We start from the raw sequence: 56,789 nt of genomic DNA on the forward strand, positions 1-56,789 counted from the left end.
TCCAGGCCACGAAGCCTTCCGGCGCCTTCTTGCGGACCACCTTGCGCCGCTTCTTCGGATCGTCACCGGCCTTCGAGAGCGCCTTCTCGTTCTCGATGACGTGCTCCGGCGCCTGCGCGACGACGAACCCGGCCGTGTCGAAGCCGGCCCGCCCCGCGCGGCCCGCGATCTGGTGGAACTCCCGTGCGCGCAGCGTCCGGACCCGGTTGCCGTCGTACTTCGTCAGCGCCGTGAACAGCACCGTACGGATCGGCACGTTGACGCCGACACCCAGCGTGTCCGTCCCGCAGATCACCTTCAGCAGGCCTGCCTGGGCGAGCTTCTCCACCAGGCGGCGGTACTTGGGCAGCATGCCCGCGTGGTGCACGCCGATGCCGTGCCGGACGTAACGGGAGAGGTTGCGGCCGAACTTGGTGGTGAAGCGGAAGTTGCCGATCAGGGCGGCGATCTGCTCCTTCTCCTCCTTGGAGCACATGTTGATGCTCATCAGGGCCTGCGCCCGCTCCACCGCCTGCGCCTGTGTGAAGTGCACGATGTAGACCGGCGCCTGCCGGCTGTCCAGGAGGTCGGTGAGGGTCTCCGTCAGCGGCGTGTAGCGGTACTCGTAGGACAGCGGCACCGGCCGGTTCGCCGAGCGGACCACCGCGGTCGGGCGGTTCGTGCGGCGGGCGAGGTCCTTCTCGAAGAAGGAGACGTCGCCCAGGGTCGCCGACATCAGCACGAACTGCGCCTGCGGCAGCTCCAGGATCGGGATCTGCCAGGCCCAGCCCCGGTCGCCCTCGGCGTAGAAGTGGAACTCGTCCATGACGACCTGGCCGACGTCCGCGTCCTTGCCGTCGCGCAGCGCGATCGACGCGAGGACCTCGGCGGTGCAGCAGATCACCGGGGCGTCGGAGTTGACGGACGCGTCGCCGGTGAGCATGCCGACGTTCTCCGTGCCGAAGATCTTGCACAGCTCGAAGAATTTCTCCGACACCAGCGCCTTGATGGGAGCCGTGTAGAAGGTGACCTCGTCGCGGGCGAGGGCCGCGAAGTGGGCGCCCGCCGCGATCATGCTCTTGCCGGACCCGGTCGGCGTCGACACGATCACGTTCGCCCCGGAGACCACCTCGATCAGCGCCTCCTCCTGGTGCGGATAGAGCGTGAGACCGCGCTCCTGCGCCCAGGACTCGAAAGCCTCGTACAGGGCGTCGGGATCGGCGGTCGGCGGCAACTGATCGATGAGGGTCACACACCCATCTTGCCTGCCGGGACCCCTTCGAGGGGAATCGGCTGCCGCCGCGAAGATCATGGCCGCTACGCTGTGTCGCCGACGGAGTGTCAGGGCACCCGGTCAACTGGACAGCGGCACAAGAGAAACGGGGCGGGCGAGCGCCATGATGGGACCAGCACACTCACTGTCGGGCGCCGCGGCCTGGCTCGGCGTCGGAGCCGCCGCAGCGGCGGCGGGGCAGCCGATGCCCTGGCCGGTTGTCCTGGCCGGCGCGCTGATCTGCGCGGGCGCGGCCCTCGCACCCGACCTCGACCACAAGGCCGCCACGATCTCGCGGGCCTTCGGTCCCGTCTCGCGGTGGCTGTGCGAGATCGTCGACAAGCTGTCGTACGCCGTCTACAAGTCGACCCGCAAACCGGGCGACCCGAGGCGCTCCGGCGGCCACCGGACGCTGACGCACACCTGGCTGTGGGCGGTGATGATCGGCGGCGGCACCTCGGCGCTGGCGATCATGGGGGGCCGCTGGGCGGTCCTCGCGATCCTCTTCGTGCACATGGTCCTGGCGATCGAGGGACTGCTGTGGCGGGCCGCCCGCGGCTCCAGCAGCGACATCCTGGTGTGGCTGTTGGCGGCGGCCAGCGCCTGGATCATCGCCGGGGTGCTGGACAAGCCCGGCAACGGCGCGGACTGGCTGTTCACCGACCCTGGCCAGGAGTACCTGTGGCTGGGCCTGCCGATCGTCCTGGGCGCCCTGGTGCACGACCTGGGGGACGCGCTGACCGTCTCCGGCTGCCCGGTCCTGTGGCCCATCCCGATCGGCCGCAAGCGCTGGTACCCCATCGGGCCGCCCAAGGCGATGCGGTTCCGGGCCGGGAGCTGGGTCGAGCTGAAGGTGCTCATGCCGGTGTTCATGCTGCTCGGCGGGGTCGGCGGGGCGGCGGCCCTCAACTTCATCTGACGGCCGGGTCAGCCCTCGCCCTCACCGGCGCCGTACTGCCGCTCGAAGCGGGCGACGCGGCCCTCCGTGTCGAGGGTGCGGGCCTTGCCGGTGTAGAAGGGGTGGCTCTGCGAGGAGATCTCGACGTCCACCACCGGGTACGTCTCGCCGTCGTCCCACTCGATGCTCTCCGCGCTCGTCGCGGTCGAGCGGGTGAGGAAGGCGTACCCGGCGGCGCGGTCGCGGAAGACGACCGGGTGGTAGTCGGGGTGCTGGTCCTGCGGCATGCGGGCTCCTTCTGGGGGATGGGGCACGGGGGCGTCGTCGAGGTGCCCTCACCCCGACAGGGCGTCCTCGTCGACGATGTGCATCGCCGCCTCCTCGGCGGAGGCCGCCGCGCCGTCGATGCCGACGTCGGTGGCGATCAGCGTGCTCTCCTCGTCCTCGTGGGCGCCCTCGTCGGGGGCGACGAGGCGGCCGGCGCGGGCGGCGCCGACCTCGTTGTCGAGGAGTTCGCCGTCGGTGCCGTCGCAGTCGCCGAGGCCGTCACCGTCGTACGCGGTCACGTCCGGGAGTTCCTCGGCGAGCCGCTGGTCGAGGGTCTCGCCGCGCCGGGCCTCGGCGGCCGTGACGCCGGTGTGCTCCACGGCCCACGGGCGCTCCGGCGGGGACCAGCCGCGGTCGAGGGGGTCGCCGACGCCGTCCTGGTCGAGGGTGTCCTCGGCGTCCAGCAGTCCCGCGTCGTCCTGCACCTCGGACCCGTCGGGCTGGTAGACGTCGTCGCCCCATCCGTCGCCGCTGGTCACGCACACCTCCAGAGGATGGGGACAAAGCCTCGTCCGCCGTCGCCCCGCGCGCACCGGGACACACCGCGCGCGGGTACTGCCCTCCAACGTTCCACCCGGCCCCGCGAGTGCGCAACGGCAACGGCGGTGACACGGCCCCACGGCGGCCCGTACAGGAGCCGGCCGGCCGGCGCCCCGGCACCGTCCCGCGCCGGAGGACGCGTCCGGGCCGCCCCCGCGACGCCCCCGTCGCGGAGGCCCGGCAGGACCCCGGCGGACCGTGGCGCGCCGCCCCCGGCGGCCCGGCGAGGACCGGCACCCGGAACCCGGCCGCCCGGCGTCACCCGTAGGCGCCCGGCCCCCGCCGCACCCGCATCCTCACCCGTGCCACGACCTCCACAGCGCCGCGTACGCCCCGTCCGCCGCGACCAGTTCCGCGTGGCTGCCCAGCTCGCTGATCCGGCCGTTCTCCACGACGGCGATGACGTCCGCGTCGTGCGCGGTGTGCAGCCGGTGGGCGATGGCGATCACCGTGCGGCCGTCGAGGACGCGGGCCAGGGAGCGTTCCAGGTGGCGGGCCGCGCGGGGGTCGAGGAGGGACGTCGCTTCGTCGAGGACGAGGGTGTGCGGATCGGCGAGGACCAGCCGGGCCAGCGCGATCTGCTGGGCCTGCGCGGGCGTGAGGGCGAGCCCGCCGGAACCGACCTCGGTGTCGAGCCCGCCGTCCAGCGCCCGCGCCCACACGGACGCGTCGACCGCGCCCAGCGCCGCCCACAGCTCGGCGTCCGCCGCGTCCGTCCGGGCGAGCAGGAGGTTGTCGCGCAGGGAGCCGACGAAGACGTGGTGCTCCTGGTTGACGAGGGCGACGTGCGAGCGGACCTGCTCGGCGGTCATCCGGGACAGCTCGGCGCCGCCGAGGGCGACCCGCCCGGTACGGGGCGCGTAGATCCCGGCGAGCAGCCGGCCCAGCGTCGACTTGCCCGCCCCCGACGGGCCGACCAGCGCGAGCCGGGTGCCCGGCGCCACCGACAGGGACACCTCGCGCAGGACGTCGACGCCCTCCCGGTACCCGAAGCGCACCGACTCGGCCGTCACCTCCCGCCCGTGCGGCGAGAGCCCCGTCTCCCCGGCGTCCGGCTCGATCTCCCGGACCCCGACCAGCCGGGCCAGCGACACCTGGGCGACCTGGAGTTCGTCGTACCAGCGCAGGATCAGGTTCACCGGATCGACCAGCATCTGCGCGAGCAGCGCCCCGGTGGTGAGCTGCCCGACGCCGATCCACCCGTTCAGGACGAACACACCGCCCAGCATCACCACGGACCCGAGGACCGTCAGGTGCACGGCGCTGATCATCGGGAACAGCACCGACCGCAGCCAGAGTGTGTACCGTTCCCAGCTCGTCCACTGCCTGATCCGCAGCTCGGACAGCGCGATCCGCCGCTCCCCGAGCCGGTGCGCCTCGACGGTCCGGCCCGCGTCGACGGTTTCGGCGAGCGCGGCGGCGACCGACGCGTACCCGGCGGCCTCCGAGCGGTATCCGGCGGGCGCCCGCTTGAAATACCAGCGCCAGCCGACGACCAGCAGCGGCACCGCGAGCAGGACGGACGCGGCGAGCGGCGGCGCCGTCACGACCAGCCCGGCGAGCAGCAGCGCCGACCACAGCACGCCGATGATCAGCTGCGGGACGGCCTCGCGCATGGCGTTGGCGAGCCGGTCGATGTCGGTGGTGATCCGCGACAGCAGGTCACCGGTCCCGGCCCGCTCCAGCACGCCCGGCGGCAGCCGCACCGACCGGACGAGGAAGTCCTCGCGCAGGTCGGCCAGCATCCGCTCGCCGAGCATCGCCCCGCGCAGCCGCATCTGGTGCACGAAGACGGCCTGCACGCCGAGCGCCAGCGCGAACAGCGTGACGGTCGGCCCGAGCCGAAGCTCCCGCTCCCCGGCCGACACCCGCTCGACGAGGTCGCCGAGCAGCCAGGGGCCCACCATCGAGGCGACGGTCGCGACGGTGTTCACGACGACGAGGACCAGGAAGGCCCGCCGGTGCCGGCGGACCAGCTCGCCGACGTAGGCGCGGACGGTGGCGGGCGCGCCGACGGGCAGCGTGCTCGCCGTCGTCGGGGCCGCCGGGTCGTACTGCGGTGGCTTCACGCCGATCATGCCGACTCCTCGATCTTCTCCGGCTCCGGTACGACGCTGTCGGCGTCCGGCGGGGCGGGGACCGCCGAACTGTCTTCCGACGGCTCCCGCGTCACCACCTCCCGGTACCGTCCTTCGTCCCGCAGCAACTCCCGGTGCGTCCCCACGGCGGCCACCTCGCCCCCGTCCAGCAGCACCACCCGGTCGGCCGTGTCGAGCAGCAGCGGCGACGACGTGAACACCACCGTCGTACGGCCCTTGCGCAGCCCCCGCAGGCCCTCCGAGATCCGTGCCTCGGTGTGGGAGTCGACGGCGGACGTCGGCTCGTCGAGGACCAGCACCTCCGGGTCGGTCACCAGGGACCGGGCGAGGGCGAGGCGCTGGCGCTGGCCGCCGGAGAGGGAGCGTCCGCGTTCGGTGACGTGGGCGTCCATGGGGTCGCCCGGTGAGCCCTGGGCGAGCGCGTCGAGGACGTCCTCGCAGCGCGCGGCGGCGAGCGCGCTGTCCGCCGTCACGGCTCCGGACGACGGCACGTCGAGCAGCTCGCGCAGCGAACCGGACAGCAGCACCGGGTCCTTGTCCTGCACGAGGACGGCGGTGCGCGCGACGCCCAGCGGCAGCCCGTCCAGCGCCACGCCACCCAGCAGCACCGACGGTCCCTCCTCGGCGGAGTGCCCGCCGAGCCGCTCCGCGAGCCGCCCGGCCGCGTCGGGATCGCCGCAGACCACGGCGGTGAGCATCCCGGAGGGCGCGAGCAGCCCGGAGCCGGGGTCGTACAGATCCCCGGAGGGGACGTCGCCAGCCAAAGCCTCAGAGGCCCCCGAGGCCCTCGAAGTCCCCGAGGTTCCCGAAGCCTCCGAAGCTTCGTCGGCGCCCCGCTCCAGCGACAGCACCCGGGCCGCCCGCTCAGCCGACGGCCGGGAGAAGGAGTAAGCCATGGCGATCTCTTCAAAATGCCGCAAAGGGTACGAAAGGACCGCCACGGAACTGTAGACGGTGACGAGTTCCCCCACCGACACCCTCCCCTCCTGCGCGAGACCCACCCCGTACCAGACGACCCCCACCAGCAGCAGCCCCGGCAACAACCCCTGGAGCGCGCTGATCAGCGCCCACATCCCGGCGCTGCGGACGGCGGCGTGCCGGACGTCCTGGGAGGCGGCGCGGTAGCGGTCGAGGAACAGCTCCTCGCCGCCGATCCCGCGCAGCACCCGCAGCCCCGCGACCGTGTCGGACGCCAGCTCGGTCGCCCGCCCCGCCTTCTCACGCTGGACGTCGGCCCGCCGGGTCGCCCGAGGCAGCAGCGGCAGCGCCGCGAGCGCCACCACGGGCACCCCGACGGCGACGACGGCCCCGAGCGCGGGCTGGTACACCAGCAGCCCGACACAGACGAGGACGACGGTGAGCGCGGCGGCGGTGAACCGCGAGACCGACTCCACGAACCACCCGACCTTCTCGACGTCACCGGTGGACACCGCGACCACTTCACCGGCCGCGACCCGCCGCGTGAGCGCCGAGCCCAGCAGGGACGCCTTACGGGCCAGGAGCTGCTGGACGCGGGCCGCGGCGGTGATCCAGTTGGTGACGGCCGCCCGGTGCAGGAACGTGTCCCCCAAGGTCGACGCGACACCGCACAGCAGCATCAGCGCGCCCGCCAGCGCGAGCCGCGAGCCCGACCGGTCGACGACGGCCTGGACGGCGTACCCGACGACGAACGGCTGCGCGGAGACGGCCGGGAAGTGCACCAGCCCCCACGCCAGGGACTGGAGCTGACCGCCCGCCTGGCTGCGGCCGAGCCACCACAGGAGGCGGGGCCCCGAGCGTGCGTCCGGCACACCCGGGTCGCGGTACGGAAGGTCTTGGATCTGCATGACGTCCCAGAAGCTCGTGTCAGAAGGAGGCGCAAACCGTGCCAGCCTCGCCGCGCGGGTCGGCGGAACTCAACCGGTTTTCCCCTGGGCCGCACGGATTGCGACTATGGAACGCATGCGAGGAACCGCGACACGAACCGCGGCGGCGGCCGGGATGCTGCTCGCCGCCCTGACCGGCTGCGCGAGCAGGCAGACGCACGACGGCGCGGACGCCGGGACGAAGCAGCCCGCCGCCACGAGAGCGCTCACCACCGTCCCGGACGTCGGCCCGAGCTTCCAGAAGCGCATCCCGGCCGCCTCCCGGCAGGTCGTCGTGGTCTACGGCGACGGCAGGAACTCTCCGGACGCGACGGTCGTTCTCTACACCAAGCGGGGCATCACGCAAGGCGTCAAGCAAGGCATCACGCAGGGCGGAACCTGGCAGAAGGAGAGCAGCTGGCCGGCCCACAACGCGCGCAAGGGCTGGACGACGGACCATCACGAGAACGACGGCCGCAGCCCCGTGGGGGTGTTCACCCTCACCGACGCGGGCGGCGCCCTGAAGAACCCCGGCTCGAAACTGCCGTACACCCGCTCCGCCGCCTTCGAGACGCCGAGCTGGTGGCTGAAGCCGTACCGGCACGACTTCGACTACGTCATCGCCATCGACTACAACCGCGTCAAGGGCACGTCCCCGAGCGACCCGACCCGCCCCGAGGGGGAGAAGAAGGGAGGCAGCATCTGGCTCCACATGGATCACGGCAGCGGTACCTCGGCCTGCGTGAGCCTGTCGAAGGCCGGCATGGAACACCTGCTGACGACGCTGGACCCGGCCGCGCACCCGGTCGTGGTGATGGGGGACCGGGCCGAACTGAAGGCTTGAACGGCACCGTTGCGGGACGGGGGAGACTCCCCTAGAACACCGGCCATGACCAGACGGCTCATCATGTCCATGCTAGCCACGGTCGCCGCGCTCGTGGCGGCGACCCTCCCGCCGACGGCGACCGCGCTCCCGGCCCGGGCCGCCGACGTCCCGGCCGAGTTCGGCTCCGACTGGCACGACCCGGTGACAGCGGCCCCGCCCGTCCCCAAGCCCTCCACCGAGTCCTGCGAAGTCACCGTCGCCGAGGCCCAGTTCAGCGACTTCACCCCCTACCGGGGCACCTACACCCCGCCCGCCGCCTGCGGCGACCGCTGGAGCAAGGTCGTCCTGCGCCTCGACGGCAAGGTCAAGGGCCGCCAGTACGACCGCCTCGGATACCTCCACATCGGCGGCGTGGAGATCTTCCGCACGTCCACCCCGCAGCCCTCGCCGGACGGCATCGCGTGGTCGGTCGAGAAGGACGTCACCCGCTACACCGACACCCTGCGGCGCGCGCAGGACGTGGAGATGCTGATCGGGAACGTCGTGGACGACATGTACACGGGCGTCCTGGACGTCAAGGTGACGCTGACGTTCTACAAGGCGCCCAGGACGGTCCCGCCCGCGCCGGCGTCGTACGCCACGACCCCTCAGGGCGGTGCCGTCCCCGACAAGGTCCTCACGCTCGCCCCCGACGGCACCCTCACCACTCCCCGCAACAGCGAACGCGTCCTCGCCGAGGTCTACGCGACCGGCTCCGGCGGGGGCTGCGAGGAGTACTGGTACCTCTCCGTCCCGGCACCGGCGCCCTATTCCTGCCAGACACCTGACGGCCCCTACCGGGAGGTGCAGATCAAGGTCGACGGCGAACTGGCCGGGATCGCCACGCCGTTCCCGACCGTGTGGACCGGCGGCTGGTCCAACCCCTTCCTCTGGTACGTCGTCCCCGGCCCCCGCGCCTTCGACATCAAGCCGATCGAATACGACCTGACCCCCTTCGCCGGCCTCCTCAACGACGGCCGCCCGCACCGCGTCGAGGTGTCCGTCGTCGGCGTCCCCGAGGGGCAGACGGGGTGGAGCGCGCCGGTCAACGTCCTGGTCTGGCAGGACGCGCGCAAGACGCGGGTCGGCGGAAAGCTCGTCACCCACAAGGAGGGCGCCGCGGCGAACTCCTCGACGTACACGCCCGGTACGGAGCACCGGGTCGACACGGAGGCGGGGCACGGCCTGACGGTCGCCGGGTACGTCGACACCTCGCACGGCCGGGTCACCACCACGGTCACCCGGACCCTGGCCCACACCTCCACGCACCGCTGGACCGACGGCGAGAACGTCGACGGCCTCGACGGGGTGTGGACGGACGACGAGACGGTCACCGTCGGCGCGTACACGACCCGCGCGCACCGGACGTACACGATGGACGGCACGACGACCATCGGCGCGGACGACCGGCTGCGGACCGTCATGGCACTCGGCGACCGGGCCGCCGTGAGCGACTCGCGCGGATACCGGTCGCGGCTCGACGACACGTACACGGGCGACGCGACGTACACGGTCGGGGTGCCGCGCGACCAGCGGCACGGCGTCGCCACGACGACCGAGCGCTACCGGCTGACGGGGTCGCGAGGCTGCCACGACCGTACGGTGACGGCGGTCCAGGGCGTACTGACCCGGGACAGTAGCGCCTGCTGAAACGTTCCGATGTGTGATGCATCACTCATGCCGTGATTTACACATCGGCAACACGGAGGTCTTCCCTCCGAGCGGCGGGCACTCCAAAGTGTTCGGCACGGAAGACACTTTCCGTATCGCAGAAGTCTCGTTCGGCTTCCGCGAGTTCGCCGTCCCCTCCCAGGAGTGCCCGTGCCGCAGTCCGTACCGTCCCTGCCGCGACGCGCCGCACGAACGCTGCGTACCTCGCTCTTCACCCAGGTCGCCCTCGCGCTCGTGCTCGGAATCGCCGTCGGCAAACTGTGGCCGGGCTTCGCCTCCGACCTCCAGCCGCTCGGTGACGGGTTCATCCGGCTGATCAAGACGATCATCTCGCCACTGGTGTTCTGCGTGGTCGTCGTCGGGATCGCCAAGGCGGGCGACCTCAAGGCGTTCGGCCGGATCGGGCTCAAGGCCCTGATCTGGTTCGAGGTCGCGAGCACGCTCGCGCTGGTCGTCGGGCTGCTCGCCGCGAACCTCGTCCAGCCGGGCTCGGGGATGAACGTCGACCCGGCCACGCTGAACACGGCTGCGGTCGACGCGAAGACGAACGGTGGCTCGCTGCCGTCGACGACGGAGTTCGTGCTGCACTCGCTGCCGACCTCGTTCGTAGGCGCGTTCGCCGAGAACTCCCTGCTCCAGGTGCTGATCCTGGCCTGTCTCGTCGGCGCCGCGCTGCTGCACCTCGGGCACACCAAGGTCCCGCAGGTGCTGCCCGCGATCGAGCAGGCCCAGGAGATCATCTTCGCGATCGTCGGCTTCGTCATGCGGCTCGCCCCGATCGCCGTGTTCGGCGCGATGGCCGTCCTCATCGGCAACTACGGCCTCGGCGTGATCGAGACGTACGGCAAGCTGATCGCCCTCTGCTACGCGGCTGCCGCCCTGTTCATCGCGCTGCTCGCGGTCGCCCTGAAGATGGTCACCGGGCTCAGCCTCTGGAAGTTCCTGCGCTACATCCGCGAGGAGATGCTGCTCGCGCTCGGCACCGCCTCCACCGAGTCGGTCATGCCGCGCGTCATGCAGAAGCTGCGCAAGGCGGGCGCCCGGGACGACGCGGTCGGCCTCGTCCTGCCCACCGGCTACTCCTTCAACCTCGACGGCGCTTCCCTCTACCTCTCGATCGGCACCCTCTTCATCGCACAGGCGGTCGGCGTCGACCTGAGCCTCAGCCAGCAGATCACCGTCGTCCTCGTCCTGATGCTGACCAGCAAGGGCATGGCCGGCATCCCCGGCTCCGCCTTCCTCGCCCTCTCCGCGACCGCGTCCTCCCTCGGCGCGATCCCGGCGGGCGCGGTCGCCCTGCTCCTCGGCGTCGACCGGATCATGGACTCGATGCGCGTCGTGACGAACCTCCTCGGCAACTGCGTCGCCGTGTTCGCGGTGTCGCGCTGGGAGGGGGCGCTGGACATCGAGCGCGCGAAGAAGGTGCTGAACCGGGAGATCGACGTGTCGGGCGACGACGAGGAAGAGGAGGCGCAGGCGGTCGTGCCCGCCCAGCTCACCAAGAAGGAGCCCGCGACCGAGGCGAGCTGACCCCGGATCTCCCACGGCGTACCAGGCCGCGGCCACCGACTCCGAACCCGGAGCCGGTGGCCGCGGCCTGTCGCGTACGGCCGTCAGCGGTGCACCGGCATGCCGCTCATCAGGGTCTCCAGCAGTTCGCCGAGCGCCTCCCGCTCGTCCTCCGAGAGGGGCGCGAGGATCTCCGAGGCGGCGGAGCGGCGGGCGCCGCGCAGCTCGCGCAGGGCGCCGAGGCCGTCGTCCGTCAGCTCGATACGGATCACCCGCCGGTTGGTCGGGTCGGGGACCCGGCGCACCTTGCCGTTCGCCTCCAGGCCGTCCACCAGCGTCGTCACCGCGCGCGGGACCACTTCGAGGCGCGCGGCGAGGTCGGCCATGCGCGGTGGGGAGGGGTACTGCGCGAGCGTGCGCAGCAGCCGGGACTGGGCGGGGGTGACGCCCAGGCCGCACTCCTCGATGTGCCGCTTCTGGATGCGGTGCACGCGGCGGGTGAACCGCAGCAACTGCTCGGCGAGCAGGCTGTCGGAATCTGGTGTGCCCATACGGGAACAATAACAGGATGCCATTCATTGTGAGTATAGGTAACAATGAGCGTGATCCTGAATCTCGTGCTTCCCGAAGGAGCCCATGCACCCCGACCGAGAGAAACCCGCCTGGAACCCGTCGGCCGACCCGGCGGGACCGCAGCCCCGCCAGGTCCGCCGCATCCTCAGGCTGTTCCGCCCCTACCGCGCCCGCCTCGCCGTCGTCGGCCTGCTGGTCGCCGCCTCCTCGCTGGTCGGCGTCGCCACGCCGTTCCTGCTGAAGGAGACGCTGGACGTCGCGATCCCCCAGGGGCGTACGGGCCTGCTGAGCCTGCTCGCCCTCGGCATGATCCTCAGCGCCGTCCTCTCCGGCGTCTTCGGCGTCCTCCAGACGCTGATCTCGACGACGGTCGGCCAGCGCGTCATGCACGACCTGCGCACCGCCGTCTACGGCCGCCTCCAGCGCATGTCCCTCGCGTTCTTCACGCGCACGCGCACCGGCGAGGTCCAGTCCCGCATCGCCAACGACATCGGCGGCATGCAGGCGACCGTCACCTCCACCGCGACCTCCCTCGTCTCCAACTTCACCAGCGTCGTCGCCACGATCGTCGCGATGCTCGCCCTCGACTGGCGGCTCACCGCCGTCTCGCTGCTGCTCCTGCCGGTCTTCGTCTGGATCAGCCGCCGGGTCGGCACCGAACGCAAGAGGATCACCACCGAGCGGCAGAAGCAGATGGCCGCCATGTCCGCGACGGTCACCGAGTCGCTGTCGGTCAGCGGCATCCTCCTGGGCCGCACGATGGGCCGCTCCGACTCCCTGACCAGGGCCTTCGCGGACGAGTCCGAGCGGCTCGTCGATCTGGAGGTCCGCTCCAGCATGGCCGGGCGCTGGCGGATGTCCGTCATCGGGATCGTCATGTCCGCGATGCCGGCGTTCATCTACTGGGCGGCGGGCGTCGCCCTCCAGCTCGGCGGGCCGGACGTCTCGCTGGGCACGATCGTCGCCTTCGTCTCCCTCCAGCAGGGACTCTTCCGCCCCGCCGTCAGCCTCCTGTCCACCGGCGTCCAGATCCAGACGTCCCTCGCGCTCTTCCAGCGCATCTTCGAGTACCTCGACCTGCCGATCGACATCACCGAACGCGAGCGTCCCGTCCATCTGGAGCGGGTGAAGGGGGAGGTGCGCTTCGAGGACGTGTCGTTCCGGTACGACGGTGAAGGGGGCGCGGGCGCGGGGCTTGAGGGCGCCGGGCTCGGGAAGGCCGGGCCCGGGAGCGCCGGCCGTGCCATCCTCGACGGCGTCGACATCACCGTCCCCGCAGGTCACAGCCTCGCGATCGTCGGCTCGACCGGTGCCGGCAAGTCCACGCTGGGCCATCTCGTGCCCCGGCTGTACGACGTGACGGGAGGCAGGGTCACCCTCGACGGGGTCGATGTCCGGGACCTCGACTTCGACACCCTCGCGCGGGCGGTCGGCGTCGTCTCCCAGGAGACGTACCTCTTCCACGCGACGGTCGCGGAGAACCTCCGCTTCGCGAAGCCGGACGCGAGCGACGAGGAGCTGTACGACGCGGCGCGCGCGGCGCAGATCCACGACCACATCGCGTCCCTGCCCGACGGGTACGACACGGTCGTCGGGGAGCGGGGCCACCGTTTCTCCGGCGGGGAGAAGCAGCGGCTCGCCATCGCGCGGACCATCCTGCGTGATCCGCCGGTGCTGATCCTCGACGAGGCGACCAGCGCGCTGGACACGCGGACCGAGTACGCCGTGCAGCGGGCGATCGACGCGCTGTCGAAGAACCGGACGACGGTGACGATCGCGCACCGGCTGTCGACGATCCGGGACGCCGATCAGATCGTCGTCCTGGAGGGTGGGCGGGTTGTGGAGCGGGGGACGCATGAGGAGTTGGTGGGGCGGGAGGGGAGGTATGCGGGGCTGGTGCGGAAGGACGAGCGGGTGACGGCTTCCTGAGGGTGCCGGTTCCTGGGAGCTGGTGCTTTCCGGAGGGGGTGCGTTCTGAGGGGGCGCGTCCTGAGGGGCACCGTTGCCCGGGGGTGCCGTTTCCTGGGTCGTGCGGCGTTTTGAGGGGTGATGATCCGACAAACCGACGATATGCCCGGTTTTTGACGGTGTGCGAGTTAACGTGCCCGCATGCAGATGAACACTCCGCCCCGGAGCGCGATCCGTCTGACGCGCCGTGGCCGCACCGTCCTCGTCGTCACCGGGGCCGTGGTGGCCGCTGCCGCCGTGGCGGTACCGCTGCTGGGGGTCGAACGGCCCGCCCCCGAGGCCGCGAAGCCGAAGGTGCTGACCATCCCCGAGGGCTGGCGCTCCGGCCAGGTCTACGAAGCGGTCGACAAGGCGCTCGCCCTCCCCGTCGGTACGACGCGGAAGAACCTGCCGAAGACCGGACTCGGACTCCCCACCGACGCCGAGGGCAACCCCGAGGGCTACCTCTTCCCCGCGACCTACCCCCTCACCGAGAAGACGACCCCCCAGTCGCTCCTCACGTACATGGTCGACACGGCGAACAAGAAGTTCAACGGCGCTCCCATGGCCGCCGGTGCCCAGCGCAACGCCATGAACGTCTACCAGGCCGTCACCATCGCCAGCATCATCCAGGCCGAGGCCGCCACCAAGGCCGACATGGGCAAGGTCGCCCGCGTCGTCTTCAACCGGCTGGAGCGGGGGATGCCCCTCCAGATGGACTCGACGATCAACTACGCCCTCAACCGCTCCACCCTGAACACCGCGGACGCCGACACGAAGATCGACAGCCCCTACAACTCCTACCAGCGCATGGGCCTCCCCCCGACCCCCATCGACAACCCCGGCGAGGAAGCGATGCGCGCCGCCATCACCCCCACCCCCGGCGACTGGCTCTACTTCGTCACCGTCAAACCCGGCGACACGCGCTTCACGGCGAACTTTGCGGAGCATCAGCGGAACGTGGCGGAGTTCAACAAACTCCAGGGGCAGAAGCCGAAGGCGAGCTGAGGGGGCGGGCACGGGTTCGAGGCGGCGGAGCGAGAACGGCCGGCGGTGGACGTCCTCGCGGGTGGCCGGGGGCCGGTGTGGCTGAGGGGGGACACCTTTCTTGAGGCGCCACGTCCGGGAGCGCATCCATTCCGGGGTGCCACTTCCCGAGGCGGGTCCGTTGAGACGGCAAGTGCTGGTGCGGGGCGGACGCTGAAACCTCCGCCCGCACCGGCGATGCTCGCGGGAGGCGGCGGTAGTTCTCCCGAAACGAGGAGGGCCGGAGGCGGTTGGCGGCAGCCACTTCCGGCCCGCCCTCCGGACTGCGTCCGGTTCCGCCGACGGCCCCCACCAGCAGCCTCCGTCCCGCCCTCTACGCCGCCGTCAACTCCCCCGACGTCGGCTCTCCCGAAGTCGACCCCAGTAGCCGCCGAATCTCCCGCACCGCCGCCCGGCCCGCTCGGTTCGCTCCGATCGTGCTGGCGGAAGGTCCGTAGCCGACCAGGTGGATGCGGGGGTCGGCTGTGGTGCGGGTGCCGGTGAGGCGGATGCCGCCGCCGGGTTCGCGCAGGTCGAGTGGGGTGAGGTGGGCGAGGGAGGGGCGGAAGCCGGTGGCCCAGAGGATGACGTCGGCCGGTTCCTCGTGGCCGTCGGGCCAGTGGACGCCGTCGGGGGTGATGCGGTCGAACATCGGGCGGCGGTTCAGTACCCCGTCGGACAGGCCCTCGCGGATCGCGTCGTTCAGGGGGAGGCCCGTCACCGAGACGACGCTGCGAGGCGGCAGACCCTGCCGTACCCGCTCCTCGACCAGCGCGACCGCCGCGCGCCCTTCCTCCTCGCCGAAGGGACCCTCGCGGTAGACCGGCGGACGACGGGTGACCCAGATGGTGGAGGCGGCGTACGGGGCGAGTTCGAGGAGGTGCTGCGTGCCGGAGGCGCCCCCGCCGACGACCACGACCCGCAGACCGGCGAAGGCTTCCGGCCCCGCATACTGGGCCGTGTGCAACTGGCGCCCCCGGAACGTCTCCTGCCCGGGATAGCGCGGCCAGAACGGCCGGTCCCAGGTGCCGGTCGCGTTGATCAGCGCCCGCGCGGACCAGTCCCCGTCCGACGTCTCGACCAGCAGCCGGCCCCCACCCCCCTCGCGCACCGCACGGACGTCCACCGGCCGCCGCACCCGCAGGTCGAAAGCCTCCTCGTAACGCGCGAAGTACGCACCGATCACCTCGGACGACGGCCGCGCCGGGTCCGCCCCCTCCAGCTCCATCCCCGGCAGCGCGTGCATCCCGTGCACCTTGCCGTACGTCAACGACGGCCACCGGAACTGCCAGGCACCCCCCGGCGCCGGCGCGTGGTCGAGGACCACGAAATCCCGCCCGGACCGGAACCCGGTCCGCCGCAGGTGATACGCGCTGGACAGCCCCGCCTGTCCGGCGCCCACGACGACCACCTCGACCTCACGAATGTCGTTCACATTTCTACCAACCACGCCGGAGGCGGCCCTCTTCCCACTCCGGCCCTCTTCCCACTCCGGACGCCCGGACCTGCCGCGTACGACGCCGGCCCGGCTCGCCGGCGTCGTACGTGTCGTGGCGGGGTCAGCGTGCCGGTGTCGTCGAGGCGGGGAGGTCGGCGTTGAAGCGGGTGTCCACGAAATCCGCGAAGTCGACCTTCGCAGGGATCAGCTTCAGGGCGGTGAACGTGTCGGCGATCTTCTGTTCGGACGCGATGAGCGGGCGGTCGACGGCGACGGCGATCCGCGTCGAATGCGTACGCCTCACCGAGGCGAGGGCGACGTCGTAGGGCAGGCCCGTGTCCTTCGCCCACACCGTCGCCCAGTCCGCCTGATGCGTGTACACCCAGTCCTGGGCGCGGCGCAGGCGCGCGAGGTAGTCCTCGATCGCGGCGGCCTTCTTCGTGTCCTTGAGGGCGGCCGGCGCGGCGACCTGGAAGCTGAGCCCGTTGACGACACCCTGCCCGGTGGTCAGGACACGCCCCTTCTTCGCTTCGAGGACCTGCGAGGTGTACGGGTCCCAGACGGCCCACGCGTCGACCTTCCCGGAGGTGAACGCGGCGAGCGCGTCGGCCGGTTGGAGGTACTTGACCTGGACGTCGGCCGGAGTGAGCCCGGCCGCTTCGAGGGAGGCGATCAGCTGGTAGTGCGCGGAGGAACCCTGCGCGACGGCGATCGACTTCCCTTTCAGGTCACGGGACTTGGTGAGTTTCGAGCCGTTAGGTACGAGGACGGCCTCGCCCTCCGACGAGCCGTGCCATGCCGCGACCACCGTGATCTTCGAGCCGGCGCCGGCCGCGAAGACGGGCGGGGTGTTGCCGACGGCGCCGATGTCGACGGCGCCCGCGTCGACGGCCTCCAGGAGGGGCGGGCCGGAGGTGAACGTGGACCACTTGATCTTGTAGTCGAGGTTCTTGAGTTCGCCCGCGGCACGTAGGACGGCTTCCGAACCGCCTTTCTGGTCACCGACATCGAGGGTGAGGGAGCCGGTGCCGTCGGTGGCGGTGGAGGCGGAGGAGGTGGCGCCGCAGGCGGTGAGGAGGAGGGTGAGGAGGAGGGCGGCGGGGAGGAGACGGGCGGGGCGCATGTGGGGGTTCCTGTCGGTGGGGGAGTGGGGAGTTGCCTGTAGTTGCTTGTATGGGGGGCAACTCCGTTGATGTGCGGGCGAGTTCAGGAAGCCGCGTCGACGCCGAGCCGGGCCAGCAGTCCCGCCCGCAGCTCCGCGAACCGGGGGTCGGCGAGGTCGCGGGGCCGGTCGAGGTCGACGTACTGCTCGTGGGCGATGGCGCCGTCGTCCATCACCAGGACCCGGTCCGCCAGGAGGACGGCCTCCTCGACGTCGTGCGTGACGAGCAGCACCGTGCAGCCGCGCCGCCGCCACAACTCGCCCACCAACCGCTGGGCCTTGATCCGGGTCAGCGCGTCGAGCGCCCCGAAGGGCTCGTCCAGCAGCAGGAGATCGGGCTCGCGGACCAACGCCCGTGCCAGCGAGGCGCGTTGGGCCTCACCACCGGAGAGCGTCTTCGGCCAGGCGTTCGCGTGACCGGCGAGGCCGACCTCCTCAAGTGCCTTGTCCGCCACCGTTCTTGACGGCTTGCCCGGCAGCCCGAGCAGTACGTTGCGCCACACCCTCTTCCACGGCATCAGCCGGGGCGCCTGGAACGCGACCGACTTACGGCGCGGCACCAGCACCGTCCCCTCGATCTCCCGGTCCAGCCCCGCGAGAATCCGCAGCAGCGTCGACTTCCCGCAGCCGCTGCGCCCGAGGAGCGCCACGAACTCGCCCGGCCTGATGTCGAGTCGGAGGTCGTCGATGACGGCACGCCCGTCGAAGGACCGCGTCAGCCCCTCGACCCGGACCGCCTGCCCGGTCACCGGCCGGTGAACGTCGGTCGCCATTGCAGCAGCACCCTCTCCAGAGAACGGACGACGAAGTCGGCGAACAGCCCGAGGAACGCGTACACGACCAGACAGACCACGATCACGTCCGTCCGCAGGAAGTCCCGCGCCTGCACCATCAGGAACCCGATACCCGAGTCCGCGTTGACCTGTTCGGCGAAGACCAGGGCCAGCCAGGCGATGCCGAGCGAGTACCGCAGCCCCGTCAGCGCCCCGGGGAGCGCCCCCGGCAGCACGACGTGCCGGACCAGACCCCACCGCGACAGCCCCAACGACTCACCGGCCTCGACGAGTTGGGAGTCGACGCCGCGGATGCCCGCGTACACGTTCAGGTAGAGCGGGAAGGTCACCCCGAGCGTGATGATCGCGACCTTCGGGGTCTCGCCGATGCCGAACCAGATGATGAACAGCGGGATCAGACCGACGAACGGGACCGTCCGCAGCATCTGCACCGGCGCGTCCACCAGATCCTCGCCGATCCTGAACAGGCCCGAGAACAGGGCGAGCCCGGTGCCGATGAGGGTGCCGAACAGCAGCCCCAGGGCGACGCGCCGCAGTGACGTCCCCATGGCGGAGGTGAGCGAACCGTCGGCGATCAGGTCACCGGCGACCTCCGCGATCCGGCCCGGGGAGGCGAGGGTGTCGGACGTCAACACGCCTGTCGTGCTGAGGAGTTGCCAGAGCGCCAGCAGGAGGAGGGGGCCGGTGGTGCGGCGCAGCCAGCGGGGGAGGCGGGGGCGGCGGGAGGTGTGGGGGCGGAGAGGGCGGATGGGCTGGAGGAGCTGAGGCCCGGAGCCATGGCTGTCCGGGATGCCGGACGCTGTGGCGTCGGGTGGGGGCGGGGCATGGCTGATGCTCATGGGGGCTCCATGGGGCGGTGGGGGGACACGCCTCGGCCGCGCCGGATCAGGCAGAACTCAGGGGTCTGCCCGTGCGGGGGCCTTGCGGGAAGCGGCCTGGCCGGAAGGGGCCTGGCGGAAAGGGGGCGTCAGCAGCCGTGGCGACACGCGGCGGAGGCCACCCGCAGGAGGTCGATGTGACCACGCGTGGTGAGCAGGGCTGAACGCGACATGCCGTCGAACGTAGTGAGGGGTGGGGTGGGTGGTCAACGGGTGTCTTGCGACGTGGACCACGGCCGCTCGCCGATCGGACGGCCGTACGGAGCCCCGCGGCCTCGGGTCCCCGGCGTCACACGGCCCGGACCGGAGACAATGCAGCCATGTCCGACGCCTTCACCACCCGTGTCCTGCACGTCACCTCCGGCTCGCGTGAGCGAGTCGTCGACCTCACCCGCGACTGCGAGTCCTTCCTCCGTGAGGCGGCGGCGGGCCGCGACGGCCTCCTCAACATCTTCGTCCCCCACGCCACCGCCGGCATCGCCGTCATCGAGACCGGCGCCGGCAGCGACGACGACCTCCTCGCCGCGCTCCACACCCTCCTCCCCGCCGACGACCGCTGGACCCACCGCCACGGCTCCCCCGGCCACGGCCGCGACCACGTCCTCCCCGCCCTCGTCCCACCCCACGCGACCCTCCCGGTCGTCAACGGGCTTCTGGAGCTGGGGACTTGGCAGTCGGTGTGTCTTGTCGACACCAACATCTCCAACGTCAACCGTCAGGTCCGGCTCAGCTTCCTGGGTTGAGCTTCCGGAGCAGTTCACCGCAACCTGCCCCGACCCCTTTGATGGCGCCAGGGCAAATGACTACCGGCGTCAAGATTCCCGACAGCGTCGCTCAGTTCTTCGCCAACCTCCCGGACGGCCGCCCGCGGCGCGCGGACCTTCGGGCCGGCCGTGCCTTTCTCAGGGGTGGCGTGGGCGGGGCAGCAGGGCGAACGCGGTCTCCGCTATCGAGGTCAGGCGGTCGGGGCTGTGGCCGTACGCGCCCACGACATCGCTTCCGCGGATGACGGTCAGCAGAAGGTACGCGAGGTCGTCGGGGCTCGCGTCGGGGTCGATGTCGCCGTTGCGCTGCGCCGCTCGCACGCAGTCGGCCACCGCCGTCCTGACCACGGAGAAGCAGTCGTCGGCCAGGCGTTTCACCTCGGGGTCGGAGGCGCCGATCTCCAGGGCCATCTTGGCGGCGAAGCAGGCTGCAGCGGCCCGGTCGGAGGCGGGGGGTACGTCGGCGGCGAGCGGCACCCCGTGGACGGCGCGGAGCAGGTACGCGTGCAGTCGTTCCAGAGCGCCCTCGTCCGGTCCGGCGAGCATCTTCGGCGGGCCCTGCCCCAGCCGGCCGAAGTAGCCGGTCATCGCCTGGAGCAGCACGCCGTGCTTGCCGTCGAACGCGCCGTAGAGGCTGCCGCGGCCCAGGCCGGTGGCGGCGCTGATGTCGTCGACGCTCGTGCCGTTGTAGCCCGAGGCGCGGAACTGCCGTTCGGCGGCATGGAGGACGTGGTCGCGGTCGAAGCTTCGTGGTCTCGCCATACACCGAAGGTACGGCCGACCCACTCTTCTTGACAACTCAGTACAGAACCGCCTAGGTTTCTGACAGTTCAGTACACAACAGTCCCGGGCTCATCGGACGGGATGTGTGCACGCCTGGCGCGATCGAGGGCGACCCATGCCTTTGAACTCCTCCGCGCCGCCCGGAGTTGCGACGCCTTCCAGGCCGGCAAGGCCGGTCTGATCCTCGCGATTCCGGCGACGGCGAGTTTCGTCGCCGGACTGGATCTGTACATCACGAACGTCCCAAGCGAAGCGGAGACGGACTCTCCACTCGGTGGACGGCCGCCGGCGTGACCGCTCGCCGGCACTGGCCCCGGCTTCAGGCAGCCGTACTTGCTACTTGGTCCGGACCTACCGGACCGCGACGCCGCGAAAGCGGCTTTGGAGGTTGAACTCATGACACAGGTGACTCAGCGACCGCCCTTCGGCGAGGACTCCCCGGCCAGGGTGTCCCAGGCGACCGACCGCGTCCGTCGCCGGACGGTTCAGGCAGGCGGACTGGCGGTTCCGGTCCTTGAGGCCGGCAGTGGGCCGCTCGTCGTGTGTCTCCACGGGTTTCCCGACCATGCCGCCAGCTGGGCAGGTACCCTCGACCGCCTTGCGCAGGAGGGGTACTGGGCGGTCGCGCCCGCACAGCGCGGATACTGGCCCGGCGGCGCGGCCCCCGATGGTTCCTACGACATCGCCTCGACCGGTCAGGACGTCCTGACCCTGATCGAGGCGCTCGGGCGCGAGCAGGCGGATCTCATCGGCCACGACTTTGGGGCCGCGGCGGCGTATGCGGCAACGAGCCTCGACGCGAGGCGTGTCCGCAAGCTTGTCACCATGGCGGGTCCCCCCGCCCGGCAACTGATGACCGCACTGGTCACCGACGGTGACCAGCAGCGACGCAGCTGGTACATGTTCTTCTTCCAGAACGCCATGGCCGAGGCGGCCGTCGAGCTCGACGACTTCGCCTTCATCGACCGGCTCTGGCGGGAATGGTCACCCGGCTACGAACTGCCGGACGCGGAGCGTGCCGCGCTCAAGGAAACCCTGGGTGCTCCAGGAGTCTTGACCGAGACCCTGGGCTACTACCGCCAGTTGTTCGCGCCCCCCGTGGACGAGGCGACCCGATCCCTGCAAGCCCGGGCCTTCGGCGCCATCACCGTCCCGTCGCTCTACCTCCACGGAGCCGACGACAACTGCCTGTCCGTGGAGTTGAGCGACGGCATGGACGACCTGTTCACGAACGACTTCGAACGCATCGTCATACCCGGCGCGGGGCACTTCCCGCACCTCGAACAGCCCAAGACGGTCGCCGACCACATCGTCGGCTTCCTGAACAGCTGACCCCCAGCGAACCACCCGGAACTTGAAGGGTTGACCGAACCATGACTGACAAGGAAACGCAGGAGGCCACGGCTGTGACGACTCCTGCGTACGCGAGCGACGCACCGGCCGAGGGGACCGTCGACGCGGTGGTGATCGGCGGGGGCGCCGCTGGGCTGAACGGGGCGCTGATGCTCGCCCGTTCCCGCCGCTCGGTCGTCGTGATCGACAGCGGCTCCCCGCGCAACGCGCCCGCCGAAGCCGTGCACGGCCTCCTCGCCCTGGACGGCACCCCGCCGTCCGAGATCCTCCGACGGGGCCGGGAGCAGGTGCGCCAGTACGGCGGACGCGTCGTCCACGGCAAGGTGACCTCGGCCGAGCCCGCCGCCCCGTCGGCGGACGGGGACCTGCGGTTCACCGTCACCCTGGCCGACGGCCACCACATCACCGCCCGCCGCGTCCTGGTGGCCACCGGCCTCACGGATGTGCTGCCGGAGGTACCCGGCCTCGCCGAGCACTGGGGACACAGTGTGCTGCACTGCCCGTACTGCCACGGCTGGGAGGTGCGCGACGAGCCCATCGGCATCCTCGCCACCGGCCCGGCCTCCATCGGCCACGCGTACCTGTTCCGCCAGCTGACCGATGACCTCACCTACTTCACCCACGGCACCGACCTGGACGAGGACAGCCGCGCCCGCTTCGCCGCCCGCGGCATCCGCGTCATCGACACCCCGGTCGCCGAGGTCGTCGACGACGAGGACGGCGCCCTCGCCGGGGTGCGCCTGGCCGACGGCCAGGTCGTGGCCCGCCGCGTCCTCGCGGTCGCCGCGCCGATGCGGGCCCGAACCCAGGGCCTGGAAGGTCTCGGCCTGCCGGTGCAGGACGGGCCGAAGGGCCGCAGCTTCGTCTCCGGCGCGGACGGCACCACCGAGGTGCCGGGCGTGTGGGTGGCCGGCAACGTCACCGATCTGGTCGCCCAGGTCGGGGCCTCCGCAGCGGCCGGCGCACTGGCCGGCGCCGACATCAACAGGATGCTCGCCATCGCGGACACCGACGCGGCCCTCCAGCAGATCGCCGAGGGAAGCCCGCAAGGGGCCACACGATGATCCGGAAGCCCTGAGATCTCAGCCCGTCACCCACTCGCCTCATGGGCCGACAAGCCCATCCTCCCCGTCCCCCTCAGGAGCTACTGATGCCTTTCCTTGCGAACACCCCCGTGGAGAAGATGCCCGGGCCTTACGCGCGGCGCTGGTGGGCGCTGCTCGTGCTGTGTCTGAGCCTGCTGATAACGGTGATGGCGAACACGTCGCTGATCGTCGCCGCCCCCGACATGACCACCGACCTGGGCCTGAGCAGCAGTGATCTGCAATGGGTCGTCGACAGCTACACCGTTCCGTACGCGGCGCTGATGCTGGTGCTGGGCGCGATCGGCGACAAGTACAGCCGGCGCGGCGCGCTGGTGCTGGGTCTGCTGATCTTCGCCGCCGGTTCGGTGATGGGGAGCATGGTCGACGAGACCTCGCTGGTCGTCGTGGCCCGCGCGATCATGGGCATCGGCGCCGCGGTCGTGATGCCGGCCACGCTGTCCCTGGTGGTCGCGACCTTCCCCCGCAGCGAGCGGGCCAAGGCCATCACCGCCTGGGCCGCGACCTCCGGGCTGGCGGTGGCCTTCGGCCCGCTGGTCTCCGGCTGGCTGCTGGAGGACCACGCCTGGGGCTCGACCTTCCTGATCAACGTGCCGTTCGCCGTCCTCGCCGTGTTCGGCGCGCTCGCCCTGGTACCGCCGTCCAAGGCGGAGGGCATGGGCCGGATCGACTACGTCGGTGGTCTGCTGTCGATCGTCACCGTCGGCTCCCTGATCTACGCCGCCATCGAGGGCCCGCACGCCGGCTGGGGCGCCGGCCCCGTCACCGGCGCCGTGGTCGCCGGCGTGGGTCTGGCCGCCTTCGTCGTCTGGGAGCTGCGGCACCCGCACCCGATGCTGGACGTCCGGAAGTTCGCGCTGCGGCCCTTCACCGGCTCGATGCTCGCGGTGATGTTCTTCTTCTTCGGTATGTTCGCCGTGATCTACTACGCGACGCAGTTCCTCCAGTTCGTCCTCGGCTACGGCGCCCTGGAAACGGGCGTACGGCTGCTGCCGCTGGGCGGCGCGGTGTTCCTCGGGTCCGCGCTGACCGGGATACTCGCCCCGAAGCTGGGGGTGAAGGTGATGGCCGTGACCGGCCTGGCCATCGGCACGGCGGGCATGTTCCTGCTCACCCAGATCGACAAGGGGTCGACGTACGGGGACTTCCTGGCGCCGCTGATGATGCTGGGCCTCGCGCTCGGACTGGCCATCTCCCCGGCGACCGACACGATCATGGGCTCCTTCCCCGAGTCCGAGCTGGGCGTCGGCGGTGGTGTCAACGACACCGCGCTGGAGCTGGGCGGGGCGCTGGGCATCGCGGTGCTCGGCTCGCTGCTGGGCACGGCCTACCGGGACGAGCTGACCGACCTGGTGGGCGACCGGCTCCCGGCGGAGGCGATGGAGACCGCCAAGGACTCGGTCGGCGCCGGCCTGGCCGTCGCGCAGCGCGTCGCGCAAGATCCCTCCGCCGGGCCCCAGCAGGCCCAGGCCGCCGTGGACGCCGTCCACCAGGCATTCGCCCACGGAGTCGCCCAGACCAGCCTCATCGGCGGGATCATCATGGCCGCCGGAACACTGATCGTCCTCGCGGTCCTGCCGGGCCGGCGCGGGTTCGCGAAGCAGAGCGGCGAGCCGGGGGCCGGGACGACGGCGGGCGAGGCGGCGACCGTTCGGGAGCACACCGGGTCCACCCGCTAGATTGCCGGGCACCGCCTCCGCCGGATCTCCCGCCGGACGCGTCGGGCAGGAGCCCGGCGGTGCGAGCGGGGCAGGACGCGGACATGGTCCACGGCCACGCAGATCCTCTGCCGGAACACCACACCGTCCACGGCCTCCGGGCCGCCCCGGGGCTCTCCTCAGGGGCGGCCCGGAGGCCAAGAGCCGTGAGGCGACAGCGGCGGTCACCACAGACGCCACCCCGCACTCCGGGCGCTCTAGGCGGAGGCGGCAGCCAAGAAGAACGGAATGGCGATGAGGAAGCGGTCCGCCTCGGCGCGTCGGTGCTGTTCGGCGAGCCACTCGTCGGCCTGGTCACGGCCGACGGCACCGCTCATGCAGGCCGACTCGACGAGCCTGGTGAGCAACGGCAGCATCGTGGGATCGGTGAACACGCTGGTGTGCACCTCGACGGTGACGTCGTCGAAGCCGCCGTCCAGGAGCAGGTTGCGGTACTGGCGGCCGGCGCGGGGCGTGCTCAGGAGGTCGGCGCGGGCGTGCACGATCGTGCGGGTCAGCTCCGCATCGTCGGAGTCGACCATGACGGCGTCCCAGTCCTGCCCGACCAGGACGATCCTGCCGCCCGGGCAGAGGACGCGCCGCGCTTCCGTCACCGCGCGCCACGGCTCCTGAAGTGCGTGGAAGACCTTGTCGGCACGGTAGCCGCGCACACTTCCGTCGGCGAACGGCAGATCCTCCGCCCCCGCCTCCCGGAACTCGGCCGCCGGCCACCGTTTCCGGGCCTCGGCCAGCATCCACGGATCAGGATCGACCCCCACCGCGTCGACGCCGCGCTCGGCCAGCTCGGCTACGGCCCGCCCGGCACCGCAGCCGATGTCCACGACGGACGAGCCCGGGACAAGGGACAGCAGTTCGTAGGAGCGCGCCCGCAGCAGGCCGGCGCTCGGAATCTGGTCCATCGCGTCGAGGAGGGCCAGCATGCCTGCGGTATGGCGGTGCATTTCGACCGTTTCCTGGTTCTTGGACATGGGCGCCACGCTAGGACTTGATGTCGACATGAAGTCAACCGGAGACACATGAAGTCGAGCGGAGACAACGCCGCGAACGCGATGGGCATCGGCGCGCTCGCTGCACGGTTCGGTCTCGCCCCGCACGTCCTGCGGCACTGGGAATCGATGGGCCTGCTGCACCCCGTACGGGACGCACGAGGACGCCGCCGCTACGACGCGGACGACCTCACCCGCGTGGCGACGATCCTCATAGGCAAGAAGGCCGGCCTGGGCCTGGACACCATCAGGAGCCTGTCCGCCACCGTCGAGCGCGCTGCCCGGCACAAGATCCTGCGCGCCCAGGCCGACGAGCTCCGATCGAGGATCGCCGCCGCCCGGATCTCATTGGAACTCATCGAGGGTGGCCTGAACTGCGAGTACGAGGACGTCACCCAGTGCCCGGACTACCGGCGGCTCATCGCCGAGCAGATCGGCTCCCGGGTGACGACGCGCGGGCGAGCATGAGGCGGAAAGCCGCCTGATCAAAGGACGACGCGAACCGTCAGGTCCGGCGATCCGACTCCAGATCCCGCCGAGCTGAAGTCGCCCTGTGTCATGGTTGAATTACCTTCCGTGACTTATGGGATCGCGGGCAAGACACCCACAGGCGGGGCGCGGGGAACGGATTCTCGGTGGGACGTGGACACGCCGCTGCTTCGGCGGGCGACGCGGGTGCGGCCTCGGGTTCGGTTGGTGTGTATGCCCTATACAGGGGTCGGTGCGTCGTTGTACGCCGCGTGGCCGGGGCTGTTGCCGGACGATGTGGAGCCGATCGCCGTTCAGCTCCCCGGCCGTGAGGACCGGCTCTTCGACCCCCACGTCACGGATGTCGACAGCGTCGCGCGGGCGCTCGCGGACGTTCTGCGTCCCCGCTTCTCGGTGCCGGTGGCCTTCTTCGGGCACTGCGCCGGGGCCCTGCTGGCCTTCGAGGTGGCCCGTGAACTGGAGGTCCGGTACGGCGTGCGGGCCGCACACCTGATCGTGTCCGCCGCCCCGGCGCCGGACTCGCCGGTACCGCCGCCGCCACTGCACACGCTGTCCGACGCGGAGTTCCGCGCGGTGGTGCGCGCCTCCGAGGGGGCGCCGCAGGAAGTGCTGGACAGCGACGCCTACATGGAGCTGCTGCTGCCGGGCATGCGCGCCGACTTCGCGATGTGGTCGCGATACCGCCACCGCCCCGGCGCCCCGCTGACCTGCCCGGTGACCGTCTTCGGCGGCGCGGACGACGACGAGGTCACTGCCCCGGCGCTGCGGGCCTGGCAGGCGCACACCACCGGGGCGTTCGCGGAACGCGTCTTCCCCGGTGGGCACTTCTTCCTCCGCACCGCGGCCGAGGAGGTCACGGGAGCGGTGGCCGAACTCCTCGCGGCCCCCTCGGTCCGGTAGATCCACCGGCGGCTCGCCTACCCGGCCCCCGGGGCGTCCTGGAGTTCGTCGATCAGCCGGGACAGCCGACCGGGTGTCGGGTGTCTCAGGAACGATCCCAGGGGCACCTCGACGCCGAAGACGTCCCGCACCCGGGAGACGAGCCGGACGACCAGCAGCGAGTGCCCGCCGGAGCGGTGGAAGTCGTCGTCCATCCGGACCCGGGCCGGATCAGCTCCGAGGATCTCGGCCCACAGCCGGACCAGTTCCCGTTCCTGAGGCCGGCCGGGGACCGGTCCGGTGAGGGCGGTCCGGCCGGTCTCGAACTCGGGAAGCCTGGACCGGTCGAGCTTTCCGGTCACGGTGGACGGCATGGCCGCGATGGCCATGTACGCGGACGGCACCATGTACTCCGGCAACCGTCCGGCCAGGAACTCGCGCAGTCCGCCCGCCGGTTCCCCGCCGTCCTCGGTGACGACGTAGGCGACCAGCCGTTGCTCGCGGTCGGCCAGCACGGCCGCCGAACGGACCGAGGGATGCTCGTGCAACGCGGCCTCCACCTCGCCCGGCTCGATGCGGAAACCTCGTACCTTGATGCGATCGTCCAGCCGGGACAGGTATTCGAGGACGCCGTCGGCACGCCAGCGCACCCGGTCGCCGGTCCGGTATGCGCGGCCACCCTCCCGTACCGGATCGGTGAGGAACGCGTCGGCCTCGCCGGCCGCGTGGCCCAGGTAGCCGAGCGCGACATGGTCGCCCGCGATCACCAACTCGCCGGGAACGCCCGGAGGAAGCAGGCCCAGGGCCGTATCCAGCACATAGGCCCGCGTGTTGGGCAGCGGGCGGCCGATGGGCGGGCGGCCGTCAGCGGCGCCGAGGGTGTGCACGGTGGAGATCACGGTGCCCTCGGTGGGGCCGTACGCGTTCTCCAGCACGAGGTGGGGCGGTCTGCGGCGCCGGGCCAGCGGTGCGGGGCACTCCTCGCCGCCGACGGTCAAGTGCCGCAGGCTCGGCACCTGTTCGGGGTCGAGGCCGGCCGCCACGGACGGCGGCAGCAGGACGTGTGTGGCGCCGCTGTCCCGCATGGCCGCCGCCAGCTCCGAGCCGACGAGCGTCGCGTCCTTCGGGGCCATGGCGAGACAGCCGCCCGCACCCAGCGCGAGGAACATCTCCCAGACCGACGCGTCGAAGCTCACCGGGGCGAACTGCATGACCACCGAGTCGCTGTCGACGGCGTAGTGCTCGCGCTGCCAGGCGATCAGGTTGGCCAGTCCGGTGTGGCCGACCAGCACACCCTTGGGGCGTCCGGTGGAGCCGGACGTGTAGATGACGTACGCCCCGTCGTTCTGCACCGGCACGACCTCGGCCGACAGCTCGGGCGACGGCTCGGACGGCGTGCCGGGGTCGTCCGTCAGGAGAATCCGTCCGGCCGAGAGCGCCTTGGCCTCTTCGGTGAACTCCGGGACGGTCAGCACGACTTCCGCCGCCGAGTCGGCCACCATGAAGTCGAGCCGGTCGGCCGGGTACCGGGGTTCCAGCGGCAGGTAGACGGCGCCCGCCCGCATCACCCCGAGTGCCGCGGCGACGAGGTGGGGGCTGCGGGAGATCAGGACACCCACGCGCTCGCCGGGCCGTACCCCCGTGCGCAGCAGCAGCCGGGCGATACGGTTCGCGGCCCGGTCCAGGTGCCGGTAGGTCCAGCTCTCCGTGGGCGTGCGGATCGCCGGGGCCTCGGGATGCGCGGCGACCACGGCGGACACCGCCTCGATCGCGGTGCGCGCCCGCCGCCGCCGGACCGGGCCGGTGCCCCAGGCCGCCAGGCGGGCGTGCTGGACATCGGTCAGCACGGGCAGGTCGCGCAACCGTCGCGTGCGGTCGCGCACGGTCGCCGACAGGACGCGCAGCACCGCGTCGGCCACCCACTGGACGGTGGCCGTGTCGAACAGGTCGGTGTTGAACGCGTACACGATGCGCAGGTCCGCCCCGACGCTCATCACTTCGGCGGCGAGGTCGAACCGGCTTCCCGGCTGCGGCAGTTCGAACGGCGTGACGGTGTGCCCCGCGCGCTCGACGCCCCGCTCCTCCCGCGCACCGCGCAGGAACATCGCGAGCAGCGGCCGGGACTCGTCGGCGGTCAGCATCGTGAAGGCGACCTGGAACAGGGGCGAGCGGCTCGGGTCGGCAGGCACCCGCAAGGTCCTGGTCAGTTCGGGGAACGAGTACTCGTGACGGGCGAGCCCCGAGCGGACCTGACGATGTGCGGTGGACACCAGATCGGCGAACGTCGTCCGCTCGTCCACGGTGGACCGCAGCAGGATCGGGTTGGAGAAGTATCCGACCGCCGTGTGCATACGGCGTCCGCGGCGGGTGGTCGCGGGACAGCCGATCAGAACGTCGTGTCGGCCGGTCCATCGGTGCAGTACCGACTGGAAGACGCCCAGCAGGTAGGCGAAGGGCGTGACGCCCGCCTCCCGGGCGGCACCACGCAGCAGTTCGGCCGACTCCGGGGGCACCGTGCTCCACAGGGTCTCGCCCCGGTGCGTCTGCATGGCCGGGCGAGGCCGGTCGGTGGGCAGTTCGAGGGCTGTCGGCGCACCGGCGCAGAAGTCCCGCCAGTGGGCGAGGTTCACCTCCGCGTCCGCCGAACCCGCGGCGGACACCGCCTGGCGCACCGCGTCGGTGGACCGGGTGTCCGGCTCGGGCTCGGGCAGTGCGGCACCGGCTGCCAACTGCTCGTAGTCGTCGAGCAGTTGCTCGGCCAGCACGCTCTGCGAGACGAGGTCCATGACGATATGGTGCCCGGCGATCAACAGCACCCCGCCGCCGTCGGTCCGGCCGAAGAAGACGACGCGGCACACCTCGCCGCGGTCCAGGCGGAACGGGCGTGTACCCGCGAGCCGTACGGCGTCCGTCAGTTCGTCGCCGGTCAGCCGTACGGCGTCGACGACTTCGAGCTCCAGCGTGTCCGGGGCGAGCGGGAAACGCCTGGCCCGGCCCTCGACCTCACCGAACCGCGAGCGCAGCGATTCGTGACGCACCGCGAGCCGTCGCACGGCGGCACGCAGCGCCGAACGGTCCACCCGGCCGTTCAGGGAGAGCGCGAACAGCTCGTTGTAGACGCTGCTGCCAGGGGTGAGCCGGTCGATGAACCACAGCGCCTCCTGACCGGAGTCGAGAGGCTCTCCGCAAGCGCTCATCGGCCTACCAGTACGTGGAGTTCCCCGGCGATCTCGGCGATCGTCACCGAGTCGAGCAGCACCTTCGCGGGAACCTCGACGCCGAAGGCGTCCGCGAAGTCGGCACTCACACACACCGCCTGGACCGAGTCGAAGCCGTAGCGCACCAGATCCACATCGGGATCGACGGACTCCGGCGCACGCTCCAGATAGTGGGCGACGCGTTCGATCAGCCACCTGCGCACATCGGCAGGCGACACCTCGGTGGACGGACTCTGCATCTTCATCTCCCCTGGCGGTAGTCGGCGGCGGTCCGCTCGCCGAGTTCTTCGTGGAGCGGCTGGAGCGCGTTGCCGACGAACAGCTCCCGCATGAGCGCCCGTTGGACCTTGCCGCTGGTCGTCGTACGCACCGCGCCGCGTCTGACCAGCACGACGTTGGCCGCCGGGACGCCGAACTCGCGCAGCAGGAGCCGTCGGATGCCGCCGGCGAGGGCACCGAGACGCTCCCCGTCCAGGTCCCGTCCGGCGACCTCCTGGACCACGACGATCTCCTCGCGGGGCACCGGTACCGCGAAGACGCTGCCGCGGCCCCGCGCGAACGCCTCGTCGGCGTCGCGGATCTCCCGCTCCAGGTCCTGCGGGTACAGGTTCCGGCCGTGCACCATCAGGACGTCCTTGATCCGTCCGGTGATGATCAACTCGCCGTCGCGCAGCACGCCGAGGTCCCCGGTGCGCAGGAACCCGCCCTCGCCGTCCGCCGTGACCCCGCCGAACGTACGCCGGGTGGCCTCGTCGTTCCGCCAGTACCCGCGCGCGATGCCGGGCCCGCGCAGCCAGACCTCGCCGACCCGGCCGTCGGGCAGCGCCCGCGCGCTCTCCCGGTCCACGATGCGGATGTCGAGATGCCCGGACGCCCCGCAGCTCACCAGCGCGGAGCCGGCGACGCCCTCGGCTGCGGGGGCCAGTTCGTGGCGGCTCATCCGCTCCGGGTCCGCGTCGACGACGACCGGGGCCGTGCCGTTCGGGGTCGCGGACACGAAGAGTGTGGCCTCGGCCAGTCCGTAGGCGGCGAACACGCGCTCCCGGCGGACTCCCGCCGCCCGGAAGCGGTCGACGAACCGGTCGAGCACGGAGGCGTCCACGGGCTCGGAACCGGTGCCGATGAACCGCCAGCGGCTCAGGTCCAGGTCCGCCGCCTGCTCGTCGGTGACCCGGCGCACGCACAGGTCGTAGGCGAAGTTCGGGGCCACGCTGTGCGCGACGTCGAACCGGTCGACGCACTTCAGCCAGCGATGCGGCCGTTTGATGAAGTCGGTCGGCGACATGACGACCGAGGCGCTGCCGATGTGGAGCGGGAGCAGCAGGCCCGCGATCAGCCCCATGTCGTGGAAGTTCGGGGTCCAGCAGCCGGTCCGGGTGTCCGGGCCGAGGCCCCAGTGGTCGCGCATCGCACGGAAGTTGTGGACGAGGTCGGTGTGCGTCACCATCACGCCGCGCGGCTCGCTCGTCGAGCCGGAGGTGTACTGGAGCAGGGCCAGCGTGTGCGCGTCGATGTCCGGCGGCGTCCACGCGCCCGGGTCGCCGAGCGGTTCGACGTCGGTGGCCACCACCACGACCCGGCCGAGGCCCCGGCCGTGCAGCATCGCCCCGATGTCCGGCGCGTCGGCCGCGGTGGTGAGCACCATCGCGACGTCGGCGTCCTTGATCACCGCGACGGTCCTGGCCAGGCTGTTCCGGTTGTTGCCCGGCGGCGGCGCCGGCACCGGAACCACCGCCGCGAACAGGCAGCCGATGTAGCCGATCAGGAACTCGGTCCCGGTCGGGAACAGCAGCAGCACCCGGCTTCCGGGCGCGCAGTCCTCGCGGAGCCGGACCGCCAGCGCGCGCGCCGAGGCGACCAGATCGCCGTACGTCAGGACCGTCGGTTCGCGGTCCCAGTTGGCGTCGTTCACCAAGAGCGTCGCAGGCCGCAGCGGATGCGACTCGGCTGTGTGCAACAGGCTGTCTACGAGGTCGGGCGATTGCCGCATGGGGCCTCACTGGGCTGCGAACGGGAAGGTTTCACGGTGGCCGAGCGGTGCAGAACGTAGCACCAAGCGCAAACCGTCCCAGAATCTCCCGTCGCCCATTTGGCGGGACATGGACGCCGACGATTTGCCCGGCCTTCCGGCCTGCCAGCAGAGTTGCGCTGCCGTCGATCCGGCCGGGTCCGCCGGCCCTCCGCGAGATACGGCCTCGGCCACACGTCCACGAAGGAGCGGGAGCTGTGCGGTATCGCCATGGTGCAGGCGCCGAATCGTCCACGTACCGGGGCAGGCCGTTCCGCGGCGGGCCCACCACCGGGGAACTCCCCTCCGCCCGGGCGGGTTTCGCCCGGTGAACGGACCGGAACTCGTGCGTGCCCTGACGGACCGCACCAACCGCGCCGAACCGTACGCACTGCTGCGGGCCATCCGCGAACACGGGCCGTTCCGGCTCGACCCGGACATCGTGGTCGTCGCCCGCCCCCGGGACTGCGCCAAGGTGCTGCGTGACCCCACGGTCAGCAGCGAACGCGACCGCAACGCCGCCGCCCGGGGACGTACCCGGCTGTTCGTGCACCTGGACCCGCCCGACCACACCCGGCTGCGCCGACTGGTGGTCGGTGCCTTCGCCCCGCACGTCGTCACGGCGTTGACCACCCGGGTCCGGGAGATCGTCGGCGGACTGCTGGACGCCGCCGCGCCGAAGGGCCGGTGCGAGATCGTCGCGGACTTCGCGTTCCCGCTGCCGGTCCGGGTGATCAGCGAACTGCTCGGTGTCCCCCACGAGGACCGCGCCCGGTTCCAGGACTGGTCGGCCGCGCTGGGACAGGCCGTGGAACCTCCCCTTCCCGGCCTGCACACCCCGGAACTGTCCGAGACCGTGGACCACGCCCGGGTGCGGCTCATCACCTACTTCCGCACGCTCATCGCGCGACGCCGCGACGAGCCGGCCGAGGATCTGCTGTCCCGCCTGATCCACGCACGCGACGGCGAGGGCTCCCTGTCCGAGAGCGAACTGCTGGCGACCTGCGTGCTGTTGCTCAACGCGGGACACGAGAACACGGTCAACCTGATCGGCAACGGAGTACTGGCCCTGCTCCGCCACCCCGAACAACTGGCGGCCCTGCGCCGGGACCCCACGCTCGCCGACGCGGCCGTGGAGGAGACCCTGCGCTACGACGCCCCTGTGCAGCTGACGACCAGGATCGCCCGCCGGCCGGGGCGGATCGGCGACACCGAGGTCCGCGAGGGCGACACCCTGGTCCTCCTGCTGGCCGCCGCCAACCGCGATCCCGCCCTGTGCCCCGAGCCCGACCGCTTCGACCTCACCCGTGGCGCCGCCCCGCATCTGTCCTTCGCCGCCGGCCCCCACTTCTGCCTCGGCGCTGCGCTGGCCAGACTCGAAGTCGCCATCGCCCTGGAGCAGTTCGCCGCACGAGTCGTCCGGCCGCGACTCGCGTCACCCACCCTGACGTACAAACCGAACCTGACCCTGCGGGGCCTCGAACGCCTTGAGATCACATACGAGTCGATCGGCGCCGGGCGGCCTGCTCCGGCGCAGTGACGTCTACTGGGGGATCTTCGGTTGGCGGGTGAGCGAGAGATCTCCCGTCTCGACTCGCCGCCCGAGCCCTGTCCTTGGCCCAGGCGCGGCGCCGGACGCGTTCGACCACGTCCTGGCGGACACCATCGGCGAGTGCGACAGGGCCGGCGACCGCGAACGCGACTGCTCACAGAGAGGTCACCCCGAGCAGGCAGCCAGTGAACCTCGACATGTGAGCCGGCCTGAGGTGCGGCCACGCCGCCCGCCTCCACCCCACGGCTGGGCCGTCCTCATAGGCATGGCTCCGATCAACGACGCCCACGCCGAGACCGGACATCTCGTGAACACGGCTCGCGTTCGGCGGGCCAGAGGCGGAGAAAGAGAGCCCGGTGTCTCCCTCCTGCGCATTGGCTTGGAAGCGTCGGAGGAGGGGGTGTTGGCGGTGCGTCACTAGGCGGTTTCGTTTGGATCATCGGGCGGACCAGAGGAAGATGCCTGCGATGTGTAGTCCGGCCAGGTAGATGGTGGCTGTCTTCTCGTAGCGGGTGGCGATGCCCCGCCACTGCTTGAGGCGGTTGATGCACCGCTCGACGGTGTTGCGCACTGATGCCGGCTCGACGGTGCTCAGCCCCGCCGTCGTGCAGAGGGTGTCGGTGTTGCGGACGAGCGCGCTGAGGGACTCGGTGAACCAGCTCAGGGCGGAGGCGAGAGAGGGGAGCGCGAACAGGTCGGCGGGGGAGTTCGGGGGCCGGTCGGCCAGGACGTCGAGCCGGTCGCCGAGGAAGTGCGCGACCTGGGGGCCGGCGGCCAGGGGGCCGAGGACGGGGTGGAGGTAGGAACGGCTCGCAGGAGTCGCGTACGGCGCGGTGGGGATGCCGCTGACCTGGTCGGCGGCGTCCTCCAGGAGACGGGACAGCGCGGTGGGCTCGGTCACAGGGCGGCTTTCCGGGGAGGAACGGCGGATGGGGGTGCGGTCGGGTGCTGCGGCGCGGTACCGGAGGCGTTGTTCATCGCGCGCAGGGCGTGCGGGGAGCGGGCGTGGGCGAGGTCGGCCGGGTCGGGGTACGGCTCGTCGACCGGGTTGTGGCGGCCGAGGCGCAGTTGGGTGTCGCGGTAGACGACGTAGCGCTGGCGGGGGCCTGCGGTGACGAGGAACACCTCGCGCGGATACGCGCTGCCGGGCGGGGCGTCGCGGAACTGCACGACCATCCGGTATGGCAGCTCCGGCCCCACGTACACCTTGTGGAACCCCTCCAGCGCGCCCTGGAGGCGTGTCGCTCCGAGATCGCCGTGGACGAGGGTCTGGAGCTGCAACAGCGCCAAGTCCCTCACAGGGTGGGGGAGTTCACGCAGATCGCGGAGGGCGTCCGGGGGCGCGGCGAACCCGTACTTCGTCCGGCTCACCGCGACCGCCTGAACCGTCCGACGGTTGTTGCCTGGTCGGCGGCCGGTGATGCGTCCGGACCGGACGAGTGCGGGGAGCGGGACGATGCCGCTCGTCGCGCCCGCCTCTGTGTGAAACGGGGCCCCGGGGGCTGCGGCATCCCCTTCTCCCGGCCGCTTTCGAGCCATTCCCGCGCCCCGGAGACCTTCGCGAACGCGCCCTCGGTGAGCGTGTACGTCCTGGCGTCGAAGTCCGGACGCTCCAGCAGAACCCGCACCGGCCCGGCAGCATCTCGGCTGCACCGTCCTCGACGATCACCTACGACTCGTCGGGATCGCTCCGCGAATGCCAGACCGCCATCGCGTAACCACCGTTGACCAGCCGCTCCTCCACCGTGCGCGTTGCCTCGTCGGCGGGCTGCAACACCCCGTCGGGAAGCCGGAGGATGGGCTTGCGCGGACAGCCCCGGGCGATGAGCCACACCTGCCCCAGCGAAGCCAGACTGTGCTGCTCGCTGGTCATGCGGAACAGACCCGCACGGCGGTCCCGCCCGATGACCAGCGACTTCAGCTCCGGCGCACCCGGAACACCCCACTGCACCGACGTGTCGTGAACCAGCGGAAAGGTGGTGGACCGGCCCGCGCCATGGTCTGCGTGATGCCCCGCGAGCACGTCCAGTTCAGGCTCCGGGGGAGCGAAGGCGGCGGATCGGCCGGAGACAGCCCCGCCACCATGAAATCGGGGGCACTCACGCGACCGCCTCCAGATCGGCGGGCGTCGACAGCAGACAGTGCGCCGGCCGGGCCGGACTGGTCGTGCACGCAGCGAACGGACCGTCGGCGGCACGCAGTTGAGCACCCGCGCGGTGAGCGCCTCCAGCTCGGCGGTGTAGGCGTCACCACCCAGCGCGAGGATGAAGCACGACCGTGGCTCATTGTCCTTCGGTGGAAGGGGAGTTGAGGCGTCGAAGGCGATTCGGTCGAGCAGGTTGCCCTGCTCGCGGGCCTCGGTCATCGTCCGGCACAGCGACGCGGCGAGGTCGTCCAGGTTGCCGTCGGGGAGTCGGACGACGAGGGATGAGGCATCCCGATGGCGGTCGGCTGACGGTCGGAGAACGGGCAGCTCGGCGGGTTCTCCCGGAAGGCCCGTGTGTCCGACCCCGCTCCAGGTCGTGGGGGCCGTCCGCGCCGTGCCATACCTAAGGCGAAGGTGTCGTCGGGGTCCAGCCAGGTGATCTTCTTGTTCTTGATCCGGTGACGGCTGGACGACGGCCAGGGCCCGCCCTCTCTCGCCGTTCCACGTCCCGTCGCCTCAGGCATGTTGGAGCCGGTTGAGCGGGAGGGTCGTTCACAGGCCGATGTCGCCCACGTCGTCGTGGAAGCCGAGGTCGTCCGGTGCCGGTCCGGTGTGGAAGTGGATGCCGAAATCGATGTCAGAATCCGCGAGGTTCTGGCGGGCGCTGGTGTCGTAGGCGGCCCGGACCGGGTCGGTCCGGGCCGTGTCGAAAGGGCCCTTCCAGAAGCCAGGGAGGCACTGGCAGGCCGAGGTCGCGGGCGGCTTCGCGGGCGAGACCGACGAGGTCGGGGCTGCGGGACGCGCACAGCGACACGGTTTCGAGGCCCCTTCGGCGTTGGTCCTCGGGCAGTTCCTTCAGGATGGCGCCCGTCAGGCCCTGGTCCTCGCGTTCGGCGGATTCGATCAGGTGGGCGGAGAGGGCGTGGGGACCGAAGCGGCCCCACTCGTCGTCGTGCGAGGGATAGAGGGCGCCCAGCAGGTGGTGCAGGACTCTGAGCTGTTCGGGGCTCGGCTGGTCGGGGTCCCAGTGGCGGTAGTGGGCGCGTCGGCCGGCCTTGACCGCGGCCACCGCCTCGGCCCGGTCGCGGGCCCCGCACAGGGCCTGGGTGAGCACGAGGGTCCGCAGCAGGCTCAGGGTCTCGGACCCGCCCGGCAGGGCGAGGGCCTCGGCGCCGCGCATCCAGTACCGCTCTTCTCTGGCGAGGACGACCTCGTACGGCGAGGCTGAGGATGCGTCACCCTCGAAGGCTCTGATCGCCGCCGCGCAGGCCGCGAGGTTGAGGGAGAAGGGGTCGGCGGGCGACTGGTCGGGCAGCACGGCGTGGATGCCGGGTTCGTGGATGTCGTAGAACGGGTGGTCGGCGTACAGCCGGCGGGCAAAGGCATGGGCGGTCTCGTGGAGCAAGCGGGCGTCGTCGGGGCCACCATCTGTTTCGAGCAGACGGATCTCGCTCGCGTTGTGAGGGAGTCCCCGCCTCGCACGCTGCTGGGGCAAGCCGCCCGGCAGGCGCGACAGCAGGAGCAGCCTCACCTTCGCGTGGCCGTTGCGTCCCGCCACCGTGCGCAGGATCAGGTCGAGCCAGGCCGGTCTCGTCTCGGCGTAGTCGATCACGAGCAGGAGGGGACGGAAGCTGCTGAGGAGCAGGTGCAGGTCCGGTTCGGGGGACGCGCCAGACGGTTCGGTGCGCAGGAATCCGGTGATCCAGGTGACGCCGAGGTGCTGGGCGAGTTCGACGGCGAGCCGAGTCTTCCCGACGCCCATCGGCCCCGTCAGGAACAGAACGTCGAACTTCTCGGGCGAGGTGATCCAGTTTCTCAGCTGCGTCAGTTCGACGCCTCGTCCGATGAAGGGGGCCGTGCGGACGCGCGGGTGCAGGAGGTAGGGGACGGACGGCCCGTCGTCGTACGGCGCTGTCCGGGCGGGCGGGCCCGGGTGGGGCGGGGCCTCCAGGAGGGGTTCCAGCTCGACGGATTCGAGCGGGGGCACCGCGCACGCCGGTCCGCACGGCGCCCTCAGGACGTGGTGCGGGTCGCGCCCGCCGGGCAGGGGGACGCAGCCGGTGCCGAACAGCGCTTCCCGGAAAGCGGCGTCGCGCAGGAGCCGGTGGACGGGGACCGCGTCGACCCGTGCCGCGTGGAAGCCGTCCGGGACGCTGCACACGACGGCGATGAGCAGCGGGCCGCTGAAGACGGCCGCCCCGGACATGCCGCTCCAGTCCCTGCGGTGTTCCAGGGAGGTCAGCTCGATCTGGTAGAGGCCGCTGCACTTCTTGGTCAGCGCGTCGACGGTGCCGGAGACGCCCATCGGGTCCCGTCCGTCCCTTCCCGCCTGCACGCGAGGGAAGCCGGCCGCGCCGCAGCCGACGCGGTACTGCGGAGGGGCGCCGGTGAGTTCTCCGTAGCGGACCGGCGTGACGGGCGGGCGGTCCAGGGCGGTGACGTACAGCAGCGCGGCATCCAGGCCGGCGTCGGACCAGATCACCTCGGACGGCTCCCAGTCGGCGTCCTCCCCCATGAAGCGGACCCGTGCCGAGACCGGCCGGTGCTCCGACTCGCCGCCCGTCAGGACGTGGCACGCGGTGAGCACCACGCCCGCGTCCACCTCGTACCCCGATCCGTAGGAACCGTTCTCCCCCAGCACCTCCACGACCGACCACACGTCGAAGGCCATGCCGCCTCGCCCTCAGCGCCCTTGGGGCCGACGTGGAGGGACATGCCCCACGTGATCGCCCACCGGCAGGGGATCGCCGTTCGCGTCCGTCACGCGGAACCGGACGGTGACGCGCTGCGCACGCGTTCCGGCCGACTCGCCCGACGCGTCGGCGGAGAGCACGTACGCCTTCACCCCGCCGCCGGCCTTCCGGCTGCGCCGCAGCTCGATCGACAGGTCCAGGACCACTTCGTCCGGGACGAACCTGACGTCGCTACCCGTGCCTTCGGTCTTCGCGGCGGTAAGTCCCGCACGCACCGCGGCGATCGCCTCCGACAGTTCCGTGCCGTCCGGTTCCATCCGCCCGCCCCCTGTCCTGGCGTCCATTGTGCGGAGATGCACCGATTCCACCAGAGGGCGTCCGGACCCGGCCCGCCTCTCAGGAGCACTCGGAGAGTCGAGCTGTCGAGGTGACAGGCATATGCCCACCCTGCCGACATCGTCGGCCACTGCGTCATCCCGCTTCCACGGACTCCGGACAAATCTTGAATCCCCCGCCCGGCTACTTTAAAGTGCAAGAACTTTACTTGCAGGGCATATACATGCATCGAGGTGAGGTGGCGCCTTGGGACGTCCCGAACGACCGGTGGACCCCGACGCCGGGCCCTTGCAGCACTTCGCGTACGAGCTGCGGTCGCTGCGCGGAAGCGGCGGATCGCCGTCGTACCGGACGATGTCCCAGCGCACGGGCCTCTCGGTCACCGCTCTGTCGAGGGCCGCGTCCGGCGAGCGGTTGGCGTCGGCCGCGGTGGTGCGGGCGTACGCGCAGGCGTGTGGAGCTGATCCCGACGAGTGGGAGCGCCGTCGGCAGGCCGTCGCCGAGGAGGTGGGGCCGCAGGGTGCGGAGGAGGGGAACTCGCCCTATCAGGGGCTGGCGAGGTTCGAACTGGGCGACCGGGACCTCTTCTTCGGCCGGGACCGGTTGGTCGAGGACGCGCTGAAGCTGGTGACGGCGCATCGGTTCACGGTGCTGCACGGCGCTTCGGGCAGCGGAAAGTCCTCACTCCTGCGGGCCGGACTGCTGCCCCGTCTCGACGCCCTGATCCGGGAGCGGGACTGCGGTACGGAATTCCGGCTGATCACCCCGGGGGCCCGGCCCGCCGCCACGCACGAGCGGCTGCTCGATCCACCGCCGGACGGGCCGAAACGGCTCGTGGTGGTGGACCAGTTCGAGGAGGTCTTCACGCTGTGCCAGGACGGGATCGACCGTCGGCGGTTCGTGGACCTGCTCCTGGCCGCCGGCGAACCGGCGAGTCGGCTGCGCGTGCTCATCGCGGTGGGCAGCGGCTTCCACGCGCGGTGTGCCCAGCACGACGGGCTGGCCGTCGCGCTGCGGCACAACGCCCTGGCCGTCCAGCCCATGACGCGGGCAGAACTTCAGGAGGCGGTGGTCAAGCCGGCCACGGTGGCGGGGCTGCGGGTGGAACGGGAACTCACCGCGCGGATCGTCGAGGAGGCCGCGGACCGGCCCGGCGCGCTGCCGATGCTGTCGCAGGCCCTGTGGGGAACCTGGCGAAGACGGAGCAGCGGCGTGCTCACCCTGGCCGCGTACGAGGCGGCGGGCGGCATCCACGGCGCGATCGCCGCCGCCGCCGAGGAGGTCTACGGCTGTCTCTCGTCCGCCCAGGCCGCCACCGCCCGGCGACTGTTGCTGGCACTCATCACCCCCGGCGAGGCCGGCGCCGTCACCCACCGCCCGGTCAGCCGCGCGGATCTGCGCGAATGGCCCGACCCCGAACTGCCCGTCGTCCTCGACCGGCTCGCCCGCGCCCGGCTCGTCATCCTGGACGAGGAGAACGTCGCACTCGCCCACGAGGCCCTGATCACACACTGGCCGAGGCTTGAGGCGTGGATCGAGGCGAACCGGGACCGGCTGCGCGAGCACCGGCGCCTCCGGGAGGCCGCACGGATCTGGCACGAGCGCGACCGCGACCCCGGCAACCTCTACCGGGGAACCCATCTCGCCGTCGCCGACCTGCTGTTCGGCCGGGACACCGACGACGACGACCTCACCGGGCGGGAGCGGGCCTTCCTCAGCGCATCCCGGGTCGCCGAACGCGTGGAGCGCTGGACAGCGGGGCGGATACGGCGGCGGATGCGGTCACTGGCCGTCGCGTTCACCGTCGTCGTGGTGGGCGCGCTCGTCGCCGGGCAGATCGCCTGGCAGCGCAGCGACGCGGCCGACCTGGAGCACATCCGCGCCGCGGCCCTGGAGGCCGCCGCCCTCGCCGCCCGGACGCAGCCGGACGATCCCCGTACCGCCGCACTGCTCAGCGTCACCGCCTGGCGGCTCGCACCCTCCCCGGTCAGCCGCGCGGCACTGCTCAGCGCGCTCACCGAGCCCGAGGAAGACATCCTGGCCGGGCCGGTGCCCGGAGACGACGGCCGCGCCTTCCTCGCCGACTCCGGCCGCACCCTGCTGGTGGCGGGAGCCGGCACCTGGTCCTCCTGGGACGTGGCAGCGCACCGCCGCACCGGATCGGGCCCGCTGCCGGACGGTCAGGTGGCCGAGGCCGACGCGGCGGGCCGAACACTGCTGCCGACCGGCGGCAGGAGCCTGTGGCACCTGGCCGCGGGCACCGGTCGTCCCGAGGCGGGTGGTCAGGTCCTCGGCTTCGGGGCCGACGGGCACAGCTACGTCGTACGAGATCCTGGACCGCCGCCCGAGGTAGGGCTGCGGGCGGTCGACGACGGCAGGACGTTGTTCGAGGCGCCGGGTGACGCGTATCCCGTCCCCTCGCCGGACGACAGGCTGGTGGCCGTATGCCGGCCGGATGAACCACTGGAGGTGTGGGACACCGCCCGCGACTCCGGACGGCCGGGCACCTGGGGGACCCTGCGCACAGTGGGCTGCTCGTCGGCGACCGTCGTCTTCGGCGCGGGCGGCGCACGGCTCGCCGTGGCCACGGACACCGGCGTTCGCGTCTGGGACACGGCCACCGGGCGACAACTCGCGGACCTCGCCGGGCCGGAAGCCCAACACCTCTCCTTCACGCCGGACGGCGCGTTCCTGGCGGCGTCCGGCCCCGACGGCGTGACGGTCTGGCGGATCGCGGCGCCACGGCTGCCGGTGCTGCGCCGACCGGTGCCGGGCAGTCCCGTCACCGCCCTCGCCTGGGACCCCGTCGACCGGACCCTGCGCTATCTGGCGGGCAGCGCCGTGCACTCCGTCGACCTCGACGCCGCCCTGGCCTCCCCGTGGCGCGACCGGCCCGTGGACGCCGAACTGCTCAGTCCGGACGGCCGGCTGCTCGCCGTCGCGGAGCGGACCTCGGCCGGCCACAGCCTCCGTCTCCAGACGACCCGTTCCGGCCGCCTCGTCGCCGAACTGCCCTTCCCCCGCCGGGCCACCGACCCCGCCGGGGCCTCCCGCCCGCTGCTGGCCTTCAGCCCGGACAGCCGCAGCATCGCCTACGGCACCGCCGTGGCGTCCGGGCCCCTGCCCACCGCCCGGTTCGCGGTACGGGACGTGTCGCAGACCGGTCGGAAGGGCACCTCGTTCGACGTGACGGGCCCTGCCGCGTCCACGGCCCGCGGAATCTTCCTCACCCCGCACGGCCGGAAGCTGCTGGTCGGCTGGAGCACGCCCGCGGGCCCGCTCCTCGGACAGACGTGGGACACCACGCACGGAATCCCGTCGGCGCGGGCGGACGATCTGGACGCCTTGGTCAAAAGGGCCATGGCTGAGGAGGCCATGGCCGCAGGCTTCGCCGGCCGGACCGCCGGACCGACCGCCCCGTTCACCGAGGGACGACAGACGTACGGCCTCGCGCTCAGCGCCGACGACAGACACCTGGCGACAGGCGGGGCCTTCGGCTCCGTCACCGTGTGGGACACCAGAACGGACCTGCACCCGGAGGCCACGATCCCCGCGCCTCCCGACGTCGCCGGCTGCGCCACCTGCACGCGGGTCACCGCCCTGGCCTTCAGCCCCGACGGCACCACCCTCGCCATCGCCTACGGCTCGGGCGCCCTGCGGCTGTGGGACCTCGCTCTGAACCTGCCCCTGGGCGGCAGCCCGACCACCTCGGGCGACGTGATCGACTCACTGGCCTTCGGCCCCGACGGCTACCTCTACGCCGTCGGCCCGCACGTCTCCGTCCACGCCTACCCCGTCGGCCCCGCACAGGTCGCCGCCCTGCTCTGTGCCCGCGCGGGGCGGTCCCTGACCGTTGCCGAGTGGCAGCGCTACGTCCCCGGCGTGCCCTACCAGCGGGTCTGCGACGGGCCTCGGCCGGACGACGGGTCCCTGTAGCCCACGACCGGCGTCAGCACCAGCCTCGTCGAGCCCACCTGCCCGCCACCGGCGAGAATTGGTCGGCGGCCGGCCGGCAGAAATCCGTCGCGTACCGGAATGCGATCCGGCACTCATGCTGTCTGTGAATGTGGCCGTCATACTGCCGTTCCGTACCCGGCGGTATGACGGCCGATCGCGTTGTTTACCCCTCTGACCTGGATTGATCAACAATTCCGAGGCCGTGAGAGTGGATGCCGAAGGGCCCGCCCCACCGCCGCCGATCTCCCCCCGACGCGGTGGTGGCGCGGTCACCGTGCCGGCCCTCACACCCCCGAGGGCCGGCAAAAACAAAGAAGCGCAGCAGTTCCCGGATTTTCATCAGCCGCGTTTCCCCGCAGTGGGAAACCGACTTCCCCTGGAGTCTTCGATGCGATTCGCGCTCCGCGCCACCGCTCCCTCACACCGCGTCGCCCGCAGCGCCGGTGCCGTCGCCGCCCTCGCCCTGGGCGCCTCCCTCATGGCGGCCCCGCAGTCCTACGCCGACAGCAGCCCCTCCGTCGCGCAGCTCCTCCAGCAGTGCGGCACGGCCGACGTGTGCAAGTTCCACCCGCAGAGCTACACCGCGTACACCGGCCCGGCCCACCAGGTGGGCTCCACCGCGTTCAACTGCGGCCACGAGACCAACCAGAACACCGTCAACTGGTCGGACACCACCACCACCACGAACACGGTCGGCGTCGCGATCGAGGCGGGCGTGGAGTTCTGGAAGGTCTACAAGGCATCCGTCGAGCTCTCGTACTCCCACTCCTGGACGACCTCGCACACCGACTCCGAAACCAAGACGATCAACGTCCGCCCCGGATACAAGGGCTGGCTCCAGCGCGGCACCGCCAAGCAGAAGGCCAAGGGCTGGTACGAACTCCACTTCGGCAAGCGCTACTACGGCCACTACATCTGGTACATCAACAACTACCAGGGGGCGGGCTGGGACCAGGACCACCCGCAGAACGGCTACGTCAACTTCAAGGACGCGCAGATGACGTCCGGCGAGCGATCCGCGCACTGCGGCTGAACCGTCCCCCAGGGCAGCGGGCGGCACCGGGCAACGGACCGCACCGGGCCGCCCGCCCCACCGAGAAGTGGTGTTCCGTGATGCCAGACAGTCGTGTTCGTCCGCGTGCCGCCGTGGCGGCCGTTCTCTGCTCTTTGCTGTTCCTCTCGGGCTGCGGCGGTGCGGCGGAGGGGGACGGTGCGACCGCCTACGCGGACGGTGCGGGGCCGACGGTGATCGGCACCGACGGTTCCGCCGAGAGCCGGGTCGTGGCGGCCCTGTACGGCGAACTGCTCACCCACGCGGGGGTGAAGGTGCGTATGGCGAGCAGCCGTTACCCCTCGCCCGCCGACACCACGCGGGCCGTCGCGGAGGGCCGTATCGGCCTCGCGCCCGCCTACGAGACCTCCACGCTGCGCGCCCTGCCCGCCGGCCAGACCCTGCCCGGCAACATGGCCGCCACCCTGAGCATGGCTCTGCCCCTGGGCGTCGACGCCCTGCCACCCGCGCGGGCACAGAACGGCGTCGTCCTCGCGGTCACCCGGGCCACCGCCCGCGCACACGGCCTGCGCGCCCTCACCGACCTCGTGAAGGCCGGCCGCCTCACCCTCGGCGGCCCCGCCTCCGACGACCCCGACGCCCCGTCAGCCGCCTCACTGCGGAAGGTCTACGGCACCCACCTCACCGAGACCGGCACCTCGGCCACCGCCGACGTGCTGGTCCTGCGCGGCACCGACCCCGTCATCACCCGGGACGACCTGGTCGTGCTGACCGACCCGAAGAACGCCCTGCCTCCCGAGCACGTCTTCCCGCTCATCGGCGCCCCCTACGCGGGCCTGTCCGCGAGCAGGGCCCTGGCCCACCTCAACTCCCGTCTGACCACAGCGCAGTTGGCGGCACTGGCCGCCTCCGTCGACGGCGGGGCATCCCCGTCCGACACGGCGCGGACCTGGCTGCGGTCGGGCGGCCTGCTCGACTGAGCATCCCCACCTCTTCCTCCGAAAGGCACGACCGACATGGGTCACCTCCGTAGAAAGCTCACCGTCGCCGCGCTCGCCGTGGCCTCCGCCACAGGCGTCCTCGCGGCGCCCGCGACGGCCAGCGCCGCCACCGCCAACGTACAGATCCAGATCTGCAACGACAGGGGCTCGGCCCTGAAGTTCTTCCTCGTCGGCTACAACGACCAGGGCGACTGGGTCAACTCCCGCTTCTGGGACGTCCCGGCCAACGGCTGCACCACAGCCTGGAACTACTGGTGGCGCGCCAACAGTTCGGTCGAGTTCCACTACGTCCGTCCGCCGGGCGGCTGGAACTGGCACCAGGTGTACGTCCCGAAGTCCAAGAACGGCCGCACCTTCACGTACAGCCAGTCGTAGGAAGAACGACCACCGCCCGCCCCGGGACCTCGCCGCGACCGGACGTCGGCGAAAGTGCCCCAGGGCGGGCGGGGCAGCATCGACGCGCGGGAACGGTCCGTGGGGCTCCATGCGATGTGGGTCTGTGCGGTCCTCGGTGTCACTCCCGATCGGGCGGTCGGTCGACCGGGCCCGCGCGAGCGGTCTGCTGCTGACCGAGCTCGTGCTGGAGTCCGCGTTCGAAGGCGAGCACACGGACCGCCTCGGCTACGAGAAGCACGATCCGGCCGGTGCCGGCAGCGGCGACAGCCGTGACGGGACCTGGTCCAAGACCGGCGGCTGACCGGTGCCATGGGCGGGCCGGCCGACTGGCGGAACCGGCCGATCTACGTCGCCCTGGCGGTCACAGCGGACGGCACCCGCGACATTCTCGGCCTGTGGGCCGGCGACAGTGGCGAGGGCGCCAAGTACCCCGCGATCGCGCGGCTTCGGGAGAACTCCTGGGCCGAGTCCGTGCCCTTTCTCCAGTGCGACGCCGAGATCCGCCGGGTTGTCTGCACCACCCATGCGATCGAGTCGGTCAACACGTGCATTTGTCGGGGGCGGACTGTGCCCAGCTCCCATCAGGCTGCTGCGACAGCCTGGTGAGGAGGTTCTCGCACCGACATTCCAGGTGTCGGCTTCGGCCTGTTCGGCTGTGTGTTGCTCAGCCGACTACGCGTCCTTGGGCAGGGGTGTCGGTGACGTGGGGGCTCGCTTGCAGCTGTCGCAAGGGCTGTGGGTGAGCCGGCCGGAGTCGGCCGGTATGGAGGTGGGGACTGGTTGTCGTGAAGTGGCTGTGCGCGTTGGGCTGGTGCTTCCAACCGAGTGTGCGCAGGGCGTAGTCGCTGGGAGTGCTCCGGCTCCGGTGCTGGCAAGGACACCGAGGACCGACTCGGGCTGGATACTCGGTGTTCGATACCGCATCTCGCAGTCGGAGATCGCGTATCCGCACACCACCGGCCTCGCCCGTGACTTCGACGTTCGAGGCGCCTCCAACATGAGGAAGAAACCCTGATGCCGGACATGACGCGCCCGCAGGGCGAAAGGCGGCTGCCCGTGGCGCTGCTGGTGGTGGCGTGCTGCGTGGTCCTCCTGGTCGCCGGGGTGATCCTCGCGGTACCGCTCGGGTTCTTCGGGTTCAAGGACGACGCGCTGCCGAAGACTCCGCCGGAGAGTTCCGGGGTTCCCGGTGCCGCGCTTCAGAGGACCTTCCGGATCGAGGTGCCGGGCGGTGTCCGGGACGCCTCCTATCTGGTGGTGCCGGGTGACGGCAGTGCGGAGAGCGGTCAGGATCTCTATCTGCGTTTCCGGACCACTTCTGTGGGCCTCGAAGAGTTCCTGGCCTCCCTGGAGAAGACCGCCGGGGACCTGGGGGCTGGGAACGCCGTCCTGGGTCAGGACGACATCGACTCGGTCGGGCTGACTTGGAAGCTCGGAGCCGAAGGGCATCTCGCCGGCCTTTACGCGGACATCCCCGAGGAGGAGGACAGGGCGGGCTCGGCACTGGTGACCGTGGACGAGAGTGAGGTGGCCGCGCCCTTGGTCTACACCCATGTGACTGTGTAGGAGGGCTCGGGGCGGACCAGTATCCGAGCGCCGGGGTCGGAGCGGCGGAGGAGTCGAAGACGCCGTATCGGTCGCGGAGTTGGCCGACGTGGGTGACACCGACTGGTCGGCCGCCGTCTCCAACGCCTCCTGGAGCCGGGTCAGTTGACGTGCCGGTCCGCTTGGGTCGGCCGGTTTCGCCTTGAGGTCCTGTCGGTGGTTCGACGGAATTCTTTTGTCCGCTTGTGTCAGTGGGGCGGATGGTCAGCCTTTTGGTAAAGGGAGAGCTTTGATTCGACCATTCTTGTGCAAGACTCGGGTCAAGTGCTCACGGGGGGCGCTGCTTTGGGGGATTCATGATGAGAACGCGTTCGTTGCGTACGCTCGTTGTATCCGGTCTTGCCGCGACAGTACTGACCACCGGATCTGCGGTGGCCGTCCAGCCCTCGCCTGTGCCGGCGGACGCTGCCGCGGTCAAGGTGAGTGACGAGACCACCGAATTGTTCGGGACGCTGGCCGAGGCCGTGATCGAACGGCGGACCGCCGCCTTGCTGGACGCGCCGGCGCCTGCCGCGCTCACCGCGAGGCTGGCCACCAGCACGCGCGGACCGGTGCATCTCGGCTCCGCCACGGCCGCGGAAGAGGACGCCGTCGTCAAGGAACTGACGGATCTCAAGAAGGAGTTGGCCGAGATCCCGGAGGCGTACACCGCTGCCGAGACGGCGACCACGGTCGACTCGGTCGAGGTCGACGGCACCACCGCCACGGTCCTGGTGACGGAGGACACCGCCCTCACCTACAAGCAGATCCACGGCGACGAACCACCCACCACCGAGTTCCAGGCCGAGCACCGCTTCGTCTACTCCCTGGGCGCGGACGGCACTTGGGCCCTCACCGCCTCCGAACCGGTCAACACGAGCGGCCCCGCTCCCATCAACCAGGTGGCGGTGTCGCCCGCCGACCTGACCGTGCCGGAACCGGCCGATGAAGCGGACGTCGAGGACGGCACCGAAGACCCGGTCGGCGACCCGACCCTTCCGCCCGGCACCGGCGGCAAGCCCGGCGACACCGCCGAGGACCCGGCACCGCTCGTGGGCCCGCTCTCCTCGGACACGCGGCGGGTGACCGCGAAGAACCAGCCCGAGAAGAGCGCCGCAGGCGCCTCCCAGGCCGCCGGCGCATCCTTGGCCGCCGACGCCGCCCTGCCCGCAGACGCCTCCCTGGCCGCGGGCTACAACTACTCCGCCATGGCCAAGTACGCCGAGAAGTACTGGAAGAACTACAACTCCGCCTACCGCAAGTTCGACGGCAAGGGCGGCGACTGCACCAACTTCATCAGCCAGTCGCTGCGTGCCGGCGGATGGAAGAACAAGAGCGGCTGGTACCGCAACGCCAACTACTGGTGGTACAACTCCAGCAACCAGACGTACTCCTGGACCGGCGTCGACCACTGGGCGACCTTCGCCAAGAAGAGCGGCCGGACCTCGATCCTCGGCAACGTCTACAGCATGGGCATCGGAGACATCCTCCAGATGGACTTCGACCGTGCGGGCGGCAAGGACCACTCGATGATCGCCACCCATGTGGCCAACGGGCAGCCGTACTTGACGTACCACAGCACCAACACCTACCGCCGTTCGATGGCCAGCATCGTCAAGGCGTACCCCAACGCCACGTACTACGCGCACAGGACGTGATGTGAAGTCTCCCCACACCCCCCGCTCCCGACGGACATCCCGCGCTCTCGCCGTTCTCGCGCTGTCCTGGGGAGTGGCCGTCGCTGTCACCGGCTGTTCCTCCGGGAACGGCGACGGCGGCGGGCCGGACACCGAAGCCCTGGACACCTTCCTGACCAGCTACGTCGACGACCTGAACACCCAGGACACCGAAGGGCTCACGAAGCTGCTCGGATCGCCGAACGGGGAGAAGGACGCCCCCGCACGGCTCGCGGAGTACGGCGGGCAGGACTGGAAGGTGACCTGGAGCCACCGCACCGAGATGGCGGGCGTCTACAAGGTCCGTATCAAGGGCACCGCCCACAAGGACCAGAAGCCCGTCGACGTCGACGAAGTCCTCGTCTGGGAGCGCGATCACTGGAACATGGCCCCGCTGGGCGACGGTTCGACGCCTCCGGGGTCCTCCGGTACGGAACGGCCCGCGTCCTGACGCGCTGGAGGTACGGCCGACGGGGAGACACCCGAGAAGCAGGCACTGTGTGACGAAGTCCCTGACCCGAGGGCCAGGGACTTCGCCGTGCGCCGGCGCTCAGCCCACCCCAGGAGTCACCAGCCCCGACTCGTACGCCACGATCACCAGCTGCGCCCGGTCCCGCGCCCCCAACTTGCCCATGATCCGGCTGACATGGGCCTTCGCGGTCAGCGGGCTGAGTCCCAGCACATCGGCGATCTCGGAGTTGTTGAGACCGCGCGCGACGAGCGCGAGCACCTGCCGTTCCCGTTCGGACAGCCCGCCCGGCCCGCCCGCCGCAGGGGTCGGCGGCGTGTTCGGCGCGCGCAGGAAGCGGGCGATCAGCCGTGAGGTGGGACCGGGGGAGAGGAGGGAGTCACCCGCGGCCACCGTCCGGATGGCGTCGAGGAGTTCGGCCGGCCGGATGTCCTTCACGAGGAAGCCGGACGCCCCGGCCCGCAGCGCCTCGACGACGTGCTCGTCGGTCTCGTACGTCGTCAGGACGAGCACCTTCACCCCGGCGAGATCCTCGTCGGCGGCGATGAGCCGGGTCGCCTCGATCCCGTCGAGGTCGGGCATGCGGATGTCCATCACGACGAGATCGGCCCGCGAGGACCGGGCCAGCGCCACGGCCTCCCGCCCGGTGCCCGCCTCGGCGACGACCTCCATGTCCCCGGCCGACGAGACGAGCATCGCGAAGGAGGACCGTACGAGGTTCTGGTCGTCGGCCAGCAGTACACGGATGGTCATCGGACCTCGCCCTTCCGGGACAGCGGCAGTGTCGCGGTCACCTCGAAGCCCTCGGCGGGGCCCGGACCCGCGTCCAGTGTGCCGCCCACGCTACGGGCCCGCTCCCGCATTCCGACGAGCCCGAACCCGGGAGAGCCGTCGCCCCCGCCCGTCCCGTCGTCCCTGACACTCACCCGCAGCGCGCTGCCCGAAGTCCACAGCCCCACCCGCACGGTGAGGTCCTCGCGGCCCCCGTGACGTACGGCGTTGGTGAGCGCCTCCTGCACGATCCGGTACGCGGCGGCGCCCACGGAGGGCGGGACGCCGTCCGCGTGGACGGACAGTTCGACCTCGGCCCCGGCCACCCGGCCGCTCTCCACGAGGGCGGCCAGCCCGTCGATCCCGGGCAGCGGTCCCCGCAGGTCCTCGGCCCCGGACACGAGACCGGCCCCCGCTCCCACCGCCGTGTCCCTCTCCCGCAGCACCTCCAACGTCGTACGCAGCTCCCCCCGAGCGGTCCGGCAGGTTCCCGCGATCTCCTCCAGGGCCCGCGCGACGGCCTCGCGGTCGAGGCGTTCGGGGTCGGCGGTGAGGACGTGGGCCGCCACGGACGTCTGCACACCGATGAGGGTGATGCTGTGGGCGAGCAGGTCGTGCAGGTCACGGGCGATCCGCAGCCGTTCCTCGGCGACGCGGTACCGGGCCTCCTCCTCCCGGGTGCGTTCGGCGCGTTCGGCCCGCTCGACGATGGAGGCGACGTACAGGCGGTAGTAGCGGACGGCGATACCGATGAACAGGACCGCGACGATCCAGCCGGAGATCTCCAGGAACTCCAGCTCCCCCTCCTGGTTGGTGAGCCCGTTGCTGATCAGTGTCGGGCCGAGGACGGCGGCACCGGTGAGCAGCGTGCGGCGTACGGTGCCGGTCGCCGCGACGGTGTAGAGCGCCAGGACGGTCGCGGGGACGGGCGGGGCGGGGTCGTAGTCGAGGGCGTAGTACGGAGCCACGCAGGCCACCACCCCGAGCAGCGCCACCACCGGACGGCGGCGGCGCAGTACGAGGGGTACGTACCCGGCGAGCAGCAGCGTCCAGCCGAGCCGGTCGGGCGGTGTCCCCTCGCCGCCCGTCAGGGCGATGGCCACGGCGAGCACGGCGACGCCCAGCGCGAGGACCGCGTCGTAGCGGGTGCGGTGCGGTGCGGTCAGGGGGTCGCGGTGGACGGCGGACATGACGCGCTCGACGCGACGGGACCGCCCGCCGCCACCGCCCGCCGTCCGGTCGCGTACCTCTGTGGTCGTTCCCCGTTCTTCCACTGCTCCATCTTCCGGTACTCGTACGGGAACCCGGGTGCCCCTCCGGGAGGAGAGGCACCCGGGCGTCGGATCAAGGCGCGCCGACGGTCTCCGGCTGCCGCGGCGGCCCGGTCGGCGCCGGTTCCCGGGAGAGCGCACCCGGCCACCACACCTTCCGCCGCAGGGCGACGCTCGCGCTGGTCACCAGGTACGTCCGTACGAGGAACGTGTCGAGCAGGACGCCGACGGCGATCACGAAGCCGAGCTGGACCAGCTGCACCAGGCCCATGTTCGTCAGCACGGCGAAGGTCGCGGCGAGGACCAGTCCGGCCGAGGCGATGACGCCGCCGGTGGTGCGCAGCGCGGTGAGTGCCGCCGTCGCCGGTTCCGCTCCCGCCAGGGACTCCTCCCTCATCCGGTGCAGGAGGAAGATGCCGTAGTCGACGCCGAGAGCGACGAGGAACACGAAGGACAGCAGTCCGAGCCCCGGATCGGTGCCCTTGAGGCCCAGGACCGGTTCGAAGAGCAGTCCGCCGATCCCGAGGGAGGCACCCCACACCGCGACGACCGCGACCACCAGGAGCAGCGGTGCGACGAGACTGCGCAGCAGCACGATCAGGATGAGCAGGACGGAGACGAGGACGAGCGGTACGACGATCTTCGTGTCCCGGGCGTTGGTGTCCTCCAGGTCGATCTGCTGGGCGCTGTCCCCGCCGACGTAGGAGCCCTTCAGCCGGTCCCGCAGCGCCTTGATGACGGCGGTCTCCCCCGCCGACTGGGGCGCGCTCCTCGCGAAGACGGAGATCTCGGTCCAGCCGTCTCCGGTACGCCCTTTCTCCGCGCCGGCGACGCCCGGAGTGGAGCGGACGGCCGCGAGGGTCTCGTCGGCGCGGCCCTGCGGGGTGATCACGTCGATGGGCTGACTGCCCTGCCCGGGATAGGACTTGGCGACGGTCTCCATCGCGACGACGGACTCCGGCTTGGTGACGAAGGAGTCCTCCTGCTTGAGCGGACCCGGCAGGTTCAGCGAGCCGAGGGCGAGGGCGCCGAGCAGGACGGCACCGCTCGCGAGGACGGTCAGCGGCCTGCGTCCGGCGGAGCCGCCCATCGCCGCGAACAGGCTGCGCCGCTGCTTGGGCGTGCTCCCGAAGGCGGGCACGAGCGGCCAGAACACCCGCCGTCCGACCAGTACGAGAATGGCGGGGAGCAGCGTCATCATGGCGATCAGCGCGCACAGCACGCCGACGGTGCCGAGCGGGCCCATGCCCCGGCTGCTGTTGAGGTCGGCGGCGAGCAGGCACAGCAGCCCGGCGGCGACGGTGCCGGAGGAGGCGAGCACGGCGGGGCCACAGCCGCGCAGCGCGGCGAGCATGGCCTCGTACGGCCGCTCGAAGCGCCGCAGCTCCTCCCGGTAGCGCGAGACGATCAGCAGCGCGTAGTCCGTGCCCGCGCCGAACACGAGGATCGTCATCACCCCCGAACTCTGGCCCGAGACGGTCGTGCCGAAGACCTGGTTGAGGCCGTAGGCGGCACCCATCGACAGGTAGTCGGCGATCCCGGCGACGACGAGGGGGACGAGCCACAGCACGGGGCTGCGGTAGATCAGGATCAGCAGGACGGCGACGACGGCGACGGTCGTGTAGAGCAGCGGTCCGCCGAGCGAGTCGTAGACCGCGCCGGAGTCGGTGGCCAGCGCGCCGGTGCCACCTACATCGACGCTCAACCCGCCTTCGCCCCGGGCGATTTCACGGACGTCGGTGACGAGCTCGTCCCGCCGCGCCTCGTTCGCTCCGGGCTCGTTGCTGGCGACCGGGTACATCAGGGTCGTGCCGTCCTTCGACGGAATCCCCTGGGGAGCACCGCCGATCAGCTTGTGCCGCCGGGTGATCTCCGCGACCTGCCGGGCCGCGGTCTCGCGGTCGGCGGCGCCGAGCCCGCCGTCCCGGTGGTAGACGAGCACCAGTTCCGTGGTCTCGCCCCCGGGCAACTTCTCCTCGATCCTGGCCACTTGTGTCGAGTCCGCGCTCGCCGGCAGGTAGTCGGTGACCTTGTCGTGCTGCACGCTGCCGAGCTTCGCCGCGAGCGGTCCGACGAGCACGAGCGCGGCGATCCACAGCCCGAGCACCGCCCAGGGAACGGCCCGCCCGCGTCCCGTCCTCATCGTGGTTGTCTCTCCGGCCCTCATCGGCCGATCTCCCTCCGGGTGACGTCTGCTTCGGTCTCCAGACTTCCGGCGAGAACCACGGCTTTCGTCGGGCGGGAGGGCGAGGTGACGCGTACTCCCGGGGGCGACAGGGGGTGCGGATTAGTCCCGGGGGAGTAGTCGGCGGACGGTGCTGTCCGTGCCGGTGTCGGGCACCGCCAGCGCCCAGGTCTCCATGGCCGACAGGACGTCGCGCAGGCCCGCGCCGAGGGGGGTGAGGGCGTACTCCACGCGTGGGGGGATCTCCCCGTACGCGGTGCGGGTCACGAGGCCGTGCCGTTCGAACTGGCGGAGCCGGCTCGTGAGGGTGTGCGGGCTGATGCCGGGGAGGGCTTCGCGCAGTTCGGTGAAGCGGTGGGGGCCGTGGAGCAGCTCGCGCACGATCAGGGTGGCCCAGGGGCCGTTGAGCAGGACGAGGAAGCGGGCGACGCCGCACTCGGGGAGCGGGGGTTCGGTCACATTCTCGAAGATACGCCATTAGTGCAGTTGATGTAACCGGTGCATCGTATGCACTAATGGCGTCATGACTTATGTGATCCACGGCGCCACCGGCGCCCAAGGTGCTCCTGTCGTCGCCGCCCTCCTCGCCGCGGGCAACTCCGTGACCGCCCTGACCCGTGACCCCGACGCCGTCGTGGCTGGTGCTCGGGTGGTGGCCGCAAGGTATTCGTCCGTGGCGGAGCTGACCGAGGCTTATCGCGGTGCCGACGGGGTGTTCGTCCATCTGCCGGTGGTCTCCGAGGCGGACCGCCTGACGTACGCGCACAACATCGTCGCCGCCGTCCGGGAGGCTCGTCCGGCCCGTGTCGTGTTCTCCACCAGCGGTGCGCCGGTCGGCGCCGGGGCGGGTGGTGCGGCTGCCGTGCTGGCCGAGGGGCTGGGGGAGACGGGGGTGCCGTACGCGGTGATCGATCCGCTGACCTACCTGGAGAACCTGCTCATGCCGTACGTCCTGGACGCGGTGCGCGAGCGGGGCGTGCTGCCGTATCCGGTGCGTGCCGACTTCCCGATGTCCTGGGTGTCGCATCTGGACGTCGCCGACGCCGTCGCCGCGCTGTTCGGGCGGCCGGACGTCACCGGGGTCGTCTCCGTCGGGCAGTACCCCGCGATCGACGGGGCGGAACTCGCCGGGGCGTTCGGCGCGCACTTCGGGAAGGACGTCGTCTTCGAGCCGATCAGCCCCGAGGAGTTCCGCGGCTTCGTCGCCCCGCTGATCGGCGAGGGGCCCGCCGCCGACGTCGCCGGGATGTACGCGGCCATGAGCGGGCTTTCGGACCGGTCGATCACGCCGGAGAACTCCGCGCAGAGACTGCTCGGGGTCACTCCTCGTACGACGGGGCAGTGGCTGCGCGACATGGGGCTCTGACCCGCTGGGCCGGCGTCGGCCGTGGGTAGGGTGCCGCCATGCCCTACTCCCCGATGCCGCCCCGACTCCACACCGAACGGCTCCTGTTGCGCCAGTGGACCGAACCCGACATCGACGCCCATCGGCTGCTCGTCGCCGAACGCGGTGGCGGGATGCCGTCGGTCGAGGAGAACCGGCGGATGATCGAGGAGCAGCGCGCCGCGTCGGAGGCGACGGGGATCGCTCTGCTGCCGGTCGTCCGCCGGGACATGGGGGACTTCATCGGGTACTGCGGGCTGACGGTCGGGCGGGCGTCCGTCGAAGAGCCGGAGATCGCCTACGAGTTGTTCCGCCGTGTGCACGGGTACGGCTTCGCCACGGAGGCGGCCCACGCGGTGCTCGGCGCGGCGGCGGCGACCGGGCGGCAGCGGCTCTGGTCGTCGGTACGGCCGTGGAACGTGCGCTCGTTCCGGGTTCTCGAAAAACTCGGGTTCGAGCGCGACCACGTGTCGACCGACGACAAGGGTGAACTGGTGTGGCTGACGCGGTCGTTGCCGTAGCGGTGTCCGTGCCGCCGATGCGACAGCGGAGCTGACGGTTCGTCAGTAGACCGACAGGCCGTACGCGTTCAGCGCCTCCTGGATCGGCTGGTAGTAAGTGGTCCCTCCCGTCGTGCAGTTGCCCGAGCCGCCCGAGAGGATGCCGATGACCTTGTCGCCGGCGTAGAGGGGGCCGCCGCTGTCGCCCGGTTCGGCGCAGATGTTGGTGCGGATCAGGCCCGATACCACGGACCCGTCGGCGTAGTTGACGGTCGCGTTGAGGCCGGTGACGACACCGCAGCGGACGCCGGTGGCCGATCCGCGGCGGCAGACGGACTGGCCGACGTAGGCGGTGGCGGCTCCGGTGATGTCGACGGTGCCGATGGTGCCGGGGCGGGGGACGGCCGCGTTGGCGTAGCGGACCACGCCGAAGTCGTCGAGCGGGAAACTGGTGGCGACGGTGGGGCCGATCGCCGTGGTCAGGTCGGTGCCGGTGTACCAGGTGGACGCGGCGCCGGTGCAGTGGCCCGCGGTGACGAAGTAGTACGTCGAGCCGCTCTGCACGTTGACACCCGCCGAGCAGCGCCAGGAGGCGGAGTAGATGCCGTCGCCGCCCGACAGGAGGGTGCGCAGTCGGCCGTCGACGCGTCGCAGGCTCGTGGTGCCCGGGGAGTGGGTGAGGGCTTGCCGGATTCTGGCCAGGTCGGTGTCCGTGACCGTGGAGTCCGCGAGGACCTGGAGTTCTCCGGTGTGTTCGTCGACGGTCCAGGAAGTCCCGGGGATGCCGAGGGAGTTGACGGTCTCCGTGGGTGAGGCTGTTCCGGTGGTGCCGGCCGCGCTGGAGGTGGACACGGGGAGGGCGGTCACCACGAGCAGGCTCAGTAACGAGGCGAGCAGACGTGGGCGCGTGGGGAGGTGTGCTCGTATCACCGGGGGCTCCCTGGGGATGGGCGACGCCTCAGTGTCCCGGGCGGGGGCCGGCGGGGGTAGGCGGGGATCGGCCGAAGGGGGTGGGCCGGCGAGTCCGCGTGGACGCGCGGGTGTGCCCTCGGCCGGTGTCCGTCCCCCTCACGCCGCTGACCGGCATCTTTAGGTCACCTTTGAACTGTGTGGCGCCGACTTCGTCGACCCGACAGGCTGTTGGCCGACGGCGCCCCGGTTCCTCGGACGGACGGTGGGGCCGGGACGGTCGTAAGTGGACCGGATCGGGAGGGGGTCGGCCCGCCTCGGCGTACCGGCCTCCGCTCACCGACAGAAGAGGACCCGCACATCATGGGACGTTCGGAACTTCCCGTCTTACGCACCGAGGCGATGTCGCCGCCCCGCAGGAGCGTTCTCCTGGGGGCGCTCGGCACCGCGGCGGCGCTCGCGCTCACGCGCCCGGCGTCGGCGGCGTCCGCCGGATCGATTTCCACCGGACCGGCTTCCGTCGGGGTAGGCGCCGCCGGGCCAACTCCCGCCGGGACAAACTCCGTTGGAGCCGCTCCCGCCGCTCCCGCCGCTCCCGCCGCCCACCCGGCCATCACCCCCGCCTACCCCCTCCGCACGCGAGCCGACTGGGCCGCCGACGAATCGCTGCGGTTCTCCGCCGGCGGGACGGAGATCTGGCCGCCCGAGTACTACCCCCTCCAGACCCTCTCCCTGCACCACACCGCCGACGGCAGCACCGACCCCGACCCGGCGGCGCGGGTCCGGGCGATCTACCGGAACGACGCCGTCGGCAAGGGGTGGG

The 56,789-nt window shown here is 71.4% G+C and carries 49 protein-coding genes and 3 pseudogenes (2 of these 52 only partly in view); 26 read left to right on the plus strand and 26 right to left on the minus strand.

The window, feature by feature from the left end:
- Positions 1-1,231, minus strand: partial view of a DUF3516 domain-containing protein gene (locus tag ABZX85_RS17520; protein WP_355868635.1) — the 5' end (the start) only. The gene continues 1,283 nt to the left of window position 1, outside the view; only the first 1,231 of its 2,514 coding nucleotides appear in the window; it begins with the start codon at positions 1,229-1,231; its stop codon lies beyond the left edge, outside the window.
- Positions 1,232-1,376: 145 nt separating this feature from the next.
- Between ABZX85_RS17520 and ABZX85_RS17525 the strand changes: the two genes are divergently transcribed.
- Positions 1,377-2,171: a metal-dependent hydrolase gene (locus tag ABZX85_RS17525; protein WP_355868638.1), complete on the plus strand. Its 795-nt coding sequence runs from the start codon at positions 1,377-1,379 to the stop codon at positions 2,169-2,171.
- Positions 2,172-2,179: 8 nt separating this feature from the next.
- On the opposite strand, the gene ABZX85_RS17530 is transcribed toward ABZX85_RS17525, so the two are convergent.
- The 4 genes from ABZX85_RS17530 to ABZX85_RS17545 form a co-directional block, all read right to left on the minus strand.
- Positions 2,180-2,437 (minus strand): type B 50S ribosomal protein L31, encoded by a 258-nt coding sequence (locus ABZX85_RS17530; protein WP_355868641.1) that lies wholly within the window; start codon positions 2,435-2,437, stop codon positions 2,180-2,182.
- 48 nt (positions 2,438-2,485) lie between these two features.
- Positions 2,486-2,956, minus strand: coding sequence for a DUF5709 domain-containing protein (locus ABZX85_RS17535; RefSeq protein ID WP_355868644.1), 471 nt, complete (start codon positions 2,954-2,956; stop codon positions 2,486-2,488).
- Between the two features lie 357 nt (positions 2,957-3,313).
- A complete protein-coding gene (locus tag ABZX85_RS17540) occupies positions 3,314-5,095 on the minus strand; it encodes an ABC transporter ATP-binding protein (RefSeq protein WP_355868647.1) in 1,782 nt (593 codons plus the stop codon).
- Positions 5,092-6,942: an ABC transporter ATP-binding protein gene (locus ABZX85_RS17545; RefSeq protein ID WP_355868650.1), complete on the minus strand. Its 1,851-nt coding sequence runs from the start codon at positions 6,940-6,942 to the stop codon at positions 5,092-5,094. Before ABZX85_RS17545 ends, ABZX85_RS17540 begins: the two co-directional genes overlap by 4 nt.
- A 115-nt stretch (positions 6,943-7,057) precedes the next feature.
- Between ABZX85_RS17545 and ABZX85_RS17550 the strand changes: the two genes are divergently transcribed.
- The 3 genes from ABZX85_RS17550 to ABZX85_RS17560 all read left to right on the plus strand — a co-directional run bounded on the left by ABZX85_RS17550 (position 7,058) and on the right by ABZX85_RS17560 (position 11,026).
- Positions 7,058-7,804, plus strand: coding sequence for a hypothetical protein (locus ABZX85_RS17550; RefSeq protein WP_355868653.1), 747 nt, complete (start codon positions 7,058-7,060; stop codon positions 7,802-7,804).
- Positions 7,805-7,849: 45 nt separating this feature from the next.
- A complete protein-coding gene (locus ABZX85_RS17555) occupies positions 7,850-9,475 on the plus strand; it encodes a peptide-N4-asparagine amidase (RefSeq protein ID WP_355868656.1) in 1,626 nt (541 codons plus the stop codon).
- 171 nt (positions 9,476-9,646) lie between these two features.
- A complete protein-coding gene (locus tag ABZX85_RS17560; protein ID WP_355868659.1) occupies positions 9,647-11,026 on the plus strand; it encodes a cation:dicarboxylase symporter family transporter in 1,380 nt (459 codons plus the stop codon).
- A gap of 83 nt (positions 11,027-11,109) precedes the next feature.
- Here the strand turns inward: ABZX85_RS17560 and ABZX85_RS17565 are convergent, their stop codons facing one another.
- On the minus strand, positions 11,110-11,556 hold the full coding sequence (locus ABZX85_RS17565; protein WP_355868662.1) for a MarR family transcriptional regulator: 447 nt from the start codon (positions 11,554-11,556) through the stop codon (positions 11,110-11,112).
- A gap of 85 nt (positions 11,557-11,641) precedes the next feature.
- Here ABZX85_RS17565 and ABZX85_RS17570 point away from each other — a divergent pair, with 85 nt between their 5' ends.
- Both ABZX85_RS17570 and mltG read left to right on the plus strand, forming a co-directional pair.
- Positions 11,642-13,507: an ABC transporter ATP-binding protein gene (locus ABZX85_RS17570; RefSeq protein WP_355868665.1), complete on the plus strand. Its 1,866-nt coding sequence runs from the start codon at positions 11,642-11,644 to the stop codon at positions 13,505-13,507.
- Positions 13,508-13,687: 180 nt separating this feature from the next.
- Positions 13,688-14,533 carry an endolytic transglycosylase MltG gene (gene mltG / locus ABZX85_RS17575; RefSeq protein WP_355868668.1) on the plus strand — a complete coding sequence of 282 codons (846 nt, stop codon included), beginning with the start codon at positions 13,688-13,690 and terminating at the stop codon, positions 14,531-14,533.
- 352 nt (positions 14,534-14,885) lie between these two features.
- Here mltG and ABZX85_RS17580 read toward each other — a convergent pair whose 3' ends face one another.
- From ABZX85_RS17580 to ABZX85_RS17600, 5 genes are all read right to left on the minus strand, one after another.
- Positions 14,886-15,986 carry an NAD(P)-binding domain-containing protein gene (locus ABZX85_RS17580; protein ID WP_355868671.1) on the minus strand — a complete coding sequence of 367 codons (1,101 nt, stop codon included), beginning with the start codon at positions 15,984-15,986 and terminating at the stop codon, positions 14,886-14,888.
- A gap of 124 nt (positions 15,987-16,110) precedes the next feature.
- Entirely contained in the window at positions 16,111-17,112 is a 1,002-nt protein-coding gene (locus ABZX85_RS17585; RefSeq protein ID WP_355868674.1) for an ABC transporter substrate-binding protein, read from the minus strand.
- A gap of 83 nt (positions 17,113-17,195) precedes the next feature.
- Positions 17,196-17,924, minus strand: a complete 729-nt coding sequence (locus ABZX85_RS17590; RefSeq protein ID WP_355868677.1) for an ABC transporter ATP-binding protein — start codon at positions 17,922-17,924, stop codon at positions 17,196-17,198.
- Complete coding sequence (locus tag ABZX85_RS17595) at positions 17,897-18,784, minus strand: ABC transporter permease (RefSeq protein ID WP_355868680.1); 888 nt, start codon at positions 18,782-18,784, stop codon at positions 17,897-17,899. Before ABZX85_RS17595 ends, ABZX85_RS17590 begins: the two co-directional genes overlap by 28 nt.
- A gap of 128 nt (positions 18,785-18,912) precedes the next feature.
- Positions 18,913-18,996 carry a putative leader peptide gene (locus ABZX85_RS17600; RefSeq protein WP_355868958.1) on the minus strand — a complete coding sequence of 28 codons (84 nt, stop codon included), beginning with the start codon at positions 18,994-18,996 and terminating at the stop codon, positions 18,913-18,915.
- Between the two features lie 147 nt (positions 18,997-19,143).
- Here ABZX85_RS17600 and ABZX85_RS17605 point away from each other — a divergent pair, with 147 nt between their 5' ends.
- Complete coding sequence (locus tag ABZX85_RS17605; RefSeq protein WP_355868683.1) at positions 19,144-19,566, plus strand: secondary thiamine-phosphate synthase enzyme YjbQ; 423 nt, start codon at positions 19,144-19,146, stop codon at positions 19,564-19,566.
- A 159-nt stretch (positions 19,567-19,725) separates the two neighbouring features.
- On the opposite strand, the gene ABZX85_RS17610 is transcribed toward ABZX85_RS17605, so the two are convergent.
- Positions 19,726-20,349: a TetR/AcrR family transcriptional regulator gene (locus tag ABZX85_RS17610; protein ID WP_355868686.1), complete on the minus strand. Its 624-nt coding sequence runs from the start codon at positions 20,347-20,349 to the stop codon at positions 19,726-19,728.
- Between the two features lie 468 nt (positions 20,350-20,817).
- Here ABZX85_RS17610 and ABZX85_RS17615 point away from each other — a divergent pair, with 468 nt between their 5' ends.
- From ABZX85_RS17615 to ABZX85_RS17625, 3 genes are all read left to right on the plus strand, one after another.
- The gene (locus ABZX85_RS17615; protein ID WP_355868689.1) at positions 20,818-21,702 is read left to right on the plus strand and encodes an alpha/beta hydrolase; all 885 of its coding nucleotides are present in this window, start codon (positions 20,818-20,820) and stop codon (positions 21,700-21,702) included.
- Between the two features lie 41 nt (positions 21,703-21,743).
- Positions 21,744-22,787, plus strand: coding sequence for an NAD(P)/FAD-dependent oxidoreductase (locus ABZX85_RS17620; protein ID WP_355868691.1), 1,044 nt, complete (start codon positions 21,744-21,746; stop codon positions 22,785-22,787).
- An 86-nt stretch (positions 22,788-22,873) separates the two neighbouring features.
- Positions 22,874-24,505 (plus strand): MFS transporter, encoded by a 1,632-nt coding sequence (locus ABZX85_RS17625; RefSeq protein ID WP_355868694.1) that lies wholly within the window; start codon positions 22,874-22,876, stop codon positions 24,503-24,505.
- A gap of 236 nt (positions 24,506-24,741) precedes the next feature.
- On the opposite strand, the gene ABZX85_RS17630 is transcribed toward ABZX85_RS17625, so the two are convergent.
- On the minus strand, positions 24,742-25,512 hold the full coding sequence (locus ABZX85_RS17630) for a methyltransferase domain-containing protein (RefSeq protein WP_355868697.1): 771 nt from the start codon (positions 25,510-25,512) through the stop codon (positions 24,742-24,744).
- Between the two features lie 48 nt (positions 25,513-25,560).
- Between ABZX85_RS17630 and ABZX85_RS17635 the strand changes: the two genes are divergently transcribed.
- Positions 25,561-25,998 carry a MerR family transcriptional regulator gene (locus tag ABZX85_RS17635; protein WP_355868700.1) on the plus strand — a complete coding sequence of 146 codons (438 nt, stop codon included), beginning with the start codon at positions 25,561-25,563 and terminating at the stop codon, positions 25,996-25,998.
- Between the two features lie 234 nt (positions 25,999-26,232).
- Positions 26,233-26,919: an alpha/beta fold hydrolase gene (locus ABZX85_RS17640; RefSeq protein WP_355868703.1), complete on the plus strand. Its 687-nt coding sequence runs from the start codon at positions 26,233-26,235 to the stop codon at positions 26,917-26,919.
- Between the two features lie 17 nt (positions 26,920-26,936).
- On the opposite strand, the gene ABZX85_RS17645 is transcribed toward ABZX85_RS17640, so the two are convergent.
- The 3 genes from ABZX85_RS17645 to ABZX85_RS17655 are packed head-to-tail and all read right to left on the minus strand — an operon-like array spanning position 26,937 to position 32,106.
- Positions 26,937-30,095 carry an amino acid adenylation domain-containing protein gene (locus tag ABZX85_RS17645; RefSeq protein ID WP_355868706.1) on the minus strand — a complete coding sequence of 1,053 codons (3,159 nt, stop codon included), beginning with the start codon at positions 30,093-30,095 and terminating at the stop codon, positions 26,937-26,939.
- Positions 30,092-30,355: an acyl carrier protein gene (locus ABZX85_RS17650; protein WP_355868709.1), complete on the minus strand. Its 264-nt coding sequence runs from the start codon at positions 30,353-30,355 to the stop codon at positions 30,092-30,094. The genes ABZX85_RS17645 and ABZX85_RS17650 overlap by 4 nt, the downstream gene beginning before the upstream one ends.
- A 2-nt stretch (positions 30,356-30,357) precedes the next feature.
- A complete protein-coding gene (locus ABZX85_RS17655) occupies positions 30,358-32,106 on the minus strand; it encodes a fatty acyl-AMP ligase (RefSeq protein WP_355868712.1) in 1,749 nt (582 codons plus the stop codon).
- A 364-nt stretch (positions 32,107-32,470) separates the two neighbouring features.
- Here ABZX85_RS17655 and ABZX85_RS17660 point away from each other — a divergent pair, with 364 nt between their 5' ends.
- Positions 32,471-33,664, plus strand: coding sequence for a cytochrome P450 (locus tag ABZX85_RS17660; RefSeq protein ID WP_355868715.1), 1,194 nt, complete (start codon positions 32,471-32,473; stop codon positions 33,662-33,664).
- A 448-nt stretch (positions 33,665-34,112) separates the two neighbouring features.
- On the opposite strand, the pseudogene ABZX85_RS17665 reads toward ABZX85_RS17660, so the two are convergent.
- The 5 genes and pseudogenes from ABZX85_RS17665 to ABZX85_RS17685 all read right to left on the minus strand — a co-directional run.
- Positions 34,113-34,244: pseudogene (locus tag ABZX85_RS17665) on the minus strand (IS5/IS1182 family transposase); the annotation flags it as partial.
- Between the two features lie 329 nt (positions 34,245-34,573).
- Entirely contained in the window at positions 34,574-35,047 is a 474-nt protein-coding gene (locus ABZX85_RS17670) for a hypothetical protein (RefSeq protein ID WP_355868718.1), read from the minus strand.
- A gap of 298 nt (positions 35,048-35,345) precedes the next feature.
- Positions 35,346-36,041 carry a hypothetical protein gene (locus ABZX85_RS17675; protein ID WP_355868721.1) on the minus strand — a complete coding sequence of 232 codons (696 nt, stop codon included), beginning with the start codon at positions 36,039-36,041 and terminating at the stop codon, positions 35,346-35,348.
- Between the two features lie 418 nt (positions 36,042-36,459).
- Positions 36,460-38,493, minus strand: coding sequence for a trypsin-like peptidase domain-containing protein (locus ABZX85_RS17680; RefSeq protein WP_355868724.1), 2,034 nt, complete (start codon positions 38,491-38,493; stop codon positions 36,460-36,462).
- Positions 38,494-38,505: 12 nt separating this feature from the next.
- Positions 38,506-38,874, minus strand: a complete 369-nt coding sequence (locus tag ABZX85_RS17685) for a trypco2 family protein (RefSeq protein ID WP_355868727.1) — start codon at positions 38,872-38,874, stop codon at positions 38,506-38,508.
- Between the two features lie 223 nt (positions 38,875-39,097).
- On the opposite strand from ABZX85_RS17685, the gene ABZX85_RS17690 reads away from it, so the two are divergent.
- The 10 genes and pseudogenes from ABZX85_RS17690 (at position 39,098) to ABZX85_RS17735 (ending at position 48,928) form a co-directional block, all read left to right on the plus strand.
- The gene (locus ABZX85_RS17690) at positions 39,098-42,787 is read left to right on the plus strand and encodes a helix-turn-helix domain-containing protein (RefSeq protein ID WP_355868730.1); all 3,690 of its coding nucleotides are present in this window, start codon (positions 39,098-39,100) and stop codon (positions 42,785-42,787) included.
- Between the two features lie 409 nt (positions 42,788-43,196).
- Complete coding sequence (locus ABZX85_RS17695; protein ID WP_355868733.1) at positions 43,197-43,841, plus strand: hypothetical protein; 645 nt, start codon at positions 43,197-43,199, stop codon at positions 43,839-43,841.
- Between the two features lie 80 nt (positions 43,842-43,921).
- The gene (locus ABZX85_RS17700; RefSeq protein ID WP_355868736.1) at positions 43,922-44,800 is read left to right on the plus strand and encodes a glycine betaine ABC transporter substrate-binding protein; all 879 of its coding nucleotides are present in this window, start codon (positions 43,922-43,924) and stop codon (positions 44,798-44,800) included.
- A gap of 36 nt (positions 44,801-44,836) precedes the next feature.
- Positions 44,837-45,196 carry a hypothetical protein gene (locus ABZX85_RS17705; RefSeq protein ID WP_355868739.1) on the plus strand — a complete coding sequence of 120 codons (360 nt, stop codon included), beginning with the start codon at positions 44,837-44,839 and terminating at the stop codon, positions 45,194-45,196.
- Positions 45,197-45,332: 136 nt separating this feature from the next.
- On the plus strand, positions 45,333-45,518 hold the full coding sequence (locus ABZX85_RS17710) for a hypothetical protein (protein WP_355868973.1): 186 nt from the start codon (positions 45,333-45,335) through the stop codon (positions 45,516-45,518).
- 8 nt (positions 45,519-45,526) lie between these two features.
- Positions 45,527-45,595: pseudogene (locus tag ABZX85_RS17715) on the plus strand (hypothetical protein); the annotation flags it as partial.
- A 42-nt stretch (positions 45,596-45,637) separates the two neighbouring features.
- Positions 45,638-45,760 (plus strand): annotated as a pseudogene (locus ABZX85_RS17720) (transposase); the annotation flags it as partial.
- 471 nt (positions 45,761-46,231) lie between these two features.
- Positions 46,232-46,783, plus strand: a complete 552-nt coding sequence (locus ABZX85_RS17725) for a hypothetical protein (RefSeq protein WP_355868742.1) — start codon at positions 46,232-46,234, stop codon at positions 46,781-46,783.
- 458 nt (positions 46,784-47,241) lie between these two features.
- Positions 47,242-48,459, plus strand: coding sequence for an amidase domain-containing protein (locus ABZX85_RS17730; protein WP_355868745.1), 1,218 nt, complete (start codon positions 47,242-47,244; stop codon positions 48,457-48,459).
- Position 48,460: 1 nt separating this feature from the next.
- Positions 48,461-48,928: a hypothetical protein gene (locus ABZX85_RS17735; RefSeq protein ID WP_355868748.1), complete on the plus strand. Its 468-nt coding sequence runs from the start codon at positions 48,461-48,463 to the stop codon at positions 48,926-48,928.
- A gap of 99 nt (positions 48,929-49,027) precedes the next feature.
- Here the strand turns inward: ABZX85_RS17735 and ABZX85_RS17740 are convergent, their stop codons facing one another.
- The 4 genes from ABZX85_RS17740 to ABZX85_RS17755 form a co-directional block, all read right to left on the minus strand.
- Positions 49,028-49,699, minus strand: coding sequence for a response regulator transcription factor (locus ABZX85_RS17740; RefSeq protein ID WP_355868751.1), 672 nt, complete (start codon positions 49,697-49,699; stop codon positions 49,028-49,030).
- Positions 49,696-50,907: a histidine kinase gene (locus ABZX85_RS17745; RefSeq protein ID WP_355868961.1), complete on the minus strand. Its 1,212-nt coding sequence runs from the start codon at positions 50,905-50,907 to the stop codon at positions 49,696-49,698. The genes ABZX85_RS17740 and ABZX85_RS17745 overlap by 4 nt, the downstream gene beginning before the upstream one ends.
- Before the next feature lie 154 nt (positions 50,908-51,061).
- Positions 51,062-53,155: an MMPL family transporter gene (locus ABZX85_RS17750; RefSeq protein ID WP_355868754.1), complete on the minus strand. Its 2,094-nt coding sequence runs from the start codon at positions 53,153-53,155 to the stop codon at positions 51,062-51,064.
- Between the two features lie 120 nt (positions 53,156-53,275).
- Positions 53,276-53,632: a helix-turn-helix domain-containing protein gene (locus tag ABZX85_RS17755; RefSeq protein ID WP_355868757.1), complete on the minus strand. Its 357-nt coding sequence runs from the start codon at positions 53,630-53,632 to the stop codon at positions 53,276-53,278.
- Between the two features lie 64 nt (positions 53,633-53,696).
- Between ABZX85_RS17755 and ABZX85_RS17760 the strand changes: the two genes are divergently transcribed.
- Both ABZX85_RS17760 and ABZX85_RS17765 read left to right on the plus strand, forming a co-directional pair.
- Entirely contained in the window at positions 53,697-54,539 is an 843-nt protein-coding gene (locus tag ABZX85_RS17760; RefSeq protein WP_355868760.1) for an NmrA family NAD(P)-binding protein, read from the plus strand.
- 38 nt (positions 54,540-54,577) lie between these two features.
- A complete protein-coding gene (locus tag ABZX85_RS17765; RefSeq protein WP_355868763.1) occupies positions 54,578-55,078 on the plus strand; it encodes a GNAT family N-acetyltransferase in 501 nt (166 codons plus the stop codon).
- A 42-nt stretch (positions 55,079-55,120) separates the two neighbouring features.
- On the opposite strand, the gene ABZX85_RS17770 is transcribed toward ABZX85_RS17765, so the two are convergent.
- Positions 55,121-55,987, minus strand: coding sequence for a S1 family peptidase (locus ABZX85_RS17770; protein WP_355868766.1), 867 nt, complete (start codon positions 55,985-55,987; stop codon positions 55,121-55,123).
- Between the two features lie 342 nt (positions 55,988-56,329).
- Between ABZX85_RS17770 and ABZX85_RS17775 the strand changes: the two genes are divergently transcribed.
- Positions 56,330-56,789, plus strand: the 5' portion of a protein-coding gene (locus ABZX85_RS17775; RefSeq protein ID WP_355868769.1) for a peptidoglycan recognition family protein. Its footprint extends 410 nt past the window's final position; only the first 460 of its 870 coding nucleotides appear in the window; its start codon is at positions 56,330-56,332; its stop codon lies off the right edge, out of view.

It is taken from the genome of Streptomyces sp. NPDC004539, assembly GCF_040610055.1.
In the GTDB taxonomy this organism is placed as follows: Bacteria; Actinomycetota; Actinomycetes; order Streptomycetales; family Streptomycetaceae; genus Streptomyces.

Bases quoted from the DNA above. Each gene is read 5' to 3' on its own strand.
- ABZX85_RS17525 (WP_355868638.1), top strand. From the start codon at position 1,377: ATGATGGGACCAGCACACTCACTGTCGGGCGCCGCGGCCTGGCTCGGC.
- ABZX85_RS17530 (WP_355868641.1), bottom strand. From the start codon at position 2,437: ATGCCGCAGGACCAGCACCCCGACTACCACCCGGTCGTCTTCCGCGAC.
- ABZX85_RS17540 (WP_355868647.1), bottom strand. From the start codon at position 5,095: ATGATCGGCGTGAAGCCACCGCAGTACGACCCGGCGGCCCCGACGACG.
- ABZX85_RS17545 (WP_355868650.1), bottom strand. From the start codon at position 6,942: ATGCAGATCCAAGACCTTCCGTACCGCGACCCGGGTGTGCCGGACGCA.
- ABZX85_RS17550 (WP_355868653.1), top strand. From the start codon at position 7,058: ATGCGAGGAACCGCGACACGAACCGCGGCGGCGGCCGGGATGCTGCTC.
- ABZX85_RS17555 (WP_355868656.1), top strand. From the start codon at position 7,850: ATGACCAGACGGCTCATCATGTCCATGCTAGCCACGGTCGCCGCGCTC.
- ABZX85_RS17565 (WP_355868662.1), bottom strand. From the start codon at position 11,556: ATGGGCACACCAGATTCCGACAGCCTGCTCGCCGAGCAGTTGCTGCGG.
- ABZX85_RS17570 (WP_355868665.1), top strand. From the start codon at position 11,642: ATGCACCCCGACCGAGAGAAACCCGCCTGGAACCCGTCGGCCGACCCG.
- mltG (WP_355868668.1), top strand. From the start codon at position 13,688: ATGCAGATGAACACTCCGCCCCGGAGCGCGATCCGTCTGACGCGCCGT.
- ABZX85_RS17585 (WP_355868674.1), bottom strand. From the start codon at position 17,112: ATGCGCCCCGCCCGTCTCCTCCCCGCCGCCCTCCTCCTCACCCTCCTC.
- ABZX85_RS17590 (WP_355868677.1), bottom strand. From the start codon at position 17,924: ATGGCGACCGACGTTCACCGGCCGGTGACCGGGCAGGCGGTCCGGGTC.
- ABZX85_RS17595 (WP_355868680.1), bottom strand. From the start codon at position 18,784: ATGAGCATCAGCCATGCCCCGCCCCCACCCGACGCCACAGCGTCCGGC.
- ABZX85_RS17600 (WP_355868958.1), bottom strand. From the start codon at position 18,996: ATGTCGCGTTCAGCCCTGCTCACCACGCGTGGTCACATCGACCTCCTG.
- ABZX85_RS17605 (WP_355868683.1), top strand. From the start codon at position 19,144: ATGTCCGACGCCTTCACCACCCGTGTCCTGCACGTCACCTCCGGCTCG.
- ABZX85_RS17610 (WP_355868686.1), bottom strand. From the start codon at position 20,349: ATGGCGAGACCACGAAGCTTCGACCGCGACCACGTCCTCCATGCCGCC.
- ABZX85_RS17620 (WP_355868691.1), top strand. From the start codon at position 21,744: ATGACTGACAAGGAAACGCAGGAGGCCACGGCTGTGACGACTCCTGCG.
- ABZX85_RS17625 (WP_355868694.1), top strand. From the start codon at position 22,874: ATGCCTTTCCTTGCGAACACCCCCGTGGAGAAGATGCCCGGGCCTTAC.
- ABZX85_RS17630 (WP_355868697.1), bottom strand. From the start codon at position 25,512: ATGTCCAAGAACCAGGAAACGGTCGAAATGCACCGCCATACCGCAGGC.
- ABZX85_RS17635 (WP_355868700.1), top strand. From the start codon at position 25,561: ATGAAGTCGAGCGGAGACAACGCCGCGAACGCGATGGGCATCGGCGCG.
- ABZX85_RS17640 (WP_355868703.1), top strand. From the start codon at position 26,233: ATGCCCTATACAGGGGTCGGTGCGTCGTTGTACGCCGCGTGGCCGGGG.
- ABZX85_RS17645 (WP_355868706.1), bottom strand. From the start codon at position 30,095: ATGAGCGCTTGCGGAGAGCCTCTCGACTCCGGTCAGGAGGCGCTGTGG.
- ABZX85_RS17650 (WP_355868709.1), bottom strand. From the start codon at position 30,355: ATGCAGAGTCCGTCCACCGAGGTGTCGCCTGCCGATGTGCGCAGGTGG.
- ABZX85_RS17655 (WP_355868712.1), bottom strand. From the start codon at position 32,106: ATGCGGCAATCGCCCGACCTCGTAGACAGCCTGTTGCACACAGCCGAG.
- ABZX85_RS17675 (WP_355868721.1), bottom strand. From the start codon at position 36,041: ATGACCGAGGCCCGCGAGCAGGGCAACCTGCTCGACCGAATCGCCTTC.
- ABZX85_RS17680 (WP_355868724.1), bottom strand. From the start codon at position 38,493: ATGGCCTTCGACGTGTGGTCGGTCGTGGAGGTGCTGGGGGAGAACGGT.
- ABZX85_RS17695 (WP_355868733.1), top strand. From the start codon at position 43,197: ATGCGATTCGCGCTCCGCGCCACCGCTCCCTCACACCGCGTCGCCCGC.
- ABZX85_RS17700 (WP_355868736.1), top strand. From the start codon at position 43,922: ATGCCAGACAGTCGTGTTCGTCCGCGTGCCGCCGTGGCGGCCGTTCTC.
- ABZX85_RS17705 (WP_355868739.1), top strand. From the start codon at position 44,837: ATGGGTCACCTCCGTAGAAAGCTCACCGTCGCCGCGCTCGCCGTGGCC.
- ABZX85_RS17725 (WP_355868742.1), top strand. From the start codon at position 46,232: ATGCCGGACATGACGCGCCCGCAGGGCGAAAGGCGGCTGCCCGTGGCG.
- ABZX85_RS17740 (WP_355868751.1), bottom strand. From the start codon at position 49,699: ATGACCATCCGTGTACTGCTGGCCGACGACCAGAACCTCGTACGGTCC.
- ABZX85_RS17745 (WP_355868961.1), bottom strand. From the start codon at position 50,907: ATGTCCGCCGTCCACCGCGACCCCCTGACCGCACCGCACCGCACCCGC.
- ABZX85_RS17750 (WP_355868754.1), bottom strand. From the start codon at position 53,155: ATGAGGGCCGGAGAGACAACCACGATGAGGACGGGACGCGGGCGGGCC.
- ABZX85_RS17760 (WP_355868760.1), top strand. From the start codon at position 53,697: ATGACTTATGTGATCCACGGCGCCACCGGCGCCCAAGGTGCTCCTGTC.
- ABZX85_RS17765 (WP_355868763.1), top strand. From the start codon at position 54,578: ATGCCCTACTCCCCGATGCCGCCCCGACTCCACACCGAACGGCTCCTG.